Annotated in this window: 58 protein-coding genes and 1 pseudogene (2 of these 59 only partly in view); 33 read left to right on the top strand and 26 right to left on the bottom strand. The window is 52.6% G+C overall.

The window, feature by feature from the left end:
• Positions 1-473, bottom strand: the 5' portion of a protein-coding gene (locus tag SCD_RS00805; protein WP_148290806.1) for an ankyrin repeat domain-containing protein. The gene continues 61 nt to the left of window position 1, outside the view; only the first 473 of its 534 coding nucleotides appear in the window; it begins with the start codon at positions 471-473; its stop codon lies off the left edge, out of view.
• 372 nt (positions 474-845) lie between these two features.
• Here SCD_RS00805 and SCD_RS00800 point away from each other — a divergent pair, with 372 nt between their 5' ends.
• From SCD_RS00800 to SCD_RS00745, 12 genes are all read left to right on the top strand, one after another.
• Complete coding sequence (locus SCD_RS00800) at positions 846-1,436, top strand: TetR/AcrR family transcriptional regulator (RefSeq protein ID WP_041673568.1); 591 nt, start codon at positions 846-848, stop codon at positions 1,434-1,436.
• A gap of 58 nt (positions 1,437-1,494) precedes the next feature.
• Positions 1,495-1,911 (top strand): DsrE family protein, encoded by a 417-nt coding sequence (locus tag SCD_RS00795; RefSeq protein ID WP_009207044.1) that lies wholly within the window; start codon positions 1,495-1,497, stop codon positions 1,909-1,911.
• Positions 1,912-1,921: 10 nt separating this feature from the next.
• Positions 1,922-2,161 (top strand): sulfurtransferase TusA family protein, encoded by a 240-nt coding sequence (locus SCD_RS00790; protein WP_009207045.1) that lies wholly within the window; start codon positions 1,922-1,924, stop codon positions 2,159-2,161.
• Between the two features lie 229 nt (positions 2,162-2,390).
• Complete coding sequence (locus SCD_RS00785; protein WP_009207046.1) at positions 2,391-2,891, top strand: DsrE family protein; 501 nt, start codon at positions 2,391-2,393, stop codon at positions 2,889-2,891.
• Between the two features lie 167 nt (positions 2,892-3,058).
• Positions 3,059-3,667 (top strand): alpha/beta hydrolase, encoded by a 609-nt coding sequence (locus SCD_RS00780; protein ID WP_009207047.1) that lies wholly within the window; start codon positions 3,059-3,061, stop codon positions 3,665-3,667.
• A 91-nt stretch (positions 3,668-3,758) separates the two neighbouring features.
• Positions 3,759-4,670, top strand: coding sequence for an ATP-binding cassette domain-containing protein (locus tag SCD_RS00775; RefSeq protein WP_009207048.1), 912 nt, complete (start codon positions 3,759-3,761; stop codon positions 4,668-4,670).
• Between the two features lie 27 nt (positions 4,671-4,697).
• Positions 4,698-5,507, top strand: a complete 810-nt coding sequence (locus SCD_RS00770) for an ABC transporter permease (RefSeq protein ID WP_009207049.1) — start codon at positions 4,698-4,700, stop codon at positions 5,505-5,507.
• 3 nt (positions 5,508-5,510) lie between these two features.
• The gene (locus SCD_RS00765) at positions 5,511-6,701 is read left to right on the top strand and encodes a THUMP domain-containing class I SAM-dependent RNA methyltransferase (RefSeq protein WP_009207050.1); all 1,191 of its coding nucleotides are present in this window, start codon (positions 5,511-5,513) and stop codon (positions 6,699-6,701) included.
• A gap of 29 nt (positions 6,702-6,730) precedes the next feature.
• Positions 6,731-6,982 carry a TIGR02647 family protein gene (locus tag SCD_RS00760; RefSeq protein ID WP_009207051.1) on the top strand — a complete coding sequence of 84 codons (252 nt, stop codon included), beginning with the start codon at positions 6,731-6,733 and terminating at the stop codon, positions 6,980-6,982.
• Positions 6,983-7,094: 112 nt separating this feature from the next.
• A complete protein-coding gene (locus tag SCD_RS00755) occupies positions 7,095-7,391 on the top strand; it encodes a Dabb family protein (protein WP_009207052.1) in 297 nt (98 codons plus the stop codon).
• A 31-nt stretch (positions 7,392-7,422) separates the two neighbouring features.
• Positions 7,423-7,668 carry a hypothetical protein gene (locus SCD_RS00750; protein WP_009207053.1) on the top strand — a complete coding sequence of 82 codons (246 nt, stop codon included), beginning with the start codon at positions 7,423-7,425 and terminating at the stop codon, positions 7,666-7,668.
• A gap of 13 nt (positions 7,669-7,681) precedes the next feature.
• Positions 7,682-8,281: a DUF2238 domain-containing protein gene (locus SCD_RS00745; protein ID WP_009207054.1), complete on the top strand. Its 600-nt coding sequence runs from the start codon at positions 7,682-7,684 to the stop codon at positions 8,279-8,281.
• Here the strand turns inward: SCD_RS00745 and SCD_RS00740 are convergent.
• The 11 genes from SCD_RS00740 to SCD_RS00690 form a co-directional block, all read right to left on the bottom strand.
• Positions 8,278-8,874, bottom strand: a complete 597-nt coding sequence (locus SCD_RS00740; RefSeq protein WP_009207055.1) for a class I SAM-dependent methyltransferase — start codon at positions 8,872-8,874, stop codon at positions 8,278-8,280. The two genes, SCD_RS00745 and SCD_RS00740, sit on opposite strands and share 4 nt — an antisense overlap.
• A gap of 273 nt (positions 8,875-9,147) precedes the next feature.
• Positions 9,148-10,287: a cysteine desulfurase family protein gene (locus tag SCD_RS00735; RefSeq protein ID WP_009207056.1), complete on the bottom strand. Its 1,140-nt coding sequence runs from the start codon at positions 10,285-10,287 to the stop codon at positions 9,148-9,150.
• Positions 10,284-11,075: a class II glutamine amidotransferase gene (locus tag SCD_RS00730; protein ID WP_009207057.1), complete on the bottom strand. Its 792-nt coding sequence runs from the start codon at positions 11,073-11,075 to the stop codon at positions 10,284-10,286. The genes SCD_RS00735 and SCD_RS00730 overlap by 4 nt, the downstream gene beginning before the upstream one ends.
• 41 nt (positions 11,076-11,116) lie before the next feature.
• Positions 11,117-12,604, bottom strand: a complete 1,488-nt coding sequence (locus tag SCD_RS00725; protein WP_009207058.1) for a trans-sulfuration enzyme family protein — start codon at positions 12,602-12,604, stop codon at positions 11,117-11,119.
• Positions 12,605-12,708: 104 nt separating this feature from the next.
• Complete coding sequence (locus SCD_RS00720; protein WP_009207059.1) at positions 12,709-13,110, bottom strand: hypothetical protein; 402 nt, start codon at positions 13,108-13,110, stop codon at positions 12,709-12,711.
• Between the two features lie 26 nt (positions 13,111-13,136).
• Positions 13,137-13,916: a sulfite exporter TauE/SafE family protein gene (locus SCD_RS00715; protein WP_009207060.1), complete on the bottom strand. Its 780-nt coding sequence runs from the start codon at positions 13,914-13,916 to the stop codon at positions 13,137-13,139.
• Between the two features lie 70 nt (positions 13,917-13,986).
• Positions 13,987-14,337: a DsrE/DsrF/TusD sulfur relay family protein gene (locus tag SCD_RS00710; protein ID WP_009207061.1), complete on the bottom strand. Its 351-nt coding sequence runs from the start codon at positions 14,335-14,337 to the stop codon at positions 13,987-13,989.
• Between the two features lie 29 nt (positions 14,338-14,366).
• Positions 14,367-14,834: a rhodanese-like domain-containing protein gene (locus tag SCD_RS00705; RefSeq protein WP_009207062.1), complete on the bottom strand. Its 468-nt coding sequence runs from the start codon at positions 14,832-14,834 to the stop codon at positions 14,367-14,369.
• Positions 14,835-14,845: 11 nt separating this feature from the next.
• Positions 14,846-16,165, bottom strand: coding sequence for an MFS transporter (locus SCD_RS00700; protein ID WP_009207063.1), 1,320 nt, complete (start codon positions 16,163-16,165; stop codon positions 14,846-14,848).
• On the bottom strand, positions 16,162-16,899 hold the full coding sequence (locus tag SCD_RS00695) for an MBL fold metallo-hydrolase (RefSeq protein ID WP_009207064.1): 738 nt from the start codon (positions 16,897-16,899) through the stop codon (positions 16,162-16,164). Before SCD_RS00695 ends, SCD_RS00700 begins: the two co-directional genes overlap by 4 nt.
• 156 nt (positions 16,900-17,055) lie before the next feature.
• The gene (locus SCD_RS00690) at positions 17,056-17,715 is read right to left on the bottom strand and encodes an ArsR/SmtB family transcription factor (protein ID WP_009207065.1); all 660 of its coding nucleotides are present in this window, start codon (positions 17,713-17,715) and stop codon (positions 17,056-17,058) included.
• A 410-nt stretch (positions 17,716-18,125) separates the two neighbouring features.
• On the opposite strand from SCD_RS00690, the gene SCD_RS00685 reads away from it, so the two are divergent.
• From SCD_RS00685 to SCD_RS15495, 4 genes are read left to right on the top strand one after another with little or no spacing between them, the layout of a single operon-like run.
• Positions 18,126-18,782 carry a heteromeric transposase endonuclease subunit TnsA gene (locus SCD_RS00685; RefSeq protein ID WP_009207066.1) on the top strand — a complete coding sequence of 219 codons (657 nt, stop codon included), beginning with the start codon at positions 18,126-18,128 and terminating at the stop codon, positions 18,780-18,782.
• Between the two features lie 20 nt (positions 18,783-18,802).
• On the top strand, positions 18,803-20,692 hold the full coding sequence (locus SCD_RS00680; protein WP_051338825.1) for a Mu transposase C-terminal domain-containing protein: 1,890 nt from the start codon (positions 18,803-18,805) through the stop codon (positions 20,690-20,692).
• 1 nt (position 20,693) lies between these two features.
• Entirely contained in the window at positions 20,694-21,590 is an 897-nt protein-coding gene (locus tag SCD_RS00675; RefSeq protein WP_009207068.1) for a TniB family NTP-binding protein, read from the top strand.
• Positions 21,545-22,633: a TniQ family protein gene (locus SCD_RS15495; protein ID WP_009207069.1), complete on the top strand. Its 1,089-nt coding sequence runs from the start codon at positions 21,545-21,547 to the stop codon at positions 22,631-22,633. Before SCD_RS00675 ends, SCD_RS15495 begins: the two co-directional genes overlap by 46 nt.
• Before the next feature lie 396 nt (positions 22,634-23,029).
• Here SCD_RS15495 and SCD_RS00665 read toward each other — a convergent pair whose 3' ends face one another.
• The 5 genes from SCD_RS00665 to SCD_RS00645 all read right to left on the bottom strand — a co-directional run bounded on the left by SCD_RS00665 (position 23,030) and on the right by SCD_RS00645 (position 28,933).
• A complete protein-coding gene (locus SCD_RS00665; RefSeq protein WP_148290716.1) occupies positions 23,030-23,872 on the bottom strand; it encodes a hypothetical protein in 843 nt (280 codons plus the stop codon).
• 158 nt (positions 23,873-24,030) lie between these two features.
• A complete protein-coding gene (locus SCD_RS00660) occupies positions 24,031-26,040 on the bottom strand; it encodes an ORC-CDC6 family AAA ATPase (RefSeq protein ID WP_009207071.1) in 2,010 nt (669 codons plus the stop codon).
• A gap of 9 nt (positions 26,041-26,049) precedes the next feature.
• Positions 26,050-26,937 carry a phosphoribosyltransferase-like protein gene (locus SCD_RS00655; RefSeq protein WP_148290715.1) on the bottom strand — a complete coding sequence of 296 codons (888 nt, stop codon included), beginning with the start codon at positions 26,935-26,937 and terminating at the stop codon, positions 26,050-26,052.
• A gap of 117 nt (positions 26,938-27,054) precedes the next feature.
• Complete coding sequence (locus SCD_RS15490; protein ID WP_021035730.1) at positions 27,055-28,230, bottom strand: DNA cytosine methyltransferase; 1,176 nt, start codon at positions 28,228-28,230, stop codon at positions 27,055-27,057.
• The gene (locus tag SCD_RS00645; RefSeq protein ID WP_198408604.1) at positions 28,223-28,933 is read right to left on the bottom strand and encodes a class I SAM-dependent methyltransferase; all 711 of its coding nucleotides are present in this window, start codon (positions 28,931-28,933) and stop codon (positions 28,223-28,225) included. The genes SCD_RS15490 and SCD_RS00645 overlap by 8 nt, the downstream gene beginning before the upstream one ends.
• A 330-nt stretch (positions 28,934-29,263) precedes the next feature.
• Here SCD_RS00645 and SCD_RS00640 point away from each other — a divergent pair, with 330 nt between their 5' ends.
• The gene (locus tag SCD_RS00640; RefSeq protein WP_041673562.1) at positions 29,264-30,652 is read left to right on the top strand and encodes an IS1182 family transposase; all 1,389 of its coding nucleotides are present in this window, start codon (positions 29,264-29,266) and stop codon (positions 30,650-30,652) included.
• Between the two features lie 289 nt (positions 30,653-30,941).
• Here SCD_RS00640 and SCD_RS00635 read toward each other — a convergent pair whose 3' ends face one another.
• A complete protein-coding gene (locus SCD_RS00635) occupies positions 30,942-31,913 on the bottom strand; it encodes a helix-turn-helix transcriptional regulator (protein WP_009207076.1) in 972 nt (323 codons plus the stop codon).
• Between the two features lie 92 nt (positions 31,914-32,005).
• On the opposite strand from SCD_RS00635, the gene SCD_RS16000 reads away from it, so the two are divergent.
• The 6 genes from SCD_RS16000 to SCD_RS00610 all read left to right on the top strand — a co-directional run bounded on the left by SCD_RS16000 (position 32,006) and on the right by SCD_RS00610 (position 36,650).
• Entirely contained in the window at positions 32,006-32,425 is a 420-nt protein-coding gene (locus SCD_RS16000) for an HNH endonuclease (RefSeq protein WP_009207077.1), read from the top strand.
• 114 nt (positions 32,426-32,539) lie between these two features.
• Positions 32,540-32,779 (top strand): multiubiquitin domain-containing protein, encoded by a 240-nt coding sequence (locus tag SCD_RS00625; RefSeq protein WP_009207078.1) that lies wholly within the window; start codon positions 32,540-32,542, stop codon positions 32,777-32,779.
• Between the two features lie 5 nt (positions 32,780-32,784).
• A complete protein-coding gene (locus SCD_RS00620) occupies positions 32,785-33,189 on the top strand; it encodes an E2/UBC family protein (RefSeq protein WP_009207079.1) in 405 nt (134 codons plus the stop codon).
• Positions 33,186-34,634, top strand: a complete 1,449-nt coding sequence (locus SCD_RS00615) for a ThiF family adenylyltransferase (protein ID WP_009207080.1) — start codon at positions 33,186-33,188, stop codon at positions 34,632-34,634. Before SCD_RS00620 ends, SCD_RS00615 begins: the two co-directional genes overlap by 4 nt.
• Positions 34,621-35,034, top strand: coding sequence for a DUF6527 family protein (locus SCD_RS17070; protein WP_408645520.1), 414 nt, complete (start codon positions 34,621-34,623; stop codon positions 35,032-35,034). The genes SCD_RS00615 and SCD_RS17070 overlap by 14 nt, the downstream gene beginning before the upstream one ends.
• Before the next feature lie 41 nt (positions 35,035-35,075).
• The gene (locus SCD_RS00610) at positions 35,076-36,650 is read left to right on the top strand and encodes an anti-phage dCTP deaminase (protein ID WP_009207081.1); all 1,575 of its coding nucleotides are present in this window, start codon (positions 35,076-35,078) and stop codon (positions 36,648-36,650) included.
• Positions 36,651-36,833: 183 nt separating this feature from the next.
• Here the strand turns inward: SCD_RS00610 and SCD_RS00605 are convergent, their stop codons facing one another.
• Positions 36,834-37,811 (bottom strand): hypothetical protein, encoded by a 978-nt coding sequence (locus SCD_RS00605; protein WP_009207083.1) that lies wholly within the window; start codon positions 37,809-37,811, stop codon positions 36,834-36,836.
• Positions 37,812-38,254: 443 nt separating this feature from the next.
• Between SCD_RS00605 and SCD_RS00600 the strand changes: the two genes are divergently transcribed.
• Together SCD_RS00600 and SCD_RS00595 are read left to right on the top strand one after the other, a co-directional pair.
• Positions 38,255-38,629 (top strand): hypothetical protein, encoded by a 375-nt coding sequence (locus SCD_RS00600; protein ID WP_009207084.1) that lies wholly within the window; start codon positions 38,255-38,257, stop codon positions 38,627-38,629.
• A 128-nt stretch (positions 38,630-38,757) separates the two neighbouring features.
• Positions 38,758-39,027, top strand: a complete 270-nt coding sequence (locus tag SCD_RS00595; protein ID WP_009207085.1) for a hypothetical protein — start codon at positions 38,758-38,760, stop codon at positions 39,025-39,027.
• A 135-nt stretch (positions 39,028-39,162) separates the two neighbouring features.
• Here the strand turns inward: SCD_RS00595 and SCD_RS00590 are convergent, their stop codons facing one another.
• The gene (locus SCD_RS00590) at positions 39,163-39,444 is read right to left on the bottom strand and encodes an integration host factor subunit beta (RefSeq protein ID WP_009207086.1); all 282 of its coding nucleotides are present in this window, start codon (positions 39,442-39,444) and stop codon (positions 39,163-39,165) included.
• 479 nt (positions 39,445-39,923) lie between these two features.
• Between SCD_RS00590 and SCD_RS00585 the strand changes: the two genes are divergently transcribed.
• The 3 genes from SCD_RS00585 to SCD_RS00575 are packed head-to-tail and all read left to right on the top strand — an operon-like array spanning position 39,924 to position 43,823.
• The gene (locus SCD_RS00585) at positions 39,924-40,724 is read left to right on the top strand and encodes a class I SAM-dependent methyltransferase (RefSeq protein ID WP_009207087.1); all 801 of its coding nucleotides are present in this window, start codon (positions 39,924-39,926) and stop codon (positions 40,722-40,724) included.
• A gap of 40 nt (positions 40,725-40,764) precedes the next feature.
• On the top strand, positions 40,765-41,877 hold the full coding sequence (locus SCD_RS00580; RefSeq protein WP_009207088.1) for a DUF4236 domain-containing protein: 1,113 nt from the start codon (positions 40,765-40,767) through the stop codon (positions 41,875-41,877).
• A 38-nt stretch (positions 41,878-41,915) separates the two neighbouring features.
• A complete protein-coding gene (locus tag SCD_RS00575; protein ID WP_041673266.1) occupies positions 41,916-43,823 on the top strand; it encodes a hypothetical protein in 1,908 nt (635 codons plus the stop codon).
• Between the two features lie 375 nt (positions 43,824-44,198).
• On the opposite strand, the gene SCD_RS00570 is transcribed toward SCD_RS00575, so the two are convergent.
• Together SCD_RS00570 and SCD_RS00565 are read right to left on the bottom strand one after the other, a co-directional pair.
• Positions 44,199-44,462 (bottom strand): hypothetical protein, encoded by a 264-nt coding sequence (locus tag SCD_RS00570; protein WP_041673265.1) that lies wholly within the window; start codon positions 44,460-44,462, stop codon positions 44,199-44,201.
• A gap of 24 nt (positions 44,463-44,486) precedes the next feature.
• Complete coding sequence (locus tag SCD_RS00565; protein WP_009207091.1) at positions 44,487-46,124, bottom strand: hypothetical protein; 1,638 nt, start codon at positions 46,122-46,124, stop codon at positions 44,487-44,489.
• 1,141 nt (positions 46,125-47,265) lie between these two features.
• On the opposite strand from SCD_RS00565, the pseudogene SCD_RS17065 reads away from it, so the two are divergent.
• From SCD_RS17065 to SCD_RS00545, 5 genes and pseudogenes are all read left to right on the top strand, one after another.
• Positions 47,266-47,847: pseudogene (locus tag SCD_RS17065) on the top strand (DUF6531 domain-containing protein); the annotation flags it as partial.
• Between the two features lie 471 nt (positions 47,848-48,318).
• Positions 48,319-50,763, top strand: coding sequence for a hypothetical protein (locus tag SCD_RS00560; RefSeq protein WP_051338757.1), 2,445 nt, complete (start codon positions 48,319-48,321; stop codon positions 50,761-50,763).
• 51 nt (positions 50,764-50,814) lie between these two features.
• The gene (locus tag SCD_RS00555; protein ID WP_009207093.1) at positions 50,815-51,738 is read left to right on the top strand and encodes a hypothetical protein; all 924 of its coding nucleotides are present in this window, start codon (positions 50,815-50,817) and stop codon (positions 51,736-51,738) included.
• Positions 51,739-51,774: 36 nt separating this feature from the next.
• Positions 51,775-53,088, top strand: coding sequence for an RHS repeat-associated core domain-containing protein (locus tag SCD_RS00550; RefSeq protein ID WP_009207094.1), 1,314 nt, complete (start codon positions 51,775-51,777; stop codon positions 53,086-53,088).
• A 46-nt stretch (positions 53,089-53,134) separates the two neighbouring features.
• Positions 53,135-53,722 (top strand): tetratricopeptide repeat protein, encoded by a 588-nt coding sequence (locus SCD_RS00545; RefSeq protein ID WP_009207095.1) that lies wholly within the window; start codon positions 53,135-53,137, stop codon positions 53,720-53,722.
• Positions 53,723-53,775: 53 nt separating this feature from the next.
• On the opposite strand, the gene SCD_RS00540 is transcribed toward SCD_RS00545, so the two are convergent.
• The 4 genes from SCD_RS00540 to lipA form a co-directional block, all read right to left on the bottom strand.
• The gene (locus SCD_RS00540) at positions 53,776-53,979 is read right to left on the bottom strand and encodes a hypothetical protein (protein ID WP_009207096.1); all 204 of its coding nucleotides are present in this window, start codon (positions 53,977-53,979) and stop codon (positions 53,776-53,778) included.
• Positions 53,980-54,348: 369 nt separating this feature from the next.
• A complete protein-coding gene (locus SCD_RS15485) occupies positions 54,349-55,701 on the bottom strand; it encodes a TniQ family protein (RefSeq protein WP_021035727.1) in 1,353 nt (450 codons plus the stop codon).
• A gap of 49 nt (positions 55,702-55,750) precedes the next feature.
• Positions 55,751-55,978 carry a hypothetical protein gene (locus SCD_RS15995; RefSeq protein WP_009207098.1) on the bottom strand — a complete coding sequence of 76 codons (228 nt, stop codon included), beginning with the start codon at positions 55,976-55,978 and terminating at the stop codon, positions 55,751-55,753.
• Between the two features lie 180 nt (positions 55,979-56,158).
• A protein-coding gene (gene lipA / locus SCD_RS00530; RefSeq protein WP_009207099.1) for a lipoyl synthase crosses the window boundary here: on the bottom strand, positions 56,159-57,013 show its 3' portion. 93 nt of this gene lie beyond the right edge of the window; 855 of the gene's 948 nt are visible here — the last part of the coding sequence; its start codon lies off the right edge, out of view; its stop codon occupies positions 56,159-56,161.

Raw genomic sequence — 57,013 nt, 5'->3', positions numbered from 1 at the left:
CAACCTTTCAATATCCACAGGGAAATCAACCCCGCAATTTCATCGGCCCGACTTTTTCGGGCCATCGCCATCGGCGTACGCCCTCCTTTCGACACGACGTTAACGTCAGCGCCCGCCTCAAGCAGAATTTTCGCTGACTCGACCCGGTTGGTATAAGCGGCCATGTGCAGCGGGGTATTGCCATCCATGTCCTTGGCGTTAACGTCGGCTCCAGCTGCCAGCAACACTTTTAGCGTCGTCACATCGGAATTGGTCGCCGCTAGGTGTAACGGCGTGCTGCCAAGTCCGGTGCGCGCATCCCGCATGGCCGGATTGGCCTTGAGAATTTTGGCAACCTCCGCACCGCTGCCTATCCTCGCGGCATCGTGAATCAGCTGATCATTCTGGCCGATCGCCTGCTGTGCATGGGCGGTGGAAGCCAATGCAGCAACAGATACCATGGCTATTAACAAACTTGTCCACAATTTATTCATGGATTTCATAGTGACTCACCCCTTCCGATAGAAAACGCATACTCACTGCGGCAACAAAGAATGCTATCACATCCAACCCCACTCGCTAAGCAACGCACCACCTAGTGTAATCGGCCCTATTCTGGCAACTTGCGCATCCTCCATCGGTGACCTCAGCGTACTTTTTCAACGACAGCTCATCTAGCCGATTTGAATCGGCCATCCGCAAAAATGCGCTTCGATTCCTGCTAAATACGACGGTAGAGAAAACGCACCGTGGCATTAAATAATGTCAGATAAAATGACCGGTTGCTGACGTCTTAAGGAAAATATTGCGCACGAACAATATCCTGACTATACTGAATGAACGTTCATTCTAATTTGGGTACTACCATGGCTCGTACTCCTGCCGCTGTTCCACCCGGGCAAATCAGAGAGAGGATTATTGCTGCTGCACTGCAACTCTTTACCCAGCACGGCTACTTTAGCACCTCCGTGCCCGATATGGCGCGCACTGCGCAAGTTAGCGTAGGATCGATCTATCATCATTTCAAGGATAAAGAAGATGTTGCCCGAGCACTCTACTTGGGCCTAACGGAAGGGCTGCAGGAAGAGTTGGCCCGAATCGGGCAGGATCACAAAACGGCGCATGACCGCTGCCGCGCGGTGATGGTAATGCTGTTCAAATTGACGGAGTCGAACCGCGAGGCCATGGATTTCATGCTGTATGCGAAGCATCGGGATTTCCTCCCATCGGAGCGACCAGTATGCTCGTCCAAGCCGTTCGAAACCATGAGAGAGTTTGTACAGGACGGCATGACGCACGGAGAGATTCGCCAGATGGATGTCATGGTAGCAACCTCTTGTCTATTCGGCGGCGCAATTCGACTGATTACTGCTCGCCTCGACGGAGTTCTTGCCGAGCCCCTTCCCGAAAGGCTGGACGCTGTATGGGAATGTGCCTGGCGTGGTGTCACGGCTTGATTCCAGGCCGTTTTTTTGCGTTCATTTCGAACGAATGTTCATTCTAAGGAGATTCAAAATGAAATCCATGGTCATTGTGATGCGGGACGACTCTTACGACAAAATCCTTACGCCGCTCGTCTTTGCCTACCTGGCGTCGGCGGAAGGGACCCAGGTCGATATCTTGTTTGTCAATTGGGCCGTCAAGGCGCTCACCGTCGAGGGTGCTGCGAGTTTGTGCATGGACGGGCAGCATGCCGCCGATGAATCCATGGTGCGTGAAAACGTGGCCAAGGCGGGGTTGCCGAACGACATTTACGAGATTCTCAAAGCTTTGAAGGCGTCAGGTTGCGTGAATCTTTATGCGTGCAGCCTGGCCGGCGCCATCTTCGGCGTGAACGAGAGCAATTTGATTCCCGAAGCGGAGGGTATCGTCGGCGCTTCCTGGTTCCTGAACGACAAAGCGGCCAAGGCGGATCACTGCCAATACTTCTAAGGAGGCTGAAATGAGCGAAGCTACCGTGACCTCGACCCTCGACACCTCCGGCAAATGCTGCCCGATGCCTATCGTGGAAACCAACAAGGCCATGAAAAGTCTGACGATCGGCGATGTTCTCGAGATCATCGCCACCGATACCGGAACCAAGAAAGATATCCCTTCCTGGTGTGATCGCACCGGCCAGACGCTGCTGTCCATGACGGAAGAGAATGGAGCGATACACTACTGTGTCCGAAAAGACCGCTGATCCGCACGACCTTTGCTTCGGTTGCGTGTACTTCCCCCCCAATCTTCCCCGGCAAAGGTATGCCGATGAAGATTGGGCCATGCTTCAGAAGCAATCATGTTCGTTTGAGCATCTTCCCGGCGACGGAGGGTGTCAGGCATCGCGCAAAACAAGTTGCAGTCTGGTGGATCTGACTTCCTTAACCGTCTTCCGAAGTTAGGTTCCCCAACAAACCACACAGGAGACTGAAATGACCATCCGACGCATAGTGATTCTTTGTTTATTGCTGCTCACTCCACTGTTCGCAGCGCAGGCAGTCAACGCCCCCATCAACGATGCCGCCGCGTTGCGGGGGGTCAAAGAGGGGAAAGGCGTTTTCCTGATCGACTTCAACGATCCCAGGAAAACCGCTTTCTATCTCGAAATCATAAAGAGAACGCATGCTGGACTGGCCCGGCAAAATGTCAAACCCGACTTCGTGATTGTTTACATTGGCCCGACAGTCCGTTTCCTCAGCACCGCACCGGATGGCGAACTGGAACTGGAACATGGGGATACCCTCAAGGCGATTGCAGAACGGGTAAAAGAGCTGGAGCGGCTAGGCGTCCGGCAGGAAATCTGCGCCATCGCCACCAAGGCGTTTAAAGTACCCAACGAAACCATATTGCCAGGCCTCACGCTGGTAGGCGACGGCTTCATTTCCCTGATAGGCTGGCAAAGCAAGGGCTACAAACTGATACCGTTGTTCTGATCGTGTTCGAATTATAGGGCTGTCAATATTAACCCGGCAAGGGGCAAGGAAAGTTCATTCCAGATCGGGCGCGGAATGTCGCGATTCTCAACGGTTGTCCCTCTCGCTAAGCAACCCACCACCCCGTATAATTGGCCGCATTCCGGCAACTCAAGCATCTTCCATTCGTGACCTCGCAGCACTTTTTTATCGACGGACCCTCTGGCCAACTCGAAGCGGCTATCACCCTGCCCAGCGGTGAATGCCGCGGCATCGCCCTGGTTGCCCATCCCCATCCGCTGCATGGCGGCACCATGGACAACAAGGTGGTGACGACACTGGCCAGGACTTTCAGCCGCCTCGGACTGGCTGTATTTCGCCTCAACTTCCGGGGTGTCGGGCAAAGTGCGGGGGAGTTCGATCACGGCATAGGCGAAACCGATGACATGCTGGCGCTGGCCGATCATGCGCGGCGTGAACAGGGCAATCTGCCCATCACGCTGGCCGGCTTTTCCTTCGGCGGCTACGTCCAGACCCGGATGCTGGAACGAATTGAAGTGCATCGATTGATATTGGTCGCCCCGGCGGTGAAGCGCTTCGAAGTCGGCGCTGTGCCGACCGATACGCTGGTGATCCACGGTGAACAGGACGAAGTCGTGCCGTTGACCGACGTGCTCGACTGGGCGCGCCCGCAGAATCTGCCACTGACCGTGGTGCCGGGCGCGGGGCATTTTTTCCATGGCCAGCTCACTCTGCTCGCCAGGATCGTGAACAACGCATGTCTCCGCCTCCTTTAATGGCTATCATAAATTTTTACTTCCTCGTGTCGGCGTCCAGCGGCAATCGCGGACGGTCGCACCTTCCTTCGGATGGCACTGCTCCCTGCTCATGCCGCTACTGAACATCCAGAACCTGCGCAAGTCCTATGGCCCTCTCGAAGTAGTGGCCGGGATCGACCTCGCTGTGAAGAAGGGCGAATGTTTCGGCCTGCTCGGGCCGAACGGGGCAGGCAAAACCACTACCCTGCGCCTGGCGCTGGGGCTGACTGCGCCGGATGGCGGCACGATTTTCATGCTCGGCCTGCCGGTTCCAGACCGGGCGCGCGAGGCGAGAATGCGGGTGGGGGTGGTGCCGCAGATGGATAACCTCGACCCCGACTTCACGGTGCGCGAAAACCTGCTCGCCTATGGCCGCTATTTCGGCCTGAAGGATACCGAGACCGCCCTGCGCATTCCGGCCCTGCTCGAATTCGCCGGCCTCGAACACCGTGCCGACGCGCGCATCGACGCCCTCTCTGGCGGCATGAAGCGGCGGCTGACCCTGGCGCGGGCGCTGGTCAACGACCCCGACCTGATCTTTCTGGACGAACCGACCACCGGTCTCGATCCCCAGGCGCGGCACATGATGTGGCAGGGCTTGCGGCGGCTGCTCAACCAGGGCAAAACCATACTGCTCACCACCCATTTCATGGAAGAAGCGGAGCGCCTGTGCGACCGGATCGCGATCATGGATCATGGCAAAATCATCGCCACAGGCAGCCCGCACGAATTGATCGGAAGCCACATTGAACCGCAGGTGGTGGAAGTCTATGGTGAAGGGGTGGCCGACTGGATGGCGGCACACAGCGGCACTTATTGCGAACGGACCGAAAAAGTAGGCGAAACCGTGTTCTGCTACACCCGCAACAGCGAGGCACTGGTTCAGCAATTGTGCGGCAGGACCGATGTGCGCTATCTGAACCGCCCGGCCAGCCTGGAAGATGTGTTTCTCAAGTTGACCGGCAGGGATTTACGCGATTGATAATTCTTAAACCCTTTGCGGCAAGTAATGGCCGACATCCTCTCCATTATGTTCATGCGTAGTTATTTCCGCCTGCCCGCCCTGAGCCTGCGCTTCATCCCGGTATGGCAGCGCAACTTCCTGGTATGGCGCAAGCTCGCCATCCCCTCCATCCTCGGCAATCTGGCCGACCCGGCGTTTTACATGCTGGGCCTGGGCTACGGGTTGGGCGGCCTGCTGCCCGAAGTTGGCGGGGTGCCTTACCTGACCTTCCTCGCCGCCGGAACGGTGTGCTACAGCACCATGAACAGCGCCACTTTCGAGGTACTCTACTCGGGGTTTTCACGCATGCATGTGCAGAAAACCTGGGAGGCCATCCTCAACGCACCGCTGACCCTGGACGACGTGCTGCTCGCCGAACTGCTCTGGGCCACCAGCAAGAGCCTGCTCTCCGGTCTGGCGATCCTGGTCATCGTCTGGGTGCTGGGTCTGGCGGGTTTCGCTCAGACCCTGTGGCTGATCCCGCTGATCATCCTGATTGGCTTCTGTTTTGCCGGTATGGGGCTGGTGATGAACGCGCTGTCGCCCAACTACGATTTTTTCATGTATTACTTCACCTTGGTGATCACGCCGATGGTGCTGCTATGTGGCGTGTTCTACCCGGTCGACCAGTTGCCGACGTGGCTGCAAGCAATATCCGCCTGGCTCCCGCTGACCCACGCTATCGCACTGGCTCGCCCTCTGGTGCAGGGTGGAGAACCGCAGCAAGTGCTCGCTCATGCTCTGGCGCTGCTCGCTTATGGCGGCGTCGGATTTTATATCGCACTGGTACTGACCCGGCGCAGACTACTGAAATAATCTATGACCACTACCCAACACTTTTTCGCCCCCTGCCCGCGTGGCCTGGAAGCTCCATTGGCAACCGAACTGGAAAAGCTCGGCGCTGCCGCCATAGTATCCACCGACGGTGGCGTCGGCTTTGTCGGCGACCTGGCGCTGTGCTATCGCGTCAACCTGTGGAGCCGAGTCGCCAGCCGCGTGCTGTGGCGGCTGGCGGAACAATCCTACCGCAGCGAGGAGGATATTTACCGCGCCGCACTGGCCCTGCCCTGGCCGAGCTATTTCAATGTCGAGCAGACTTTTCGCGTCAAGGTGAGTGCAATCAAATGCCCCCTGCGCAGCCTGGATTTCGTCACCCTGAAAATCAAGGATGCCATCTGCGACAAGTTCCGCAAAGACGGCGGCGAACGGCCAAGCATCGACACCGCCGCACCTGACATGCGGGTCTATGCTTTTCTCACCGCAGACCGGGTATCGCTTTACCTCGACACCTCCGGCGAGGCGCTGTTCAAGCGCGGCTACCGCAAGGAGCAGGGCGAAGCGCCGCTGCGCGAAAACCTGGCCGCGGGAATCCTGCATCTCGCCGGCTGGCAGCCGGGGATGCCGCTGCTCGACCCGATGTGCGGCAGCGGCACATTCCTGATCGAGGCCGCCCAGATGGCGCTCAACATCGCGCCCGGATCGGAACGCTGGTTCGCCTTCGAGCATATGAAAAATTTCGATGCCGCCACGTGGGACAAAATCTACCAGGAGGCCACTGCAGCTGAGTTGCCAAAAACGCCATTGCCGATCTACGGCAGCGATGTTTCCAGCACCATACTGATGGCCGCGCGCGCCAACCTGGCGGCCGCCGGACTGGAGGAAGCAGTGACCTTGAAGCAGATCAACCTGCTTGACGTTTCACCACCCGCGCCGACTGGCGTGCTGGTCGCCAACCCGCCCTACGCCATACGTATCGGCGAACAGGAAGAAATGGCACAGCTTTACCCCAGGATCGGCGACCTGCTCAAACAGAAATTCGGCGGCTGGCGCGCCTGCTTCCTCAGCGCAGACATGCGCCTGGCCAAACTGATCCGCCTTTCCGTGTCTCGACGCATACCGCTCTACAACGGCGCACTGGATTGCCGCCTGTTCGTATACGACATGGTGGCCGGTTCCAACCGGAAAGAAAAAAAATCGGATGGAGCGGTCCCCAATTCCGTGCCACAATAGTCAAAATCACTCCAGAAGAAAGGTACACCATGTTGACCCCACCTCCCAAACTGACCCCCGACCTCGTTGCTGAGCTAAACTTCCTCGCCCACTACGACCTCGACACCATGCAGGAAGGCATCAAGGTACACAAAGACGCCGAGCCCGCAGTAATCGCCGCAGTGCAGCGGCTGCACGACAAGAAACTGGTCACGCTGGCCGACGGCGGATACCTCACCGCGCTTGGTCGCGAAGTGGCGGAAGCGCTTCAGTCGACGCTGACCATCCTCGCCGCAAAATAGCCCAAATCAAAACCAGCGCCCTTCACCAGCGCCCCCTCTCCCCTTGTGGGAGAGGGTCGGGGAGAGGGGTAGCCCGCTCGCGGGAGAGGATGGAGGAGAAGGAAGAAAAAGGATGATCAAGCACATCGTCATGTGGCGGTTGCGGGAAGAAGCTGGAGACAAGACGGCCAATGCGCAGGAACTTAAACGCCAGCTTGAAGGTCTCAATGGCCGGATTCCCGGCCTGATCAAGCTGGAAGTCGGCATCGATTTCAGCCAGGAAGGCGAGTCCTCCGACGTGGTGCTGTACTCCGAATTCGAGAGCAATGCTGCGCTGCAAGCCTATCAGATCCACCCCGCTCACAATGAGGTTGTGCCCTTCGTGAAATCGGTGCGCGGCGAGCGTCGGGTAGTTGATTATGAAGCCTGAATCCACCGATCTACCCAACCAAGGAACCCCAATGACTCCCCGCACCATCGGCAGAAAAATTGCTTTCGGCTTCTCCGTGTTTTCCATCGTCAGCATGGTCGTGAGCCTGGTGACCCTCATCTACTTCATGGCCACGCGAGGTAGCGGCGACGTTATCACCGCCAGCCTGTTCGCCACCACCCTGTTCTTTCTGAGCTGTGGCATCGTGCTCTACCTGATGAGCAAGCCACCGCGGTACAAGCTGGAACCGTGGGACAGCATTGAAAAAACCGAATAAATCTATTTCAGCCATGGCCGCACTCTGGGTCCTGGTCTATTTCTCCATCCTGATCTGGTCGGGCATCCACCCCAAGGACGGCCTCACCTGGTTGCTCGAAGTCCTGCCGGCGATGATCGCCTTCGTGCTGCTGGCAGCCACGCGCCGCCGCTTCCCCTTCACGTCCCTGGCCTATTTTTTGATCCTGATTCACTGCCTGATCCTGATGGTCGGCGGGCATTACACCTATGCCGAAGTACCCTTGTTCGACTCGCTCGGGGATTATTTCGGCTGGCAGCGCAACAACTATGACAAGTTAGGCCATCTCGCCCAAGGCTTCGTCCCGGCCATCGTGGCGCGGGAAATCCTGCTCCGCAATGCCGTAATCGCATCGGGGAAATGGGTGTTCTTCATCGTCATCTGCATCTGCCTGGCGATCAGCGCGTTGTACGAACTGATCGAGTGGGGGATAGCGCTTGCGTCGGGAAAAGCCGCCGAGGCCTTTCTCGGGACACAGGGCTACGTCTGGGATACTCAGTCGGATATGGCTTATGCACTGATCGGCGCCATCATCGCGCTGGTTTTGCTAGACAGGATGCATGACCGGCAAATCAAGAATATTTCTGAAAACTAGATTTTTTCGGCGATGATCGTGGCAAACACCTTTTCGGTGCTTTCCGGTGCGGGGTAGGCCTGAAAGGCATGTTCCAGCACCCGCCAACCGGCGAATCGCTGCGCCAGTTCGTCGCGGCCGAACAGATAATAATGGCCGGGCTGGAACATGCCCATGAAGGTGGTGCCCTCGATCAGTACGTTAATCACGGCACGGCCACCGGGTCTGAGGTGCTGCTGGATTTCATCGAGCAAGGCCAGTGCCCGCTCCTGTTCGAAGAACATCAGCAACCCGATCGCCACGATGGTGTCGTACTGGCCATCGATCCGGTAGTTCGACAGGTCGACCTGAATCCCCTGTAGCACCAGCTTCTCCTGTTCCGCCACGTACTGGATATGCGCCACTGCCGTCGGGCTGGCATCCACCGCCACCACCGAAGCGCCGCGCCGTGCCGCTTCGATCGCCAGATTCCCCAGTCCGCAGCCAAGATCCAGTACGCTGCCCGTCAAGTGCGGCAGCGCCGCTTCCTCGAAGTGGTTGAGGGCAAAGCTCTGCTCGCTGACCTGCTTCTGGAAATGATTATCGAAAAACGAGATGGAATGGTTAGCGCCCATGCCGGATCTTTCCTAGCCACTTTCTTTCATGGCCCCTGCCACTGAAAAAACTCACAAAGCATAACTCAATTTTTTTCATTTCTCACACCTTATCCGCGAACAGTCTATACAAGAAACTAACATGAAATCACCAATGTATTCAGTCGAGGCTTTTGAAAAAAAGGACGGAATAATTTTATAGGTTGCGGTTAAGATTGTAGCCTGAGTTCGTCGGCTGGGGGAGTGGAGAACTAGCCGCCCAAGGCTGATTCCGATGCCAACCGCACATGCCCATCAGGCACGCAGCACCTTCCAGGCGGCAATCAACGCCATTCCCGCCCGGTCGATATCGGCCGGTGTGGTATAGATTCCGACCGACAGGCGCACCGCGCCAATAGCCCGTGCGGTGCTGACTTTCATCGCCCCCAGCACGCCGCTCACGGCATGGTCTCCGGAATGACAGGCGGAGCCGGTAGAGGCAGCCAAGTCTAGCGCAACCGCTTCCAGCAGCTTGTGGCCGCTCACACCTGGAAATGAAACATTCAGGGTATTGGGCAGACGCTCCTCAGCGTGGCCATTCAGGGCGAGACGCGGAATTTCTGCTTGCAGATGCGCATGCAGTTGGTCGCGCCGTGTTTTTAAATGGGCTTGGGCCTTGAGTAACCGCTTGCGAGAAAGTTTTGCCGCAGCGCCTAAGCCGACGATGAAGGGCACATTTTCAGTTCCCGGCCGCAAGCCATGTTCATGGTTGGCCCCCACCTGCAACGGGGTCAGCGGCGTACCCATGCGGACATAAAGCGCTCCCACGCCTTTGGGGGCATAGAATTTGTGCCCGGCCAGCGTCAGCAGGTCAACACCGAGTTTTTGTGCAATGACCTGTATCTTGCCAGCAGACTGGGCGGCATCGGTATGCAGCAAAATGCCTTTGGGCCGCGTTATCTGCGCGATCTCCTCGATGGGCTGAATGGTGCCCACTTCATTGTTGGCGTGCATGATGGAAACCAGGGCTGTGTCAGGCCTTATGGCCCGCTCCACCGCAATTGGAGAGACCCGACCATTTCTGTCCACCGGCAGGATCGTCACTTCCCAGCCTTCTTCGCGCAGCTTGAGGAAGGGCTGCATCACCGAGGGATGCTCGATGGCGCTGGTGATGAGGTGTCTTTTCGTTCCGGATAGCGCCCGCGCAGCACCCTGGATAGCCAGATTGTTAGCCTCGGTGGCGCAGCCGGTGAAGACGATTTCCTCCGGCCTGGCTCCGATCAGCGCCGCCACTTCCCCTCTTGCCTGCGCCACCGCTGCTTTCGCCCTCAGTCCGTAAATGTGACTTGAAGACGGGTTGCCGAAGTGTTCGCGCAGATAAGGCTCGATGGCGTCCGCCACCTCCGGCGCCACCGGGGTGGTGGCATTGTAGTCGAGATAAACTGGAGCATTCATGCGGGCAACTCCTCCAGATCGACAATCAGGCTGGATGGCCGAGTCAGGATTTGCCCCACTATTTTGCCGAGTCGGTAAATTCGCAGCTCCCCCGGCTCGAAAGCGATCCAGATGCCATCACCAGATAAAGGCTCAGTGGCGATCATGACTTTATCGGCAGTGGCGCCGCCCAAGGAATCCGAGCCTCCCTGTTCCAGATAGTGGAGCCTGTCATGGCCGTATGCGATCAGATGCTCCCCGTCCGACATAAGGAAATTGAACTGGCCGTGCGAGGCGATCAATTCACTGATCATCGCCACGATGGGGAACGAGAAGTTTGCATTCGCGGCAGGGGATGCCAGAATGTTCTGGGAGATATGGCTCAGGAGGTGGCAAAAGGCATACTCCGAATCGGTCTCTCCTGTCGGGTGACAGACCGAACTGTTATTTGCGCGCTCTATCTCCACGATATCGGGCACCAGCCCATTGTGGGCAAACACCCATTCTTTCCCGCAACACACCCGCTGGAATGGATGCGTATTGTCCATGGTGTTGACAGGCGGAAACCGGGCTTTGCGCACATGAGCGACAATCAGGTTCGAGCGCGTGGTTTCGCACAAAAGTGCGAACGGCACGCTCTGGTGTGCCGGCAGCGGCTCCTTGGCAAGACGAAAAACACCACTCTCCCACCAGGCGAGTCCCCATCCGTCAGGGTTGTCCGCCGCCAGTCCGCCACGCAGACGGAAATCACAGAGTGCGCCTCTTGCTGTCATGGCTTGGCTGGCAGACATCCCAAAAAGCTCGCACATCGTCAGTAAGCTCCGTTAAGCGTAGGTGTTTTTTCAGAAACTCATCCGAACGCCTGCTCCAGGTCGGCGATCAGGTCGGCGGCGTCTTCCAGGCCGATGGAGAGCCTGATCATGGTATCAGAAATGCCGCGCCGCACTCGTTCTTCAGTCGCCAGGCCATGGTGGGTCGTCGTCACCGGCATGGTGACGAGACTCTCCACACCACCCAGACTGGGCGCGATGGCGAACAACTTGAGCTTGTCCACCGCCCGCACCGCATCTTCATAAGCGCCTTTGACCTCGATCGTCAGCATGCCCCCAAAACCCTGCATCTGGGACCTGGCCACGCCATGGCCGGGGAAATCTGGCAAACCGGGATAAAGCACCCGCGCCACCTTGGGATGGCGCGACATGACTTTGGCCACGACTTGCGCCGTGGCGTTTTGCCGCTCCACCCGCACGACCAGGGTGCGCAGGCTGCGCGCCAAAAGCGATGCGGTTTCAGGCGCGGGCATCTGACCCAGGTTTTTGCGCCAGCCCCACACCGAGGCCAAAAGGTGTTTTGATCCCATCAAGGCGCCAGCGGTAATGTCGCTATGGCCGCCGAGATACTTGGTGGCGCTGTGAACCACGAAATCCGCACCCAGAGCAAGCGGGCTCTGATTCACCGGCGAGGCAAAAGTATTGTCCACCGCGACCAGGGCGCCATGCTCGTGGGCGATAGCACAGATTTTCCGGATGTCCAGCACTTCCAGGGTGGGATTAGTGGGCGTTTCGAAAAACACCAGGCTTGCGCCCGCTTCCAGATAGGTCTTTAACCCGTCCAGCTCGCTGCCGAGAAGAAAATAAGTGGGGATGCCGAGTTCCGGCAACTGGCTGGAAAGAAGCTCCATGGTGCCGCCGTAGGCATCCCCGATGCAGACCACGCCCTTACGACCATGGGCAAAAAATAACGAAGCTTCCGCCGCCATGCCGGAAGAAAAGACCCAAGCCGCTTCTGCTCCTTCCAGAGCAGCCAGCTTTTCTTCCAGGCTGAAGAGGGTGGGGTTCAGACCGTAGCGAGTATACAGGCTGCCCGCCTTGCGACCCTCCACCACGTCGAGCAGGTCGGCGGTGGAATCGAACTTGAACGTGGTGGTTGTGTAGATCGGCGTATGCGGCGAGCCGTGGGCATCCTTGATTTCCCCGGCATGGATGCAGCGGGTGGAAAGCCCCTCGGATTTGTCGTTACATTCAACCCCCTCGAGAAAGCGTTCCTGAATGGCTTCCAATCTCGCGGCCAAGTCCGGTACGGCACTCAAATCCAGCCCGGCGCTCGCCAGCGCGGCGCAGATATCTTCCGGTGACAGGATTACGCCATCCGATGGCTGTAGCGCCACCCCCTTTACCAGCAGCGCGGGAAAGCCCTCGCCATGCGCGTCGCGGCGGTCAGTATGAACAACGCGCCGGTCCAGGCCAAGACAGAACGACAGCTCTTCGGCATAAAGAGCGTATAGCGTGCAGCGCCCCCCGGGCGGATGTTGGGAATGAACCTTGATCGGTTGCGGCATGGCTAAGCTTTCGTAAAAGTAATTTCAGGGGAAAACCGGAGTGCCTTGCATTCATCTTGGCACAGCACTGCCGGGCTAAATGTTTACCACAATTCGTGCCCCAGTTATTTTTTGGCGATGACTATGTAAACATAAGGACCAATAAAGGCATTGCGCTTGACCTCGCCTCCATGCAGCGAGTAACCCCTCTGGTGGAAATTCTGATGCTCTTGTTCGTCTGGCATCAGGATTGTCAATCTTCCATTTGTCTGCTTGGCAAAACGACCTGATTTCTCCAATGCGCGCCTGCCGCCTTCCGTCAGCTCGCTCGAACTGATAAACATTTCTTTTGCCGAAATCAACAACCCAACACTCTGTGTTTCTGAGCCATTGCCATTCCTGACAACCACCTGTTCTGTCTTGACCAGGTTTTGTACCTCTCGGATGTAATCACCAGCATCGTCCGGCAAGGACGCGGCTATCGCACTCAGTGGCATAAACAGTAAAAACACGATCAGTTTCTTCATTTCGCTCTCCCGGAATAATTACTTCGTTAAAGTACACTCTTGAGCATGATGTAGGTCGCAACAAATATCAGGAACACGCCGAAGCTGCGCTTCAAGGTCTCTTGCGAGAAGCGGTGTGCAATGCGTGTGCCAACGAAACTGCCGGCTACCGTCACCAAGGTAAACGAACCCATGATCGACCAATCCACCGGCACCGCCGCGACATAACCAGCAAAACCGGAATAGGACTTGGCGGCAACGATGACGAGCGAGGTGCCGATGGCGAGCTTCATCGGGATGCCGGACAGCAGCACCAGCGCCGGTACGATCAGGAATCCACCTCCTACGCCTACCAACCCGGTCAGCACACCGACGCCGACGCCGTGTGCGGCAATATGTCCCATGTGCGCAGATATAACCTCATCTTCAGATAATTGTGGCCCACCTGCTGTTGCCAGCTGACTTACCGGCTGCTTTTTTCTTTGCAGCATCTTCCAGGCAGCGGCATACATCACTAAAGCGAACAAGGTAAGCTGCACCTGAACTGGTGTGTAAACCCCGAGACGGGCGCCGCCATAGGTGCCGATCACGCCAAAGAAGCCAAACATCGCCGCCACCTTGAGATCGACATTGCCGCGCCGCCAGTTGTCCCATCCCGAAATGGTGGCGGTGACAGCCACGATCCCCATGCTCATGGCAATCGCCGATTTGGCTTCCACGTTGAGCAGATACATGAGCGCCGGCATGGCGATGATGGAACCGCCGCTGCCGAACAGACCCAAGACGATGCCGGTGATGGCTCCGGCGAATATGACGATAATAATCATGGTGCTGTTCCTTCTAATATTGACTGACAAATATCAATTGAACATTTGAATAATGCGTAAAAAAAGGGGGCTAGAACACCAGTACCTTGTCTGCCCACTCCGTCCACTCTGCGAGATGCTCCAACGTGGAGTGCTCGGCGCCCTGGATCATTTCCTCATCCTTTAACCCGCGGGCATCCATGCAAACGCCGCAAATGCCGATTTGCCCGCCACGTTTCAGAATGCTCTGGGCAAAGAACTCAATATTGTAATAGCCCTCCGGCACCTTCTGCCCCGCCTTGGCACAAAGCGCAGCGTCGCCCAGCAGGAATACGCGGATTTCACTGCCCTCATGCTTCGCCAGCGCTCGTGCCAGGCGAAAACCGTTGTAGCTACGCTCGGTGCCGTAGGGCGGGTCGTTGAGAATAAAAAGGGTTTTCATGTTGTGTCCTCCTGCATCAAACGAAACACTTACTTCCTGGTTTTACGAGTGGCGCGCTTGTAGGCGTCGAACCCGCCCTTGGCCTTCCACTCGTTGAAGCCGCCCTGCAAAATACGCACGTTTTCCATGCCCGCCACTCGTAGCGCCAAACCAGCCTGGGCAGAGAGCGTACCGGCATTGCAGTACAGCAGCACCATCCTGTCGCTGGGAAGTTCGGCCCGGCGTCCGAGCACCTGCCGCCAGTCGATGTTTATGGCGCCGGGGATGTGGGCTTTCTGGTATTGATCGGCATCACGAGTGTCGATGATGGTGACGTTTTTCCAGTCTTCGGCCGGGATCTGCTCGGGAAGGATAGTGGCACCGCCGTATTCGGAGAACTCGAAATATTCCTCCATGCCCTTTACCGCTGCATTATCTGCGGCGAATGAGACTGCTGGCAGCAGCGGGAATGAGAGTACCAAGAGGAGTAATGAGGAAATGAGCTGAGCAGGTTTCATGTGGTGTCCTGTTAGGGGATTGCTGGCGCGGGGTTAAGACGCGGATGGGTTTCTTCTCCCCAAATCTGCACGACCAGACCGGAGAGAAACATGGAGACAGCGACAAACCAGAAGGCCTCCTCGATAGCACCGCTAAAGCTTGCCACGATCCCGAGCGCCAAGGCGCCAATGCCGTAACCAAGGTCGCGCCAGAAGCGGTAGATGCCGATGGCCGAGCCACGCCAGTTGGGGTGGGCAATATCTGACACAGCCGCCGAGAGGTTAGGGTACAACAGCGCCATACCGAAGCCCGACACGGCCGCCGAAAGGGACCACCAGACGACACCTTGACCCATCAGCATCATCGCCACCCCCGCACCGCAAATCCACATACCCCACACGATCGGCCTTTGTCTGCCAATGTGGTCAGACAGTTTGCCGGTGAAGAACTGGGAGCCGCCCCAGACGAAGCCGTAAACGCCGATCACCCAGCCAATGCTGGCCAATGACAATCCATGGCGGTACAGGAAAACCGGATAAAACACCCAGACCAGGGCATCCACGAACTTCTCCACCAGTCCTGCCTGGCTGATCGTTGCCATGCGCTTGTCGCGCCACGACATGAGAGAGAACACTTCCCAGGTAGTGGGTTTATCGGAGATGTTGGCAGGATAACGCGGCTTCGGTCCGGTGGACTGCCCGGCGGCATGCTTGGCGCCTTCCGCCTTGGCCCAGGACAGGGTGTCCTTTACCCACAGTATGGTGAGCAGCGCGGCCAGAACAATCACCGCGATGCCAAATATCAGCAACCCGTGGCGCGGCCCGTAAGCGGTAGCCATGTAACCGGTAATGATGCCCGCAACCGCAAGACCCACGTAACCGGAAAATTCATTCAGGCCAATCACAAACCCTCTTTGATCGGGCCGGGTGATGTCTAGTTTGGCGGTCTGGGTCATGGACCAGGTCAGGCCCTGGTTAACACCCAGCAGCACGGTTGCGGCGACAATCCAGTTCCAGTTGGGTGCATAAAGAATCATGAAGGGGATGGGTAATGCCGCTGCCCAGCCCAGTAACAACACCTTCTGCCGGCCGATGAGTTCAGATAAACGGCCAGCAACGAAATTAAGTGTTCCTTTGACGAATCCGAAAGCCACCACGAACGTGGTCAGCAGCATGAATGAACCCTTGGGTACACCGAACTCGGTCTCGCCCAGGGCAGGTACCACAGTACGCATCATACCGATGGTCATCCCGACCAGAAATACCTGCAACAACTGGTGGGAAAATTGCGCAAAGTTCTCGCGAATACCATGGCGGAACTCTTGGTATTCATTGCGCAAAGCGTGGCTCATGCCGCCCCCAGATTAACAGCCACGATGCGTTCCATTTCTGCAGGGCGGGGAGGGATGTCGGACAGAATGAAGTTCACGAACTCGTTCTTGTTGGTCATCTTCAGGCCAGGATTGAAGCGCTTTTCAAAACCGACCGTGGAGGAGGGTTTGCCGGAAATTCCCGCGCCGCAAGCGCTGCCTGAGGTATGACCGGGAAAAATCTCCACTTCGTCCGGGAGGGACATCAGCTTCGCATGGAGGCTATCGAACAGCTGTTCCGCCCATTCCTTACCCTTGCCCGCCAGATCGGGGCGTCCAATGCTGCCTACAAACAGGGTGTCGCCGGTGAGCACGAACCAGGGTTCGGCGCTACGGCGCTTGTCGGTGACCGTCAGACATAGGCTGTCAGGCGTATGGCCAGGGGTGTGCAGCACTTTCACCGCGACGTTGCCCACTTCGATGGTTTCGCCATCGGAAAGCGCATGGAATGGGAATTGCACCCGCCCCTGGTTGGCTTCATGCAGGCAGTACTGGGCGCCCAGCTTCTCTGCCAGCACTCGCCCGCCTGAGTAGTGGTCGGCATGAACGTGGGTGTCAAAGACATGGGTGATCTTGACGTTCTGCCTGACGGCCTCTTCGACAAACCAATCCTCGTCACCCGCAACCGGGTCCACCGCCACCGAGACACCGCATGATCCGCAACCGAGCAGATAGGACAGGGTAGCTTCCTTGGCTAAACGTTGCCTGAAAAACATTTCGTCTCCTCCTTAAAGGATTATAGCTAATAATATTAATCAAATGATTTTTTGAATATATTATTAAGCCTTAACCGCAGAGTCGTCAAGCTAATTTTCAGGATAGATCGATGACCTGGAAATCGATGCTTATTTGGAGGGACTATTAAGAGGGGATTAGCGGTCGACAGGAAGGTGATCGACCTTCCATTCTGGGAAGCCGTCTTCCAGACGGCGGGCTCGATATCCGAGCTGGCGCAACTGCTTAACCGCATCGAAAGCCAGCATGCAATAAGGGCCACGGCAGTAGGCCACAATCTCCTGATCATGGGGTAATTTGCTTAATCGCTCAGGCAGGGACTCAAGAGGGATATTGACTGCCCCTTCGATATGGCCGGCATCATATTCGGCGGGAGGGCGAACATCGATGACCATCGCTTCCCCGGATCTCACCAACCCCAGAAGCTCGTCCCGGCGGACGGGTGTCAGGTTGTCCCGGCTGTCAAAGTTTTCGCGAACAATGCGATCCACTTCAGCCAAGTGTTGTTCAGCCACATTACGGATACCCGTTAACAGTGTAAGCACCTTTTCGTCGGTCAAACTGTAGATAACCTGGGTGCCCTCCTTGCGCGACTGAACCAAGCCGCCTCCACGCAGGATTTGAAGATGGTGGGAAGTGTTGGCTACTGACATTCCGCTTGCTTGTGCCAACCCGTCCACACCACGCTCACCTTGTGCAAGCGCCTCCAATAATTCAAGTCGATTGGCGCTGGCCAGTGCTTTCGCGACGAGGGCGAAGTTCTCGAAGAGTTTCTTTTTGGGAGTGACAGCGGCCATTGAGATGATTTATAAATTCAAATATAGCTTTGATTATATCTCAGGATTGAGAGATAAATTATTATCTGCTCATTTTGCCTTGATCAAAGCTTAGCTAAAGAGGATAAGGCTTTCTGAACCTGGACGTGAAGATTACTCTGAATGGCTCGTCTTCCCTGGGTTTCGGACGAATTGGCCAGCGTGACATGGTCAGATCATTGAGTCACATGCTAATGAATAACCATTGGCAATTCATATAAATTCTCATTTACGTACCTTCATTGTCACCGTACATAAATGAATGATAAAAACTTGATCATTTTTATTCAAAATTAATACTTTTTATTGATAATATTTCGTTCATTCACTAATATCAAATCAGGATCATTCATAAATGGATGGTAATGGTTATTTATATTGGTGGATAGGCGATGCCTGTCAGGAAAATCCCCAAGAACTACCTCTCGGTAACTGGCTCGTTTTCTAGTGCCAAGAACGGTAAATCGCTCGGACACGAGTTCTTACTCGAACGAGACCTGATGATTTTGCTTGAGTTTGACGATACAGTCGAGCGCTTCGAAGAACAACCCGTCAAAATCCCATTTAAAAAAGGCATCAAACCCTACGTTCCAGACATTTTGATTCACTACTTGCCGAATTCTTTCGGCGAAACTCGGCAACCCGTCCTGGGTGAAGTGAAACATACCGATGATCTGAAAAAGCATAAGGTAAAGTACGCACCGAAATTCGAAGCGGCTTCACGCTTTGCAAGTGAGCGCGGCTGGGAGTGGCGCATCTTCACCGAAAAGGACATCCGCACTCCTTATCTGGATAACCTCAAATTCCTGCGCGAATACCACAGCGCAGAACCCGAAGCGTCGTTGCAGCAAGAAGTCATCGTCTATTTACAGGATGTGCGCGGTTCGGTGACGCTCGAATCGCTATTGCAGAAGCTGTGTCCCACTGAGGATAGGGTGTTGCATATGGCTCCCGCCATATGGCATCTGGTTGCCACCAAACGCATTACCGTAAACCTGAAAAAACCGCTAACTATGAAATCCAAGTTGTCATTACCCGGAAAGGGATGACCATGACTAAATCTTCATCCATGCTGTTACGCCTCGAAAAGGGCGAACTGGTCAATTACAACGGTCAGGAATACGTCATTTTAAAAGCCATCGACCTGACTAAGGTCCTGGCGAAGAGCATGATCAGCAAAGATACCGAGGTACTGGAAATTCGGCATCTGTCTCCATGGGTGGTGAAGCAAGACGACAAACCAAAAAAGCCTCTTACTGAACTGACCGACATCCCGGAAGAGGATTGGCAATTTGCACGGGAACGCTTGAAGGTCATCGAGCCGCTTCTGTCGAGAAATGAATGGGGATCGGCAGCAGTGGAAAAAGTCGCCCAAACTTCAGGCTTCGGTGTGGCGACCATCTACCGGTGGATTAGGGCGTACAGCAACTCAGGCCTGCTTTCCGATCTGCTGCCAGAAAAAGGTGGCTGGAAAACTGGCAAGTGGCGTTTGAATGAGGAGGTTGAGGCAATCATCAAGGAGAGGATTGAGAACTACTACCTGACCGACCAAAAAAACAGTGTCGCCAGCACAACCGAAGAAATACGAAGGTTGTGTGCAAATGCAGGTTTGACCAAGCCGCATTGGATGACGGTAAAAAGGCGCATCAATGCCATAGGTGAGCGTGAACGTTATGAGAAACGCTACAGCAAGCGCGCGGCGAGACAAATTTTCGATCCAAACGAGGGAACTGTGCCGAATGCGGGCTGGCCGCTTGCTTTGGTGCAGATTGATCACACGCCGCTGCCGGTAATGGTCGTGCATGATGTGACCAGGCGCTCGATAGGCCGCCCATATGTGACGTTCAGTATTGACGTCTACAGCCGCATGGTCACCGGCATGGAACTGACGCTGGAGGCGCCATCTGCGATGTCTGCGGGACTGTGCGTCGCGCATTCCATCCTGCCGAAAGAAAAATGGCTTGCCGAGGAGGTTGGTCTCCCCAACGTGGAATGGCCGTGTTGGGGCGTGATGGGCATTCTGCACATGGATAACGCACGGGAGTTCCGTGGCAACATGCTCAGGGATGCCTGCCTGGAATACAACATCGATCCTCAGTTCAGACCCGTAAAGACCCCTCATTACGGAGGGCATATCGAGCGGCTTATGGGGACCGCATCAGAAAAACTGAAGACGCTGGAAGGTGCGACGTTTGCTAATCCGAAGGAAAGGGGCGAGTACGACTCGGAAGGGCGAGCCACGATGACAATGCACGATCTGGAGCAGTGGCTGGTGCTTTTCATCGCCAAATACCATCGTTCACCCCATGAGGGCATCAACGGAGAAGCGCCGATAGATCGGTACCGCAGGGGGCTGTTGGGTGGGGATGGCAAGCTGCCGCGGGGTTTGCCTGCACGAGGGTATGACGAAGAAAAAGTCAGAATCGACTTCATGCCTTATATCGAGCGCACGGTTCAGAGCTACGGTGTGGTCATTGATGACCTGCACTACTTCGCCGACGTATTGCGTCCCTGGGTGAATGCTCCGGATCCGGATCATCCCAAATCGAAAAGGGAATTCAAATTCAAGCGCGATCCGCACGACATCAGTCGGCTGTATTTCTTCGAACCCAACGCCAAGCACTATTTTGTCATCCCATATCGCGATTCGGGCTTGCCGCCGATCAGCCTGTGGGAATTCCGCGAGGCGCGCAAAGCGGCTAAAAAGGCGGGCGTGAAGGAGATAAACGAACGCATCATCTTCGAGTACGCGGACAAGCAGCAGGAGATACAGGATCAGGCCGCCCTAAAAACCAAGGTGGCTCGACGCGATGATCAGCGCAAGATCCAGCATGCCAAGGCACGCAAGAAGCGCGAAAAGGATTTGCCAAAAACGATCAAAACCGAGGCTCCTGCCATGCCGCCAGTGATCCCTGGCTACGACCCGAACAGAACCTCGTATTTTGAGGACGAGGAGTGATATGGAGAACCTCTATCCACACTTGGGCAAAGATGCGACAAAGCTGGTTGATCTGTCGGATCGGGAACGCATTTTTGCGATTCAGCAGGGGTCATGGATACCTTACCCGAGAGCCAAGAAGATATTGGAACGTATGGAGGAACTGTTTGAGTATCCGCGTATCGACCGCATGCCGAACCTGCTGATTGTTGGCGCGAGTAATAACGGCAAGTCAAAAATTCTGCGACACTTCGATGAAATGCATAAACCCGACCCGAATCCGGAAGGCGAATACTCCATTATCCCGGTGATTTATATCGAAGCGCCGAAGAAGCCGGATATTAATGATTTCTACAATCGGATCCTGGAAGCCATCTGGCAACCCTACTCAATCCGCGCGATTAACTCTGAAAAAGAGCGCGGGGTAATGAATATTCTGCGCAATATCCAGTTGAAGATTTTAATGGTCGACGAGATCCAGCACATCATTGCAGGCGGCCCGGTCAAGCGGCAGGAATTCCGCAATGGTTTGAAGAGCCTCGGTAACGAGTTGAGGATCTCAATCATTTGCGCCGGCGTTGAGGAGGCATTCAACGCATTCAATACTGATCCGCAGTTATCCAACCGCTTCGAGCCGGATTTTCTGCCGAAATGGAAAATGGACAATGAGTATGGCGATCTGCTGGCCAGCTTTGAGCGGCGCATTCCATTGAAAAAGCCATCGAATCTGCGCGGTCCGGCCATCGCTCAAAAGGTGCTCTGGATGGGCGAGGGCATCCTGGGCGAGATTCACGAGGTGCTTAAACGAGCCGCTGTTCTCGCGATCAAGGACAAGTCCGAGCAGATCACCCTGGAAATTCTTGAGAAAATTCGTTGGACGATGCCATCCAAGCGCAAGGTGGCTCCGCCGCCAACCTGAACATGCCAAACGCTGCACAACTTTGGTTGTATCACCCCAAACCGCTGCCAGACGAACTGCTATCCTGCTGGCTGGTGCGCATCGCTCATGGTCATGGCATGAAGATACAAACATTCTGCCGGGTATCCTTGGGGAAGGGGCAGGATATCTGGCTCAGAGACATCGACCGCCAGGCGCCGGACTGGTTGGTGCGCGCGCTATCAAAGCATACGGGCGTTGGTGTGAGAGAAATTAAGCGTACCAGCCTGCTGGACTATAAGGGTGTGCTGTATCGCCGCTACAAGTGGAGCGGTGACCAGTACTGGCTTCTACCCCTCAACATGGTGGACACCAGCTATCATCACCATGGGCTGCAATATTGTCCGCTGTGTTTGGCGGAGGATAATGTGCCGTATTTCAGAAAACGTTGGCGGGTGGCGTTCTATACGATGTGTCCCAAGCATAAGTGCATGGTGCATGATCGATGCCCGTCATGTGATAAGCCGGTGGCCTTCCATCGTCGAGAGATGGGCAAGTTCAGCCAAGTCGAGTCAGGGCCGATCACCTTGTGTCATGCGTGCGATTTCGATCTGCGCAAATCGCCCGTAAAAGAACCGGTAATCTATGATGAATCTGCCTATCAGATGTGGTTGCCAGCGCTTCGCATGCTTGATGGCAATGACGGGGTTGATGCTTGCTACGATGTGGAATTCTTTTCCGTGCTGCACCAGATGTGCAAGATCATGCTGGTGCATTCCCCGCATGTCCATCTGCGGCAATTCGTGTCGGGCAAGATCGGTGCGCCGGAAATCCAGCTGCGGCCCCGGCATGAGTCGTTTGAGCACTATTCGCTGGAAGAGCGGCATGTAGTGATTCAGCTTGCGATGTGGATGCTTGCCGACCCTGAGAAAAGGATCGTGGATGCATGGCGGAATAAGGCGGTGCGGTATAGCGTGTTAAAGAAGGATTTCAGCCCGACGCCGCAATGGTATCGGGACATTGTGGCGCAATGTACTGATTGGAGGAATGGACAGCGCTTTTGGCAAGGTCAACGGCAACAGTAAGTATTTACCCTGTGTTGCTTTCGATGCCACGAACGAGGCGGTCTTAAGGCTGAACTCGCCCTCGCGCATAAACACATAAACCCCTGCCAATAACCACGCCACCATTTGAATTTGCCGCGTGAAAATGCTGCCTTAAGTAGCAGAGAAGGTTTTTCTCCTTCGGTATTGCGCCTGACTTCCTCGCGCCACGCCATCTCAACGGCAATGTCCGCCATATATTTTGGCTCTATGGGAGCACAAAGTTAACGTTGAGAAATCTGACAGTTCTGATTGGCGAGATTAATGAAGGCAAAAGTTCATTGTTAAAAATGCTTAGATGTTTCTTGTTAATTCAATTTTCATTTTGAGGGGCAGGTCAACCTAGCCTGCGCGAAAAGTCGCGCCCCACTCAGGATACTAGAAGTAATCTTTGCCTTCTCGCCTAAGGCAATAGGCGAGAATATGCGACCGACCATCTCGCGTCTTTGCGATACCGTGTGAGTAGTCCGGGCTATATGTGTGGGGTTGCGAATACAAAATCTCAGCTGTATCGCCAATTTTCCTGTGTGCTAGCGCCATTGCAAGAGCGTGTGGCTTGGGGCCCAGAGGTATTAAATCAACGGTTCCTGTCGCTTGCTTGCCAACGGTAGTTATCCAATCCAATGCTGCGAACATATCCATCGCATGCACTCGCTGTATCTCTGTCTTGATTGGGATGTTCGGAACCAATTCATGAAGTAGTCGCCAATTCCTCCTGAATGCAGGTGAACCAGGTGGAAACGGGAATAAGAACTTCAAATCATTCCCTCGCGCTTGTTGAAGTAACTCTCCGAGATTAAATGCTGTATATCCGACCCCAACAATTAATGTCGCTCCGCCATCAGTTTCTGTGACGCGTGCAAAACCGGGTAGGGCAGCAGGTGGTTCCGCATCTTCGGTTAAGGGGCCTTCTTTGTACCCTTCTGGGCGCGCGTAGCAAACAAGGAGATCTTGCACATTAGGAGAAGACAATAGCTGCTTAACGAGAAAGAGAAACACGCGCTTAGGCATTGCGCTGATGTCCAGTAGCAAAGACACACCGGGGGTAGATGATGCATCACGTGCAAGTTGGTACCAGGTGCTAGGCTCACCGAGCAACTTCTCAACTCTGTAGTCTACTTTCGAAGTTTTAAACAGTGCCAAAATTTCTCGCTCGTTTTGGTCTGTGTTTGATTCCAGTTCCTTCGTAAACCGATTTTCGGGGTCGGTGATTCGCAACACGAAGTGCTCTTTGACTTTTGCGGACTTAACAATCCACTGAGGTACGGCTATGGATCGCCGCTCAAAAGACGCACAGGAGATGGTAGTCCACTGTTTGTTGCCTATACGTGGCATTAGCCAGTCAATGTCCCCCCACGGATGAACCACTGCATGTTCTCCTAAAAGAGCCGGGCCTGAGGATTATCCAAATCATCTGACTCTTCGTCATTTACACCTATAGTACCGCCATCGAATACCTTAAGTAGTTCATCCGTCGTCGTATATATCGGCTCCTTTGTCCTGATGTGTGGAATGCGAAAACATGGACAGAGGAGCGGATTGAGGTACCATTTTATGCGCGGATTTGCATCCGGAATTTTTGTCGTATGAGCGGATTCGATCAGATCCCCATTGTCACGGCAGTTCCTGATGAGGTCAGTAATAAAGTTGTGTACTTCGAATTCCTCTTGCAGCAGCGATATCCCGTTATGCCCAGGATTGGAGAGCGCCTTGTCTCGCCTGATACGCTGAGAAAACCAAGAACCAAGAGCCGTAATAAATTTTGTCCTATTGTCACCGTCAGCACCTTCTTTGAGTTTGTCACACCAAGCCCTGCTAGCTTCATATATGCCAACAATCTGTGCCCTGCTATCAATTTTTGGCAGATGTGTAGTGCGAAGTTCATCGTCAGAGGTGTCTCTAAGCCACGCAGCCCATATCGCCCGGCACAACGACATGAATGCTAAAATATTCCAGCCAGAGAGGTCTACGATATGTCGCTCACCACTCCACACGAGCGCTTCATTTGCATCTCCTGCTATCTGAATTAGAGCGGCCTCGTTTCGCTCTTTTTTCCAGTATGGTCGGTCGCGCCAAGGCCGACTTGTTGCCAGCTCAGGGTTCTTATGTACCAATTTGCGTTGCTGCTCCCTTTGGCGCAACCACGCTTCACCTAGCTTTGCATCTAGTGGGTCTTCGAACCATAATTGCTCAAGAGCTGCTTTCCATTCGGGAGCCCAATCATCCGGAATATCTAATAAGGGCGCTCGATCACCTGCGTAAAGCTGGGCGCGCTCCGACGGCAATAGTGTTTTGCCAAAGACTTCGGCCAACAAACCTTTGGGATAACTGTCCTCTAGTTCGAAACCATAAACATTCAGTCTTCGCCGAAATACATCCTCAGCAAAATCTCCAAAAGAGAAGCCTAACGAAGCGTTCTCATGTCTCTTTAGCATCTGATCAATATCAACAATGGTGTAGTCGCGCATATCCTCTAAATGCGCCCCGCTCCCCCATACAGCGATCTGTTCATTCCAAGCGTAGTGGCGTGTTCCAACTCGGTATGAAACTCGGCTGTCACGCAACGCAAGAGCTCGATTGATTACCTGGCGAAAAACTCCGTGGTAGCCTGAGGATTTTTCTAGCTCATAAAGTTCCTCGTGCTGATCAATTCTCAGAAATACAAGGGCACCTTTAGGAATAATTCCAGCCTGCCGAAGACAATCAGCAACAACAGCTGCAGGTTCACCAATATCGGTCTTGGATTTCTCGATATCGTGATCCAGCTCATCGGTGCTGAAATTGAAAAAGCGCCGGTATCGCGAGAGTCGGTCTGCTACCTGCTTCACGATGTCATCGAAAGTCGTGCACTTTTCCAAAAATCCATACCACGCGTCAGCCGCTACTATTGAATCAACGAAGTGTTGTACGTTCGATTCTGACCAGTGAACTGACAACTCTTGCTGAAGTGCGCCGTCCTTTTTCTGTTCTGCCGCCAAATAGGCCACGTTGTCCAGCAGATCTTTAACTAGTAAATAGTTGACGTAGTCCGCGAAAGTGGATGCCGCCCAGTCTCTACGTTGCTCTTCTGGTCGCTCAGATAGCCTTGACGTGACGATTCTTGCGTTGTCCCTGGTGAGGTTGATGCCGGCGGCAAGGAATCCTCTATAATTATCTGGTGCGGGATATCCTTCGCGTGACCTGGCGTATGCCACTCTCGTGCGGGTATCCAATAAGCCAAGTAGCATGCTTTTCCCGCTTCCCTGACGACCACGCACGACCACATTGCCTGTCCCGAAAAGAGCCTCGGCATGGGAAGCGACACAAGGACTGAACATTTTCACGAATCCGTTGGGATCGAGTATCTCGGTAATCCAAAGATCATGGAATGGATTGTCGAAGCGATTCATGATGTCCCCTTAGTTCCTCGCCGCCCGTGGAAACACGGGTTTCCAATTGAGGGACTTATAATAAAACATAGGCGGCGTATTGTTCGGGCAATTACTATACATGACGGCAAGGCTACCAACGTATTTCCAACCGAATTCCTCTCCGTCAAGGGTGGCGCCTATATGCTTATAGCTGGTTTTTAAAGCTTTCCGAAGCTGCTCAAACAGCTTGGGTTCACCTGAAATAGCTGTCTTACTGACCAAACAGGTATCGTCTAGGATAAGCATGGGTTCGTAGGAAATGTTTTTGCGGCCAATGGCGATGATGTCCTTCTTTATTTTACGGTCTCCTGGGGCGCAGATGATAAGGGGCACCACGAGAATTGGCCCATCGAATGTACTTGCGGCGAATTTAAGCGCTCTGCTGATTTGCCCTCCAGAGCCGACAAAGTCCTCAAGCAGGACAAGATACTTTATCCCTTCTTTCTTTATGTACGCCCTTATCTTCTCAGGAGACCCCAATTTACTTAAACTCATCCAGTCAGGGCGAAGATCTTGACCTTTAAGGCCAGTTAAATGCAGGAATCCATTTATGCGCAAGCTGTCAGTGACAGGGCAAGGCCAACATACTTTTAGAGCGCGCTGAAGCCTACTCTCAATGTCAGGCGAAAAGATGTCCAGACTTTCAAGTTCCACCAGCCACTTAACTAATAAGTGATCATGAGCGCACCGGTAGAGTTCCTCTATCTCGCCCTGCCCAACAAAAAATAGGTATTCAATGGAGCGGAATGCCGCCCATCGATCATCGTCGTTCTTGAGCCCCTCAAGCCATCTCTCCAGCCGGAATAGGAAATCTCGCGTAATGCGAGGTGAGGCGATCTTAGTAGGCTCATACTGAGAGAATAGATGGCTAGCCAAAAGTTCATAGAGGCTTCGGAGCCGAACAGCGGAATTCCGCCGTTTAGAGTCAGTCGGGTGCTCTTCACGCTGCCACGACTCAATGATGTTTAGACCGTCGCTCACCTTGCTAGTTGATCACAATATATGCTTCACCATCTCACCTATCGTAAGTCCCATAGTCGGTGGAACTGCGTTGCCTACCATTTTAAACTGCTCCTTTAGTGGGCCGTGGAATTTGTAACTATCTGGAAAACCCTGGATTCGCGCAGCTTCTCGTACTGTGAATCCTCGGTTCTCATAAGGATGCAAAAAGTAGCGATGATCCCCAAATCTAGTGTCGACAGTATATGAAACTCCGCATGGATGAGCGCGACGATACTTGCCATTAAAAGTATGCGTTAGATCTATAGCGAAGTCTATTTCGCGCAAGTACCCTTTGTCTACCAGTTGCCGAATTTCCTTTTTGAGCGTACGGCCTAATTCCTTCTCAAGTGCTTGCCTTGAGACAGGGTCGGCATCACCGAAATCTCGGAGGCGCAGACGTCGCCTCAACCTCATTACCGCCTCGAGCAACTCTTGCTCCCGCTGAGATACCCGACCGAAAACCTCGGGTATCTGCCAAGTGTGGACGGAAGCATCACTGCCACGAACATTACATAGCTTTTGCCCTGCCGCTATACGTGCAGCAATTTTTACATCAGATGATCCGTCTTGCATCAGAATTGGCTCATGATTAGCCAAGCCATCAACCCCAGCGATTGTATGCTCAAGTGACACAGATTCTCTTCGTTTTATAGATGGGGCGAAATGAGCTTTGCTATTCCAAGCCAATAGAATGACGCGGCGCCTGGATTGAGGGATTCCTGTGTCTCTCGCATCGAGGACAATTGTCTTTGTGTCATATCCCGCCGCTTGTAGCTCGGCGCATGCTTTGTCAAAGTGCTTCTTGTGGGCGCCTTGCAGTAGACCTGGCACATTTTCGAATACCATCACCTTTGGCGCCAATCTTATAGCGATGGTTACGGCTGAGTACAATAGATGGTTACGTGGATCATCTAGCCGGCGTTTTCCTGCGGTAGAAAACCCTTGGCAAGGCGATCCTGCCAGCACGATTTCACATTTGTCATATGCGGGAAGGATGCCGGTGGATAGATCCCATACGTGTGCATGTTGGCCAATGTTCTGTTGGTAGTTTTCGACCGCAAGGGGCCAAATATCATAGGCGGCGACTGGAGTAAAGCCGGCCTTAATGAAGCCTAGATCCAGGCCGCCACACCCCGAAAATAAGCTGACAAAGCGCGGGTTACGCATAGAGGCTCCGCCCCTCATCTTGTCCTTCAGTCAGGGAGTATTGTTCCATCAGCCACGACACAAGGGAAGCGCGCTCTATAGGGCGCAGCCGCTCTATTTTTCGTCTGAGGGTTTCCTGCCGGCGGCGAATTGCTTCCCGCTCCCTGTAGTTGCCGCCAATGAACGTAAAGTCGTGAAGCTCTTGTGGAAGATTGTAGTTCAGCCACAAAGTTTCTTCTCTCAAGCCCTTCTGAGTCGGGGCGAGAAAAGTTATGGATTGCCACCCAGTTAAAATGCTTTCATATGCCTCGTTCTGATATCCAGACAACACAACGGCACAGGGGAGTTGATTCAACTCATTCAAGAGTTCTAGGTGCTGGTGTTCAGTATACTCATGCCGGTAAATACGCGGCCTTCTTCTGGTTGACGGCCAGTAAGGAGGGTCCGAGTACACCACTTCGTCCCCAGAAAATGGAAATGTCCGGATAAATTGTGCCGCATCAGCGCAAACAAGTTCGCACCGCTCAGGGTGCTTGTTTTGCCACTCAGATATGACAATTGGGTCTATATCAACGCCGATGCTTCTTGCCGCAGCCTTCTTTTGTCTCATGACTGCGCCCCCGCCAAGATGCGTTTCGATATATGTGCGGTGTTTTGGAAGCACGTTAATAATGTGCTGAAACACGTTGCCTTTTCCGCCTGGGTAACTCATTTTTCGAAGCATCGCAGAATTCTGCGATGGATGCAAGCTAGATTTTAACGTTTCAATAAAATCAGTAGGTTAAAATAGATTGTGAGGCGGAATTTGATTAAGAGGCTCTGGTTGGAGGGATTAATATTAAGAATATGTCTTAATTAATTAAGGTTATCGCTATTTAAGAATTGCTCGACGAATTCTGACGTTGGCCCGTTACGGTCAGCAACGTGCCATGAGCGGAAGTTTAGGTAAGGTGCCCGACCGTCTCTTGTTCGGCGATTCTGTTGAAAAACTCCCCAACTTAAACGGCGCCATGGTAAAATATGCCTATATCATTTATGGGTTATGGGTGCCAAGATGATGGGTCAGCAACCAAGCGGTCAGGATAGATTGTTCTACTCCTTCAATCTCGAAGACCACATTCCACAAAACCATCTTTTACGAGGCATTGATCGCTGCCTCGATCTGAGCGAGCTGCGCCAGCAATTGGCGGACTACTACAGTCATACCGGGCGCCCCTCGATTGACCCAGAATTGATGATTCGCATGCTGATTATTGGTTACAGCTACGGCATCCGTTCCGAACGCCGCCTGTGCGAAGAAGTGCATCTAAACCTAGCCTACCGCTGGTTCTGCCGCCTCGGCCTGGAAGATGTGGTGCCAGAGCACTCCACTTTCTCCAAGAATCGTCATGGACGATTCCGTGAGAGCGGCGTCTTCCGTTGGGTATTTGATGAAGTTGTTCGCCGCTGCATCGCAGCAGGCCTAGTCAAGGGCGAGGGGTTCGCGGTGGATGCGAGTCTGGTGGCTGCCAATGCGAGCCACCAGCACAGTGTCCAGGTGGGCGAGCATTGCGACTGGACCGATCCGGAGATCAACACGCGTGCCATGCGCGAGTATCTGGCAGCTCTGGATGACGAGGCGGCCGCTGCCCCAGTGACCCGCAAGATTTCATTGAGCGACCCACAGTCACGTTGGACGGCAGCGACCGGGGGCATTGCATACTTTGCCTATTCGACCAACTACCTCATCGATACCGCTCACGGTGTAATACTCGACGTGGAGGCGACGCCGGCTCACCGCACGGCGGAGGTCGAATCTACCAAGGTCATGGTGGATCGCGTCGAGGAACGTTTTGATCTGAAGCCTGAGCGCCTCATCGCGGATACGGCTTATGGATCGGCGCCCATGCTGGGCTGGATGGTCGAGGAGAAATCCATCGAGCCACATATTCCGGTTTGGGACAAGACTGAACGCAAGGATGGCACCTTCCAGCGTGATGCTTTCCAGTGGGATGATGAGGCCAATGAATACCGTTGTCCGGTCGGCAAGGCACTCCGCAGCGAATGGCGCCCATTCAAAACTCCTCGCACGCACGTTACCAAAGCCGACACTATCATCTATCGGTCAAGCGAGCGCGACTGCGCAGCGTGTCCGATGAAAGCCGATTGTTGTCCGAACATGACGTTTCGCAAGATAACCCGCAGTATCCATGAAGCTGCCCGCGACGTGGCACGCTACATTACCACGACCCCGGAATATCAACGATCACGCTGCGAACGCAAAAAGGTTGAGATGCTCTTCGCGCATCTCAAGTCTATCCTCAAGTTGGATCGCCTACGGTTGCACGGACTCAGCGGTGCCGGTGACGAATTTACACTTGCCGCTGCCGTGCAAAATATGCGGCGTATGGCCAAGCTCATCGCGCAAGGACCACCAATTAACGGGATAGGTGCGCCTGCTTGAGGCAAAAACCTACTAATTAACCTGCAAACCGGGCATCAGGACCTGGTTGCGGCCACCGAAAGGTAGAAAATCTTGGTTCTACACCTACAATCCGAACATCACGTCGGCGGAAACAACGAGTTTTTCAACAGAATCCGGCCTAAGCCGACCTTCACAGGTAAAGTCGGTAGTTCTGTTATGCGCGGATTAGCTGTCGTTAGTCGTTATGAGTGAACCACTTACATCTACAGCGCTCTCTTGGTTGCTTGGTATCACATGAAAACTGAAAATTTAAAGCCCTCAGATTGGCCTATTCATATATGGCAAGCATTGAATTAAGTTCTTTAGAGACACGATCAACTAGGGAGGGTGGTGCAATTACTTTGACCCCAGCTCCATATTTCATGATGTCCATCAGTAGCTCGGTGGCCTTGCTGTAGGGAATTTTAAGCTCATAGCAGCCACCAACCAAAAATCGTCCTTTTTGTTCGGGATGCCAACTTTCAGTAGATACCCATCGGGAAATTTCCGGAGTGAAATGTAGCGTGGCCCATTGTGTGGCTTTCCCAGAGAATATCCCGTAGCCAGATCCCAATATTTCATTCAGCTTCTTCTCGCTTATATCCTTTGCCTTAGCAGCTAATAATTCAACGCAACGAATAGAGTCAATCGAGAAACTACGAAGGTCATTTCGCAGATGACACCAGCCATCTAGATACCAATTGCCTCGGTAGTTAATTAGACGTTGTGGTGAAAGCTCTCTTTGTGTGGTCTGATTTGTTCCGCGAGCGTAATATTCGATGCGCAATCTTCTTCGTTTCAGCAGGGCGGAACCAACTGCTTCGAAATGTTCGAGTTGAACACGGCGAACATTCATCATTTCGATCCGTACACGCTTTTGAATTTCTTCAATAGAATTGTCGGCAACACCCAGCAAGGCAGTAAGGCGTGAGAGAAGAGGTTTGATATGCCCCCCGAGTAGGCCGCCAGTATCAAGATTTGACAGCAGATGGTACGTAGTCAACAGAGCATGGATTTCCTCTGCCGAAAACCACAGGCCGGGAAGTTCAAATTTGGAGGTCTGATCTTGTTTTTCATATCGATACCCCCCTAATTCTTTGTCGAAAATAATTGGGGCCTGCATTCTGTCCCGCAGAATAGACAGATCACGCTTAAGCGTGGCGAGAGAAACCTCCAACCTTTCCAACAACTGTGGGATTGTCACAAAACGACGCTCAGCCAGCATCTGATCAATTAGGTATATTCGATCATTCATTCCCATGATTTTCCCCTGATCCAAGCTCATCCGGTGAGCTTGGAGTGTGGCAGACTTCGATATATGGCTCAAGTAGCCTTTTTGGCAAGGAGAATCGAATGGCATTCAATAAGACAGAACTCAATAAAATTTATGATCGGACGTCTGGCGGTTGCCACATTTGTCATAAGAAATTGGCATTTAAAAACTATGGGACTGTTGGCGCACGTGCTGCTTGGGAGGTAGAGCACTCCATTCCACAAGCTAAAGGCGGTACCGATCATTTAAATAACTTATATCCAGCTTGCATCAGTTGCAATCGCTCCAAGGGGGCTTCAAGCACTGCCTCAGCCCGATCAAAGCACGGTAAGTCACGTGCACCTCTTTCAGGAGATAAGAGAAAAAAGGCAAGAGCCGGAAATACACTTGCCGGAGGCGCACTCGGTGCGATGGTTGGCTCTATAGGAGGACCTGTTGGCACATTTATCGGGGCGTGTCTTGGCGCGAGCTTTGGGCATAGCCATGATCCAGATAAATGAAATGGTGATTTCATCAAACCATGTAGATTTGTTCATTGGCGATACGATACGGCCACTTTTGGTCACGTATAATGCAATTGTCAGTTTTTTGTTTAATTATTAGGAGATTTTCACATGAACCATCCTAAGAAATATGAGTTGTTTGTAGACGGCGATAAATATGAATGGGAAAAGAGCGCAATTTCAGGCGCTGAGCTGCGTGTATTAGCCGGTATTCCTGATAGCGCTGAAATATTTTTGAAGGTTCCCGGCAAGCCGGACGATGTAGTAACAAATGACACCGTTGTAGACCTTGATAAGCATCATGGACCAGCTAAGTTCTCTACTCAATCGCCAGGCTCACAGGCCGGTTAGTAGCTATGTCTCTGCTGTTTGACGATGACTACGTAAACCTCAGGGAGCGCGGGATCACCTACGAAGAGAGCGAACCGCAGCGTTTTTTTATTTTTACGCATTTCACACTGCCCGAGAGCCTATACACAGTAGCCTCATGTGACGTCTTGGTTGTCATTCCTCCAAACTACAATCAGGATGGAAATGACATGTTTTGGACGTTTCCGAGGCTGTATCGAGCGGATGGCAAGCCGATACCAGCAGTTCTGGATCCTGCTGGAGGCGACAACCGAATTTTAAATGGTAAAGAGTACTGCAGGTGGTCTCGTCACTGGCAGTCAGGTCCAGGGATGTGGCGTCCCGGCAGGGACGACATCATTTCAATTTATCGCCGGATTGTTTGGGCGTTGCAGAAACCGGATTGTCAATGAATAAACCCCGAATCACATTGCTGGCTTCACATGAGAGGGAGTTGCTTGGGCACCTCCAATCGCATCCACAAGGCCATGAAATGGCGGCGGTCGTTCTATTTCGTCGGTTATCTCACCTGACACCTGGATTGGCAGAATCCGATCGTTACATCGCCGTTAGAGTGATACCCTTTGAAAATGATTGGGTAACTAGTAGTTCAGATACGCATATCAGCTTCGAGTTGAAATATCTTCGCGATTTGTTTCGACAGTCCGAAGAGGAATCGCTTGTATTTGGTTTTGTACACAATCATCCAGGCGGTTACCCAGATTTTTCGCACGTCGACGATGACAACGAGCGCACGCTATTACGTGCGCTCACGAATCGCAACGGCAAAGATATACACTTTGTGGCAATGTTGTGGACCAACAATGCATGGAAAGCAAGAATCCGATATGGTCAACAACCTGAGTCGGTGCAGAAGGTCAGACATATCCTTGTGCATGGTCGTCCGCTCAAGTTATATGAGTATGAGAAAACAGAATTTGCGGATGAGGACATTAGTGCCCGCCATGCCGCTGCATTTGGCCAGCCTTTTGTAGACAAGCTTAAATCTTTGAGAGTAGGTATCGTTGGGGCGGGTGGGACAGGAAGTCCCACTGCACTGCTGCTTGCGCGCGCCGGCGTCGGTGAATTGGTGGTAATCGACAACGATAAACTGGAGAGAAGCAATTTAAACCGTGTAAGAGGTGCGGGGCTTGATGATGTCGGAAAGAACAAGGCGCAAATCCTCAAAGATTTTATTGCACTTTTAAAATTACCCACAAACGTGGCAGCCCTCGAATCTCTGATTGATCAAGATCCAGCCGCTCTTGATGCGCTTGCAAGTTGTGACGTCATTTTTGGTTGCACCGACGACCAAATAGGCCGCGAGATACTGAATACAGCCTTGTATGCTTATGCCCAACCATATATCGATATGGGACTTGGTGGTCAGATTGCGGAAGACGCGGAAGGGCACCCATATTTAAGGTATCACCATGGGAGGATAAGTACGATTCTTCCAGAAAGCGGTGAGTGCCTGTTTTGCCAAGGGGTCATCAAGGATGTATGGATTCGGCATCAATACGCGTTGCGGCAGAACCCTAACCTCGCCGCAGAGGAAGCGCGAGAGCGGTATTTGGTTGGAGGTGGAGAACAAGCTCCCGGCGTTGGTCCTTTCACCAGCGCGATTGCGGATTACGGTGTGGCAACTCTGTTTGACCTGATTAAACCATTCCGAAAGCTTCCGGGTGAATTGCGTAGTGATTTCTTTACCGTGGATTTTGTAAAAATGGAATTTCAGAGCCGCTCCGAAAGGAACGATACAGCCTGTGTTTATTGCCAGCAAAAAGCGTATTTGGTTGTTCAAGAGAAATATCGCCTAAACCGTCCAATTCTGGGGAAACCAAATGTCGCACTTTGACAAGCTACTGGTATGGCTGAAGCTTTTTGATCACGATAAGAAGTCGCGTGATTGGTTTGAACGTCAGCCGTTACCGCCGGTAACCTTTCCTGGAATCCGAACTATAGAAAAGCCGCCACGTAATGAAGAAGTAGAAAAAAGTACTCTATATTTTGTGGCAGCAGCAAATAAGCCGAAGTGGGTTCTCTTTCGTTGCCCTTGCGGTTGTAATAGCGTCATTACACTGTCTCTGCAGCAGGTACATAGGCCGCACTGGACGTTAAGAGCAAGCCAGGATAATCGGCCTGTTCTGTATCCATCCGTGTGGAGAGATGTCGGTTGTAAGAGTCATTTCTGGATAATGGATGGGCGTGTTTACTGGTGCGGTGATACCGGAACACCGCCATTCTTAAATCGGTAAGTCAATTGAAATAAAGGCCTAAGTAATTTCAGGGGAGGGATATGATCACTGGTGAAAATGAAAAGCCGGAATTGATAATTGGGCTAGTTGGTCCAGCGGGAGTCCGGCTTGGTGATGTCTCAGAGGTATTGATTGAGTATCTCAAATTATTTAGCTATTCAGCCGAAAGCATCCGCGTATCAAAGTTATTGGAACATTATCACGGTTATGATAAGAGCAAGATTGGGGACGATGAAGGGGGGCGAATAATTTATTGTCAAGACGTAGCGCTAGATTTTAGGCGAGAACTAAAAGAAGGTGCAGCACCAGCGTTAGCGGCTATCGCCGAAATTCGAAGAATTAGGGCGGCAGCATCAGGTAGCCCAGATCGCCCAAGAATTGCACATGCGTATATCCTGGACCAACTGAAACATCCGAGAGAGGTGGAGTTGCTCCGACAAGTTTACGGTTCAGCATTCGTGCTTATTGCAGGCCATGAACCAAAAACGAAGCGGGGAGAAAGTCTCGCTAAACGGTGCGCACCTGATCCCACTAAAAGTAAAAACTCCCATTATGTCGGGCTGGCAGTGAAGATCATCGAGGACGATGAGAATCAGTCGGTCGATCCGAAATTCGGGCAGAACACAAGAGACACCTATCCGCTGGCAGATTTTTTTATTGACCTCACCAATGAGGGTGGCGAAAAGGCAGTAGAAAGATTCGTTAGACTGCTATTTGGCCATCCTTTTGAAACGCCCTATCAACGCGAATATGCGATGCACCAAGCATGGTCAGCATCGCTTCGGTCATCGGATTACAACAGGCAGGTCGGTGCAGTAATAGTGAAACATGAGTATGAGCCAAGAAGTCCGGCGTTAAGGGATTTGAGTATTGTTGCAACTGGAATGAATGAAATCCCTCGCGCTGGAGGCGGACTATATTGGCGAGATGTGTCCGGCGACCCGAGAGATCAAGCCCTAGAAGAAAAAGGTGACGACCGAGCAAAAGATATAAAAACGTCTGTACTTACAGAACTCTTGGGTCGCATCGAGAGCGCAGGTTTGCTTAAGGAAGGTGGAAAACAAACAGACGACATCGCGAAGGAATTGCTGAAAAAATTAGACGGAACGCAATTCATGAATATTGGCGAGTTTTCACGACCAGTTCATGCGGAGATGGCTGCGCTGATAGATAGCGCACGACGGGGCGTTGCCGTACAGGATTTTTCCATGTATGTAACCACATTTCCTTGCCACAATTGTGCAAAACACATTATTGCGGCCGGCTTGAAGCAGGTTGTCTATTTGGAGCCGTATCCCAAAAGTAGAGCGCAATTCCTTCACAACGAGGAAATTGTATCGGAAGCTCCAGAAGGCGCGACTTACCAAGATAAAGTTGCGTTCATTGCTTACACCGGTGTTGCACCTCGCCAGTTCCAGCGTTTATTCAGCATGGACGCCAGAGGCAAGAAGCGCGGTATCTCGAAGAAAGAATGGGAGGAAAAAAAGAGCTTACTTCTGCCTCTTTATGTTATGGAGAATGTATCCGCTTCATATTTTCGAAACGAGCGCCATGTGCTGAAGAGTTTGCCAGAGAGCGTTTATAAATGGGACAAAAAGTCACTCTGTCCTGACTAGTATAGTTGACCTTAGGTACTGCAACTTCTAGCGCTGAGTCTGCTTATTAACGTGAAGCAGACATGATCTTTGAGTATTGGAAAAGTCCACTTAGGCCGAGAACCGGAAGGTCGCCGCGATCATCCGGATGATCTGGAGTTCGGCCAAAGCACTGACGTTGGACTCAGCCGGGAATCCGACTGCTTACGTCCAGTCATTTTTCTCACTCAATGGAAGACCTCGCGGTGCCAGCTTGGCATGGATTTCAGTGGCGAATACTTCAATCATATCGCACAGTGAACCTATTTCTTCCTTCGTTACAGAGATTGGATTCCCAGTCTTGTCGTGGCCGCTTCGATGAACAATATGATGGCGTTTGACGAGTGCTTCCTCAAATGGCTTGAAACTGGGGGGCTCTATGCCGAGTCCGGTTTTGAATAGCGGTGCAACTCTATCCCAGCGATGCCAGACGAGATTCTGTAAGTAACCCTTAACGTACTCCTTTAGGCCGGCATGTTGCTTGAAGATGTCACCGAGCTTCATCGGTTGATCTTTCAGCGCTGGGATTCGCGTCACGATATCGTGTAGAGCCCTTTCGTCATGCTCAACCCAGTAATCTACCGTCTCCCATAGGAAAGCCTCCAGAGCCGCGACAGTTCCACCGAAGACCAGCTTTTCAGCAAGTGACTTTGCAACCTCATCCCCTTCAAGGGTGAGAACTAGTCGGGCATGCTGCAAGCGTGCCTTGAGCTTGTCCAACGGTTCATTGCTGGTCAGAAGTTGAAGATCAAACCGCTCGTCGAAATCGAAATCACTGGGAAAATCATCGCGAATTGGGGCCCATTGGTTACCAACCTCAGTACATAAATCGTGGACGACCTCCTGAATAACATCGTCGTCAACAATACCGGCAAAACGGTGAGATATCTCATGAGCAGGATCGTAAGGACCTCCGTTAATGAAAAGATATCCGCCCTCACGACCGTTGTAGGGAGTCTCGATAGCTGGGTCACAGAAGCGTGCCAAAAACCATTCTCGCATCGCAATTCGTTGCTCTTCTTCATCTGCTGTCTCGAGCCAATGATCTTGAGGGTCAAATGGCCCATCAACATTAAATGGACTGAATGCCTCTGGCGGAAGATTGCCAAGTTCACTGTCGTCTATATGGTCGTTCCAACCCATTCATGATCTCCTACACGCAATAGAGAAAGGCCCAAAGTAAAAATTATTGCAGAGAAATATATGCACCAGGAATTACGTGGTGAGCATACTCTATGAACTGGCCCGGATGCGAGAGGCTTTAAGGCCCGTAATTTTGCAGTTGGTCCAAAAAGGAAGCATGTCGCTGCACTTTGTCACATCGATACTGTGTATTCCGATTAAACCTGCCGCTTAATATTATGTTCGGTGCCCAAGTGATGGAGTAGCAAAGACCGCAAAAAAGCTGACATACGTCAGGAATAGTAGATTGAATATTTTCGCACAAACAGTCACTTGATAAGTTTCTGTATTATTATGGCATATGCTAACAAGGTACTTCGGGGCGCCCATAATGAATCGTGCAGTTGTTGAATCCCATGTTCTAAGGATCTTAGTATCCAAGGCTGGGCGGCTGGGTGATTAATATGAGCTTACATGAGCTGCCTTTTGCCAAAATTATTATCCTTCGAGAAGATATTGCTGAAGTCATGATTAATGATGGCGTTGAAATGGACGTAAATATGGTGGGTCAATACCATGACTTTTTGCTGTCGCATTTACGAGCCCCATTTTCGTTACTCGTTAATAAGGTTAACTCCTACACATATAATTTCGATGCCCAACAAAAGTTGGCTACTCTGAAAGAAATAAATGTAATGGCCGTGGTTGCTTACAATCGGGCGACAATACTTTCCACGGAAACATTGGCCTCATATCCACGGGATGAGAGATGGAATCTGAAAGTCTTTTTGAATCGAAGCGATGCCATGGCTTGGTTGTTATCGAAGCAAGGCGTTTGATCCATTGCTAGCACCTATGCCCGGCTTACCGGGCAACAGGACACCCGGTAAGTGGGCGCTTTGCAACGTGATCCTTTGCGCGGGCGCCTGTTACATTTACATTAGATTCCATCAACAAGGAGCCTCAAATGGCAACATATCTCATTACCTATGATCTCAATCGGCCAGGGCAAAATTACAACGACCTGTTTGAGGCAATAAAAAAAATCGGCATTTGGTGGCACTGCCTAGATTCAACATGGATCGTGAAATCAAATCTCACGGCGGCTCAGGTGCGAGACTCGCTTACCCCGGCTATTGATAATAACGATTCATTACTTGTTGTCGTTTTGTCCGGTGTTGGAGCATGGACTGGGCTTGATGACGACTGTTCCAGTTGGCTTAAGAACAACTTGTAATTGTTTTCGCTGGTAACGACCATTACCCAACCCATCATTCCACTAGGCTAGCCTGGTATTAGGGCACGCCTCTTACCTTTTATCTTTATCGGCTGATCTTCTCGATTTTAGGAAGTCGCCCCAGCCCTTCTACCCTCAGGCAATATCCACCCGCGCCTTCAACTCTTTTCCTGGCTTGAAATGAGGCACGTACTTGGCTGGGACCGTTACTTTCTCTCCAGTCATGGGATTTCTACCTATTCTTGGATTGCGGTGGTTTAGCGCAAAAGAGCCAAAACCACGGATTTCTACACGCCTACCGTTGGCCATGGCATTTTTAATTTCATCCAAGATAAGTGTCACGGAAACTTCGGCATCTTGGGCTGTGAGAGTAGAGAATTGGTGAGAGAGGATGGCGATTAATTGTGAGCGGTTCATGCGAGTAATTGTAATGGTCTAAGGCTTGGCTTTCAAACGCCAGTGCGTTTTATGCGGGAAATGTGCCAGTGATGCCAGTGCCAAACCACGCTGCTACCGAATGTTAATGAAAGCTGCTGATGAAATAGGGGATTCCCCTATATGGATGTCAAGTATAAAAGAGTAGCGTACCCAAACATTGCTCTTGTCATGAGAGGAATACACAAAACCAAGAAAAACATAACCTAAACTGGAAGATCCCAATGCCAACCGCTCAAACCCTGTTTGTTGCAGCACCGCTGTTATCTGTCAGTGACGTAGCTTATCCACCTGATTGACAGTGGCGGTCGGCTCGACCCTCGACAACGAGCTGCTTTCATCAAGAACGACACCCCGCTGTACGATCCGCATGTTGTCGCGAATGGCGAACCCTTTGTCTGCTCTTGGTCTGGTCGTATGGGCGCTGGGGGACCAGATAAAAATGGAACCACAAAAATAAAATGAATGACATGAACACGATATTTGGTCGGGCAATGACTCCTCAGGAATATGCGCATGAATGGAAGGCCTCGGCTGAGAATTTTTCTGTGAATCGGCACTATGCCTGGATGGTTCAACAATTGGGTGACCAACCCTTGGTGCTGGAGGTGGGTTGCGGCTCAGGCGCCAGCACCTTGAGTTTGGTCCAAGCGGGCATGCGGGTGGTGTCTCTTGAGGATAACGAACACTTGGCGGCTATGGCCGTTGAGCACCTGAAAGCCAACGGGATTTCAGTCGAAGTGGTATCGCTTGAGGCATTTAATCACCTTGACCTAGTGGCAGACACGCAAGTGTTTATCGTTCAGGTGAATGTGTTTGACTTCAACTTGGCAACGAGTCTTCCACATCAAGCATTCGATGCACTCGTCTGCTGGATGATTGGATCAAGCCCAGGGGTCATTTCGGCCCAGTTGGGTAAGCAACTAAAAAGCTTCAATGGCAGCGAAATGCCATTCTATCGCGAGCAGGTGCATAAGCAATGCTATGAGATAGGGCGCTCTTGCCTTAAGCATGGCGGTACTGTCCAGATTGTGGATCGCATAGCTATGCGCTCATGGAGCGACAAAGACACTCTGCGCAGTCAGCTCGTTGAAAGTCATCGTGAATTGGCAGGAAATGGCTACGTAGTTACGAAAGAGGCAACTTTCCTCAAAAAAATGGAAGATAGTCTTCATACCTCCCATATTCATTATTTGACGTCAGCCGATATGGCTGCGGCCAAGGTTATAGCGCTTGGGTCTGCTAAGGCGGTTATCGATTGATCCAAGTCGTTGGTGGGGTCGGAATTATAAGGAATAGCCCGTGGGTTTCTATCTTCGTAAGAGCATTAGTGTTGGTCCTCTCCGCTTCAACCTTTCGAAGTCGGGTATCGGGGTTTCCGCAGGTGTAAAAGGGCTACGCTTCGGAGTCGGGCCGCGAGGCAACTATGTCCACATGGGTCGAGGTGGGTTATATTACAGAGCAACCATTCCGTCATCCTCTGCGCCTTCCGAGCAGCGACGCCAGCCTGCGCAGCGACTTGACCCTCAAATCCCACCGGGAACACATGCGCCGCTCGAAGAAATCGAGTCGGCAGACGTTGCCCAAATCGTTGACTCTTCCTCGCGTGAGCTTTTGAATGAACTGAACCAAAAGCAAAAGACCACACGGCTTTGGCCTATCGTGGCTGTGGCCTCAGTGGCGGTTCTTATCGTTGGGTTGTCGTCGGGGTGGCCGAATTGGTTATTGGTGCTACTTTTCCTGGGGGGTATTGTGGGCACATACGTTGCTCATGGTCGAGATGCCCTTGCCAAAACGGTCGTACTTTTCTATGACTTCGATCCCGAGATGGAAAATGCCTATGGACAGCTTCACAGTTGCGCCGGACGGTTGGCTGATTGCGCAGCGGCATGGCATATCGAGGCTGAGGGGAAGGTTCATGATCGAAAGTATCACGCTGGTGCGAGCAACCTCGTTAGCCGAAAGCAAACGTTTGTTCGCAAGGTAGAACCACCCTACGTCAAGACCAACATCGAAACCATAGCCATTGGGGTTGGTCGCCAAACGCTGCACTTCTTTCCAGACCGCGTCCTCATCTACGATCAAAACGGCGTTGGCGCCGTCGGCTATCAGGAGCTCCGCGTCAATGTTGGAACAAGGAGGTTCATCGAGAGTGATTCCGTTCCAAGGGACGCAAAGGTTGTGGATAGGACGTGGAAGTATGTCAACAAGTCTGGAGGGCCGGATCGCCGGTTCAAGGACAACAAAGAGCTACCTATCTGCTTATATGAGGAGATTTCTTTATCCAGTCAAACCGGGCTAAACGAGGTGTTGCAAGTTTCGCAGTGTGGCGGCGGTGAGAGCTTCGCAGCAGCGATTGCCTTGTTGGGTCAGAAAATCTCCCAGGAGGGTGGCGGCTCTATCTCTGTGGCATAATTCTGCGGGTTCCTCCGTATTGGGGCCGGTAATCGGTGATGTGGTTAGAATTAATTAAGATTACCGCTTTTCCGCCGCCAGTTTTTTTCTTTATACTGGGGCATCTGTGGGCAGATATGGTAACAGCCCTAGATTTCATAAAATACGACAATTGTCGAAATCCAAGGATGGAACAAGGAATGGGGAAAAGTGATGCATTAGCGCTCAATGCCGCGCGACTTGAGATGGGCGGCAGGGATGGTGAAAAAAATGTCCTCCAGGCGATTATGCACTCAGGTCTCGGCAGCTTATGCTATGCAATCAAGTCGCGCGTGAAGTCAGAAGAAAGGCTAATTGAAAAAGTTACCCGTAAGCGAAAAGAAAAGGAAAAATATGATGTCGACTCTGTTACCGATGTAATAGGAATCCGCCTAATAACGCTTTTTCGGAAGGAGATTCCTGATATAGTTCGAGAGGTTCTCGCATTAATTGCGCACGGAAAAGAGCTTTCGCCTAATCCCTTCCAAAAGAGTTGCTTTGAAGAAATAATCATATATACAAATGCACCTCATCACGATCCGTTCTTGGCGCAACTAAAGGAAGTCTTATCACAAGCTGGCGCGGCATTTGAACTCAAGGAGTCGCTCGAGGGGTATTCCAGTGTTCATATCGTCAGCCGCATCTGCTCGGTTGCGAAGCTAAGAACGGATTATGGAGAGAAAAAGCATCCCTTGCCGATCGAAATTCAAATACGCACAGTCTTTGAAGATGCCTGGGGTGAAATTGATCATAGATTTGGCTATGTACAGCGAGCAGGGAAGAACAGCGGTACTCCGATTCACAATAGTGCACTGGTTCAACCACATTTAAAGGTCTTGAAACATTTTACGGACGCTTGTGCACACTACGCCGATACGATTCTTGTATCTGCAACAACGCCTCTTATATCAAAAGGTGAGCAGGGCAAGATTATTTCAGTCGAGTCGGATGACGATATATTGAAACGCTTCTCAGAACTGAACGTGGCGGCAAATTTCATCACCGTATATGTTGAGGGAAGAAAACTACGAGAAGAAGCCTCCAAGATTTCCTTAAATCAAGGAGCTCAGCATCCACAAACAGTCTCTGCATATATTCAGGCCGCCGAACATTTCCTGCAGGTACGCCAGGCAGGGGAGCGTGAGCTATCAGACGGTCAAGGCAAAGCTCAGTATATATATTACGCTCGAATGAATGAGGCACTTTGTCTCATGTCCACCGAGGCGCCAGAATATGTGCAACAAGCGGTAGAACTCTACACTGAGCTTGCCGATCTTTACCCATCCTTTCCCCTGGCTAAATTCCGCCTCGCGCAAGCCGTGGCCAAGCTCGGTCAGACGGATCCAGCCATTGAGTTATATCAGTCAGCGGAAGAAGCTGTTGAGGGCATTGCGAGTGTAAGCCATAAGACAGGCCATTGGCCTGACGAGTTGCCTCTAGCCGACTACACGCACGTTTCTGGAGCCTTGCCTAAACTTCTGGGCTATCAGCTCTGGAAGAAGGCGGAATATATTGGCAGCTTGCCAGATCATGACATCGAAGAGCGAACTTCTCTCTTATATAGAGCTGTTATGGTTACGAGCAAAGGCTTGACGGCGCGTCCAGATGACATCAAGATCCACAACAACTTCGCCTACTACGCAACACAATACTTGGAGTTACTAGGGTCTCTGGGGGGTCAACCGGATTCAGCTCTGCATGCACAGTTATCTAGCAGTCTCAGCGTGCTTGAACATCACACCCTTAGCGCTACCAACCCAGACATATTTTTTCTCGATACTATTGCTAAGGCGTATCAGCATCTTGGACGCTCAGATGATGCAAAATCGGTTGCCGAGCGCATCGTACAACTTGTTCAGGAGGGGGGGAATCAGGGCGAGCCAGAGATAACCCTTAAGATATTGAAAAATGCGCTAACAATTAAATAAATGCACCTTCCATCGTCGACCTGGGGCGTGAGATGAGTAACGCATTTGACTAAAGCTTTTTTTTTGCTAGAATCTAGTCTAAGAACACGGGAAAGAGGGGAATACCATGAAACTTTGGCCTGACAATGATGGTTGATTGTTTGTAACTCATTAAACATAAATGATAATTTTCATTATCGCCACTGCTCCTTGACCATCCAAACCCGATATCATTGTCGGGTTTTTTATTGGTTGGCAACCTTCATAACTCTTAATTCGTGTCCATCGGCGTCTGAGTATTTCTTAGGACTCCTCTTTCTTTGGCGTGGTTGGCATTAATAAGACCATCGCTATTTATGGGTTTCTCGGCAGATTCTGGCGTCGACCAGAACCTGACTAATCCTTTCTTTTCCTAATCCGAAAATATTTGAGCATCTGGTCCAGATCATCATCGAATGTCTTTTTGACAACACGCCAGTTCTCAGCACGGCCATCCCGATCCGAGAGAAGCTGAATCGCGACTATCAACAAACTGATGATTCCAAACGCGGCAAATGCCACAGCCAGCATCGCCTGCCACGCCTCCCAGTTCCGTATAAATACCAGCCAAGCAGAAACCAGGGCGAGAGTCAGAGTCGTTAGGATGACGGGCCAAGGCATAAGATTCACGAGGGGTTGTTTTTCTTATCCTACGCCACTTTCTAGGGGTGTGACACTTAACGCACGTTGGCGCATCTTTTCGTTGTAATGCTTGTTGTCTATCCCCCATACCCGCATCAGAAAGGGCAGCATGGCGCTGACGTCGTAAGGCAATCCGATTTGTCCTAGTTTCTTCGCCGAACCTTCGTTCGGTTCCGGCTCTCTGTCCATACCTGCGAAGTCAATGAGAAGTTTTTCAAGCACGTGACCCTGTGGATCCTCTTCGGGGCGGTAGGGTAAGAAAATCCCTTGGTCATCGCTGTTCTCGCTCGCCCAGGGAGGCCTTTCTTTGACCAACAGCAGCAAGGAGGGCTCTATGCCTGGGGCGCTAATACTAAGTCGAGTAGCCCAAATGGTCTCAAGCCGAGAGTCGGCCGTCGGCACCAGGTAGTCCGCACGCGTGAAAGGCGTCTCTTGGCCAGCAGCCTCATATCGAATGGGAACCATCTCGATGGAATCATTACCCTCAAACCTGACATCTTCGATCACTTGATGCAAGAATGCGGCCCCTTCGGGATACGTTTCTATAATGGCCTGTTCTGCGGTCTCAGTGGTCACTTCGGCTTCCCGATTATTGCTGGAAGACAACGGATCACCAGTAGCAAGAGTAACGTCTGGTGCCGCGTGATGGTGGGCGCCCGTCGGTTGGGCCGGCTTGACTCGCCGAACGTGCTTTGTCATGAGGTCCGGAAAAGAACAGTCGATTTCTTCGGGACTAGGTACTGCCATCGCTTGCAGGTCACGAGCCACCATTCCATCGGTAAGCTGGACCTTGGGGCGGGTATCCTCGTCATGTCTCGCCATTATTTCTGATTTTTGACGTGAGGCATTGGACATAGCATTCAGATTTACCTGTGACGTGTAGAAAAGTTTCTGGAAAGGAAACGGGTGTGTGCACCGGGTCAGCCGTTCGGCTAGGAACACCCGGTGCCTACCTTGCTCGATCCACCTGCCCTGAGCGGTCAGGGTCGTCTCGCCAAGGAATGGAAATGTGGTACGAGGGTAATGGCGCTCCTTGTTGGCCGCTGCGCTCACACCTGAGTTGATAAGCCATCGCATAGCCTTTCGTGCTTGTGGATCGAACGCGATGCGTCCAACTGTACTGGCCGCGACGCCAGGAAGGCCTGGGAACAGATCCAGGTGTGCGATCCCAGTGGCGGGATTGATTCGTGCCGAGGTGTACAGTTGGCGGCTAGCCAATGCGCCAGAAAATAGGCGCTTCAGGAGACCTCCGCTTGCGCCGAAGTAGAAGCGGATGAGTTCCATGCAGGGCACCATTAGGGTGACGTCGTTGGCTACGGGCACCCGGGCGCAGAATGCCCCAGTGTGGTCTCGGTGTGCTTCCAAGGCCGAAAACGGTAGGGGATAGAGCGAGGTGCCTCCTTGGTTCAGAGGGAGGCCGGCCGGCGCGACTTCCACTGTCGTGTCATTGATTGTCAGGTCCTCGAAGGTTTCCTGGACGAAGTCCTCGCCGGTCCCGATCCGTTCCTCGTCATTCCATAGATCGCCGATGCGGAACAGTCGAAGGTAGGCTATGGGGACCGCTATGGTGGTGAACTGGTCGCGGTGGATACGAGCAGCGTGCTTGTTGTCCTTCCAGCGGGATAGAACGAGCTGGGCCATGGGTGAAGACCCTCCGGTTCGGCTGGCGTAGGTTATGTCGCCGAACCAGGCTATCCGGTGGATGCCACGGCCTAGCTTATGGAATACCGGTCGGAAGGTGGTATCGTTTGCGGGCATCATATCGCCAGAGTTGATGACCTGAAGACGGTAGCTAGTATGCTCGGAAACTACATTTTGTGAAATCCGCATTGAATGGTGGCGGTTGAGGCTGGTCCGCGAAAATAAAGTGGAAGACAAAGAAGTTTTCTGCAAGGCAAGGAGTTATCCATGTCTACTAGACGAATCTCCTTGTCTTTTATTTCTCCGCTCCGCCCAGATCAGACGCTATATAGTTCGGTTATGGTGTTCCACGAGAAGTCCGGCAACGCCTCGAAAGAAGAAACACCGCTACAGATTTTTGGTTCTGAGAAAGCTGGACGACAATTCCTCATTCCCTCACGCCTTGACGCCTGCTGTGGTTCAACCCTGCGCACTTTGGGGGACCCTAGTCAACTCATCAATACTGCAACCATACTGCCTTCTTACCTGATATTTCGTTCCAATAATGTCGCCGTAGACGTACTGCAGCGAGTTCGTGGCAACCATACGGCCGGCGTTGCGCAGATTCTGCGGCTTGCACGTTCACGGTTATGGGCAAAAGGAACACCCGTCCCATCCCTCCAGAGCAGGAAGAATGCCTTATGAAGGTGGGTTGCAGTTGAGTAAGGGAATTGACTTGCCTTGATCACCTCCGAAAAAGGCTGATCCAGCTACGGATAACGGGTGAATAGTAAAACCGGTGCATGAATTTGGCTATTTATCGGGTATCGCCAAAATAGTTTAGACAATAGGGGAAACCCCTATATATAAAATGGATATGCAGGTGTTAATATTTTTTGAGTCAACCCTAAATCAAAACCACAAATACCGGGGGCGCCACCAACACGGGGATTGCTTTAGGCTATCGGGGAGCCTATTCACTTTGATTTCTGGAGCAGAAATTGAATATGGGGCATGTTGCAATGCAAGATTGGCATTGCAACATTTTGGCGGAATAAAATTTCATCATAAGGCGTAAGTCCCGGCTTAAATAGCCAGTACACACGGCACCCTAACAAAAATTGAGCCTGGGTATTACGGGGAATTGGGGAGAAATAAGAGAATGGTTGATTTACATGTGGCGTTTGGTCGCGGGTTACTTCTTGATGTGAAAGCAATTAGTTGTATTGCTAGGGTTGCGTGTGCTATTGCAAGACCTCAAGTTTTGTTTGCTTCGTTACCACTATTGCTAACTCTTCCTGCACTTGCTCAAACCTTATGCACAGCAGATCAAATCAAAACTTTTAGCGCCAGTTGCGATGCTACTGGCGCGTACTATGCCAAGTTGGAATCCGATTGTGTAGCCGGCTCTGGCAGCCATTGGGGTTGTGGTTTTTATCCATTGCCATCTGAAGTACGCCCTATTCCAAGTGGGCTAGGTTGTATAGTAACCTGGATTGAGTCTCCCTCCCGCAATGAGGGCACTCCATATTCAAGCAGTACCGGACCTCTCTCCACGTTGTCTTGCACCCCCTCTCCCGATATCCCATCCATACCAAAGAACTCTGGTGGTTCATGCAACGACAACGGCACTAATCCTATAAACACTGGCGTAGGTAATAAACACCAACATGAGCTGGATTATAATGGAGTTGATTTGTACCCGCTGCGAATGGAGCGCACCTACAACAGTAGCTCCAAGGCCATAAATGGTTTGGGAGTGGGGTGGAAGGGAGGGTATGGACAAACTTTAAATTTCATGACTTCTGGCAGTGGGGCTGGTAGTTACAGCATTGTTGGTCTTGGCCGTGGTGATGGTAAACGGTATCAGTTTACTCAAGTAGGAGCTGACGCCCCTTGGATAGGTGACGCCGACGCAGCTGGAACCTTGGGCCAATTAGGTGTAGATATTACAACAGGAAAGCCGAACGGCTGGAGGTATCTCAATGAGCAGGGGGAAGTGGAAATTTATGATGCATCAGGCAAGCTAACATCCATCACCAATCTCACAGGCCAGACCCAAACACTAGTTTATAGCTGTAATGTGGTTAGTGCTGCCTGTTCAGTTGTAACGCCTTCTTCCGTTGCCCCAATTGGAGATTTGTTGCTCACTGTTACCAGCCCCACAGGGCGGCAGCTAAACTTTGTCTACGATGGGTCCGCACGCGTGTCAAAGATGACCGTCCCTGCCGGTGGCGTCTACCTCTACAAATACGACGAATCTAGTTCAATTGTTTTAAGTGGCCAACCACTGGGGAATAATCTCACTTCTGTAACCTACCCCGACGGTAGCATCCGCCAATATTGGTATAACGAACAGGACAAGACCGGCAACACCAACCAGCCTCATGCCCTGACCGGCATCACTGATAAGAAAGCCAGCAGCGACCCCGGCACCCGCTATGCCAGTTACTGGTACGACGCTCAAGGCAGGGCGGTGAAGGAAGAGCACGCCCCCAGCCTGAATCAGGGTATCGACAGATACCAGCTCACCTACAACACCAATGCCACCGGCAACCCCACCAACACCATCGTCACCGATGCCCTTGGCACCGCCCGCACCTACAACTTCACCACCGTATTAGGCGTCGTCAAAAGCCTCGGTACCAACCAACCCGGCGGCTCCGGCTGTGCAGCCGCCGCCAGCGGCATCACCTACGACCCCAACGGCAACGTCGCCAGTCGAACCGACTTCAATCAGCATAAAACCTGCTCCGCCTACGATGCCTTGGGCCGCAACCTCGAAATCGCCCGAGCCGAAGGCCTGGAAAGCACGACAGCCTGCCCTGCCGACGTCGCAGCTTGGGCAGCGTGGATCCCCGCCGCCAACACCGCTCAACGTAAAATCACCACCACCTGGCATCCCACCTACCGCCTACCGTTAGTTATCACCGAACCCGGCAGAACCACCACCGACGCCTACGACATCCCCGGCAGCGACTTCTTGCTGCACACCCGAAGCATCAAAGACACCGCCACCAATAAAACCCGCACCTGGACCTACACCTACACCAGCGCCACCGACAACACACTGCTCAACCTCCTCAAGAGCATTGACGGCCCAAGAACCGACATCGCCGACACCACCACCTACACCTACTACAGCGCCGATGACAGCACGTTACCCATACCCAAATACCGCAAAGGCGACCTGTGGAAAATCACCAACGCACTGGGTCACATCACCACTATTACCGCTTACGATGGCAACGGTCGCCCCATCACTATCATCGACCCTAATACTGTCACCACGACGCTCGCTTTCACGCGAGGCTGGCTCAAGACCCGGACCGTCGGCACTAAAACCACCACCTACGACTACGACGCCGTCGGCCAACTCATCAAAGTCACCCTGGCCGACACCAGCCACATCGACTACACCTACGATGCCGCCCATCGCCTCACGGACATCAGCGACACCCAGCTCAACCGCATCCACTACACCCTGGACGCCATCGGCAACCGCACCAAAGAAGAAATCTTCGACGCCAACAACGTCCTCAGCACCACCAAGAGCCATAGCTTCGACGCCCTCAGCCGCCTCATGACCGATGTCATCACCTACAACCAGGGCGCCACATCAACCACCCTCTACACCTACGACGCCGCCGGTAACATGACCACCGTCGTTGAAGGGCAGGGCACAAGCACCCCCCATACCACCACCTTCAACTACGACGCCCTCAACCGGCTGATTTACGTCGGAGACGCCCTCAACCAAATCAGCAACCCCACCTCGTATACCTACGACGGACTGGATCAACTCAAGAGCGTCACCATCCCGCGACGCAGCGTCAACCCTGCCGACATCACCACCGCCTACACCGTCAACGCATTAGGCGAAGCCACCCAACAAACCAGCCCCGACAGTGGCATCACCAACCGCACCTACGATGCAGCCGGCAACCTCAAGACCGCCACCGACGCCCGAGGCATCACAAGCAACTACACCTGGGACGCCCTCAACCGCCTCACCAGCATCACCTATCCCGCCACCGGCGAGAACATTGCCTACATCTGGGACAGCAGCACCGGTTGCAACTACGGCATCGGCCGCCTGTGCAGAATCACCGACGCCGAAGGCAGCACCACCTACAGCTACGACGACCAAGGCAGCCTCACCCAGCAGACCCGCCAGATCGCCGGCGTCAACTACACCACCGGCTACGGCTACGACGGCGCCAACCGACTATTAACCACCACCACCCCCACCGGCGAAACCCAGACCCTCACCCGCAACCCTGCCGGCCGCATCAACACCATCGACACCAGCAACGGCATCATCACCACCCACCTGGCCAAAGACATCGCCTATGACGGCGTAGGCCAAGTCACCGCCCAGACCTTGGGCAACGGCATCAAGCAAAGCAACAGCTACGACCTGGCTGGCCTGCCATCCACCCGGCGTTACAACGCCCCGGATGGCGACCTGAACGGAGACGGGATAGTAGACGTCGCCGACGTCGCCCTGGCCGAGCGCATGGCGCTGGGACTGGTCACGCCTACGGCAGACCAGCTAGTGCATGGGGATGTGGCCCCGAGCGGCACACCGGATGGCGTCATCGATGCAGCGGATGTGGCCAGGATCAGAAGGAAGGCGTTGGGGTTGGAAACGTTTTAAAACCGACTGAACAAAAACAGAACAAAGTAATAATGAAACGGGAGAGAGAAAATGAACGCACGGACTTATTTACTGTTGTTGATGGTGCCGCTAATGGGGACGTTGGCAGGGTGTGCGGGGACGCAGACCTTTGGCACTGCTGCGCGGGCAGGTGATACTGTGGTGCTGCCGGTGGGTTGGCTGAATCTAAAGAGTCAGAATCTGAATGTGAGTATCACGCCATCTTCAGGCCCTGCCATTACCAATGTGCCGGTCAGAGGGGTAGTCAACCTGTATCCAGATCCTTCTTCCAAGCTGATGATCGGTTTCCGCACCAAGCAAGATCTTGGTAGTAACGACTGGGGCATTGGAAAAAATATCAATGCGGCTGTAACAGCAGATGACAGAGAGTGGTGGCAAACTGCCATTCTCCTGGACTTGCCTGCCTCGCTGCCTACAGGAACGGCGACGGTTCATGTTACAGATAGTGCAGGAAATACCATTTACCCTGTTAATGTAACTGTTTTGCCAGGAACGGGGTTGTCTAACCTGTTTAATATTTATACGCCATTCACCAATGGGCAGGCGTCGTTTGATTTTTTAAACACGTACCCTTCTGCACTTAAGTCGATGGAGACAGCCGACCGCTATGCAGTCACGTTTAGCGGCCAGGATGCCAACGGTAACGATATTATCCCTCATTCGATTCAGCTGCAATTTACGCATACGTCTGGTGTAGGCGTGGCCTGTGTAGTCGATCCGGTCGCCTATTTGAAAAGCGCGGTTTGGTTAGACGATGGCAACGGAAACCTGAAAGTGATGCTAACGCCAGCCAAGGGTAATACGCTTGCACAAACCTTGAGTAAGAACGGCCTGGTGCAGTTTAAATTCTACATTGCCGGTGGCATCACCGGTCTCACGCAAACCAGCCTCAAAGCTTACGACATCAATGGCAGCCCGCTCACAGGCATCACCGCCACCGTCACCCCTCAATAACGGCGAACCCACAAGAATAAGTAAAGGGCACCCCTCATGTTAAAGCATACCCGGCTGATCGCCCCCCTGCTGGCAGGCCTGCTCCTGCTAGGGCAGACAACGGCCCAAGCCGAAACCGCCAGCCTGGTCCACGACGACTTCGGCAACATCACCCAGCGCACCGTGAATCCGGGTACAACAGGGCAGGCCACTACCACCTACGGCTACGACGCCCTCAACCGCCTCAATACAGAAGCCGGTCCGGCCCAGACCCAGACCATCAGCTACGACGCCGACGGCAACCGCCTCAGCGACGGGTCAGGCAATTACACCTACGACCCTAACTCCAACAAAATGCTGACCACCCGCCAGGGAGTCAGCGTCAGCACCGACCCCTCAGGCCGCATCACCTCAGACGGCACAGGAAGAACCTACACTTACAACCAGGCCGGACAGCTCTACACCATCAGCAAGAACAGCGTCCTGATGGCGACCTACTATTACAACGCCCAGAGCCAACGCACCCGCAAAGTCACCACCGCCAGTGCGCCCCAAGGCGCACAGACCGTGGTCTACCACTACGACCAGCAAGGCCACCTGTTGGCCGAGACCAGCGGCACCGGCACCCCAATCCGTACCTACGTCTGGCGAGACGACACCCCGATCGCCCAGATCGAACATCAACCGACCCGCAAGACCCTCTACTACGAAGTGGATCATCTCAACACGCCTAGAGCGGCGATGGATGAGACAGGCAAAGTCCTCTGGCGGTGGGAGTCGGATGCGTTTGGCTCAACGCTGGCGAATGAGGATGCGGATGGGGACAATACCAAGGTTACGGTGAATCTGAGGTTTCCGGGACAGTATTACGATGCGGAGTCGGGGCTGAATTATAACTACGCGAGGAATTATGATTCCAGTACCGGGAGGTACACCACCTCTGACCCGATTGGTCTGGACGGGGGAATTAATACTTATAGCTATGTTGAAAATAATCCGCTGAATTATTTTGATCCTGATGGCTTGCTTATCACCTCGACTATAGGTGGCCTTCAAAATGGTATGACTATATCTCAGGCTACAGCCATCGGCTCTATGGGAAATGCCGCCATGGCCGCTGGCGGTGTGGGTGGAGTGACTACAGTCGTATCTGGGGCGGCCGGCGGCGGATATATAGCTGTTCCGAAAGCTGCGCGCATCGCCGTCGGTGTGGCAAAAGCAACTATAAAAGGTGCCCTTTCAAAAACTCCAGGCTTGCCGCCTCCAAAACATCCGGTGTATCCACAATGTACACCACCAGCAATCAGTACTCCTGCTCTACCGAGCAGCGTGCCTCCACCGATACCTTTAACCCTTCAATTTCCGAAATAAAGTTATCTTGGGTGCCTTAGCAAGAGCGAATTGAGGGGGTCGTCGAATGGTACAGCCTACTGATAAGAAATTAGACCAAGAAGTATTTTCTGAAGCAACGCACCTATATAAAGCTGGCCAGTACGTTGAAGCTGCTTCTCGCTATAAGGAACTGGCGGAGAAGGATTATCTGGATGCACAAGTTTTTCTTGGTTGGATGTATAGCGAAGGCATTGGTTATGCCCAAAGCCGTGACAGTGCGCTCTTCTGGTTCAAAAAAGCTGCAGCACTTAATTCGGCGGAAGGAATGTTCTACTGTGGGCGACTTCTAGAAGAGGATGGCCAATCCGAAGATGCATTTGAGTACATTCGCCTCAGCGCAGGAAAAGGTTACCCGCCAGCACTTTGTCGTCTGGGCCTTATGTATCTAATTGGTAGAGGCGTGGCTGCGAACAACGACTACGCAATGCAGTATTTGAGACGTGCTGCTGACCAAGGAAATGTATTTGCAAAAAGAGAACTAGCGGTAGTTCAAATGAAACATGCACTGAATCTGCTTACTTGGACACAAGGCGGATTGAGGTTTATTGCAGCTATCATAGAGAGTTTTCTTATTGCATGGCGAGATCCTTATTCTGAGAAAATAAGGTGTTGAGTGTTGATAGATGAAGCAAAAATCACAAACCCACATGGCGATTAGCCAAGGCTTTATGATTCTTTCTCTTTCTCATCCAATAGGCTATAGACGACACCACAGACTAATCCAATAACCACCAGCCATCCCCCCACGCTTAAACGATCTACGGTTCCTGGCAGCAGATACCAAGCCGCAGCAGCAGCTAGAAGGCCAAGCACAACACCCATCAAGAGATGGTAGGGAGCGACTAGTATGTCAAGAATGAAATCAATCATCTGTCTACCTGAGAATTAAAGGAGCCGGGTTCGCATCGACCCGCGGCCTTTTTTGAAATACGATCAACCATAATATCTGCCTTGGCATATAGACAGACGATAACATCGGGGGCTAATTGTTTGAGGGCATGGTATGTATCACATCATTTGGATTCAGCGACTCACCTACGGCAAGTTACAGTTCACGGCGTTTTATCAGCCCTTCGCCGCCCAAACCCTTTAAATACGGCGGAGCACTACTCTCATAACTGTGCTCTTGAAATATAAACCTTCTAAGGTGCTATAGTCAAAAAATGGGCCGGCACAAAACTTAAGTAACTGAATTATTTATTTCATGTAGTTTTATTTTGATTTAAATAAAAGCGGTAGTCATTTTTTATCGAAGAGCTCAAGCTGAGTTGTGGGTTCGTCTGCGGCGATTTGTGCGGGCTTCCTGAGTACGGCAATCTTCGCGAGCAGTTCAGCGGACTCAACTGCGATCAGCTTTCTCCACTTGTCTGATTTCTTTCTTGGAAAATCTCCCCCCGGCCCGGAGTGCTTTAGCTCAAAATTCGCGGGGGAGAGTTCGGCTTCTTTCCTCTTTTTATGGCTTACCTTGTCCAGATTCCGGACCTTGCCCAGAGTCATGAAGACCTTGAGCTCGCCCTCAGATTCCGGCCGTCCGAGCTTCTTGCGCAAAATCTGCCCGGCGTTCTCGATCTCCCCATTGGAGAAACCCTCTGCTTTGGTAAACCAGAACTCGCTGGCCGATTGAGTGACCCAGTGTGGAATGGTTTTACTCGAAAAAAACTTGTGCGGAGATATCTTAAGTTTTCGGACGTAATGCATAAAGCGGTCAGGCCAGCCCCCCATCAAGACGTCAGCCAGGCAAAGCAGTGTCCCGAGTTCCTCCGGGGACCGCTGCTCGATCACAAAGGTATAGTCATTGCGGTCGAGTACAGCAACATTGATCCCCTTCGGTAGGGCCTCAGGATGGTTGCGTGCAACCCATCTTGCCTTATCCGGGACGGTGAGCGAATTCATGCAAGTATGAAAAAACCTGAGATAGGGCTGCGCATGAATGTAGTCATGCCCAAACACCGCGAATGAATCGCTGCCTATACCGGAATTAATTTTCTCCTGGATAGCTAAGACACTGTCGATCAGTGCGGAATTATCTTGATCCGCCGGCGCATGACGCATGGTCGCACCGCACCACCGGCATGTGACGATCAAGTTTGCCATGCTGGGTTGGGTGGATGCGGCGTAGAAATAGTTGTATGGCTTGCCGCAGCTTGGGCAGCCATGCCGAAGGAAGGCGCGATGCGTAGGGCAGACGGGGTTGAATGCGAATCTCCAGGACTTGCGGTAGTAAGGCTCAGCATCCGAGTCCAGGCACTGGGGACAATACGCCATACCATTGCCGTCAACTCCATCGACTGCCGCTGTCGGCAATACCCACTCTGTAGTGCCATAGGACCGATGGTTGAAGACGTAGCCTTCATCAGAAAGTAGCGACGTTTCCCATACACGTTCTATCGGAACGCCGGCACCATCCGCCAGCGCCTGCATCATCTCAGCGTTGTATGTGCGGTCAATCTCTTTAAGGGTGGTACTTTTATCGGGTAGGACAACTCTGCAGAAGTCAGCCGTTGCCATGTGATTTGCTCGCGCGAGCCGCGTGATCCAGGAGGAGAGTAATTCTCCTTCTTTTGGCTTGGGATGTATGGGCCAGAGCGGCATGATTATTGGCTTTAAGCGGAAATCACATATTCAGTAACTATTGGATAAGTCAACTCACCTTGATCCCTCTTGCCACATCGCTATGGCACTCCGAACACAGGCCGACTAGCAACAAATCGCCTGCTTTGACTGCGCCGGAAAAATTGGTAATTGTGACTTCATGACGGCATTTGCCGCACCAAACATTAGAGAGCAGTAGCTTTTTCGTATCGCTGGGAACGGTTGCCCACAGTTTTGCTGCGGAGGCAGTAAATTTAGGGATAGATTCGACGTCCATTCCGCGTCCGGAAGCAATTATGTATGACCAAATGGCAGTAATTTACCTTCTAATGGCTTTGGAATGGGCGCCCAGATTAGCTGGCATTTTTCATTTAAACCTAGTATATACACCAGTCTAAGCGGAAATTATCTGTCATTGATTAGTGTAATATTATTATTGATTAGTAGAAATTATCATTTATTTGTGTGAGTTAACACCCATTCCGGCCTCTTTCGCCTGCTGGTCGGCATGGTAACTTGACCTCACCATCGGCCCGCAGGCCGCGTTGGAAAAGCCCATTTCTTCAGCGGCTGCAGCGAACCGGTCGAACTGGGCCGGTTCGACGAAGCGCACCACCGGCAGGTGATGCCGGGTCGGCTGCAAATACTGGCCGATGGTCAGCATCTCCACGCCATGGGCGCGCAGATCCCTCATCACCTCCAGGATTTCCTCATCGGTTTCGCCTATCCCCACCATCAGGCCGGACTTGGTGGGAATGTTCGGGTAGCGCTGCCTGAATTCCTGCAGCAGCTTAAGCGAATGAACATAGTCGGCGCCCGGACGGGCCTGCTTGTACAGGCGCGGCACGGTTTCCAGGTTGTGGTTGAGGACGTCGGGCAAATCATTCGCCAGCGCATCCAGCGCGACCTCTAGCCGGCCGCGGAAATCCGGCACCAGGGTTTCGATGCGGGTATGCGGGGACTGCTCGCGAGTTGCGCGGATGCAGGCGGCGAAGTGGCCGGCGCCGCCGTCGCGCAGGTCATCGCGGTCGACGCTGGTGATGACCACGTAATTCAGGCCCATTACCGCAACCGAGTTGCCGATCTGCGCAGGTTCCTCAACATCGGGCGGCAGCGGCGTGCCATGGGCGACGTCGCAGAACGGGCAACGGCGCGTGCACAGGTCGCCCAGGATCATGAAGGTAGCGGTGCCGTGGCTGAAACATTCGCCGATATTGGGGCAGGACGCTTCCTCGCACACGGTGTGCAGGTTGCGGCTGCGCAGGATCTGCTTGATCTCCTGATATTTGGCCGAGGTCGGCGCTTGGGCACG

It is taken from the genome of Sulfuricella denitrificans skB26 (assembly GCF_000297055.2).
In the GTDB taxonomy this organism is placed as follows: Bacteria; Pseudomonadota; Gammaproteobacteria; order Burkholderiales; family Sulfuricellaceae; genus Sulfuricella; species Sulfuricella denitrificans.
This window is presented reverse-complemented; position numbering and strand designations above follow the sequence as displayed.

Excerpts from the sequence above, each read along its gene's own strand:
- SCD_RS00800 (WP_041673568.1), top strand. The coding sequence starts at position 846 with ATGGCTCGTACTCCTGCCGCTGTTCCACCCGGGCAAATCAGAGAGAGG.
- SCD_RS00795 (WP_009207044.1), top strand. The coding sequence starts at position 1,495 with ATGAAATCCATGGTCATTGTGATGCGGGACGACTCTTACGACAAAATC.
- SCD_RS00790 (WP_009207045.1), top strand. The coding sequence starts at position 1,922 with ATGAGCGAAGCTACCGTGACCTCGACCCTCGACACCTCCGGCAAATGC.
- SCD_RS00785 (WP_009207046.1), top strand. The coding sequence starts at position 2,391 with ATGACCATCCGACGCATAGTGATTCTTTGTTTATTGCTGCTCACTCCA.
- SCD_RS00775 (WP_009207048.1), top strand. The coding sequence starts at position 3,759 with ATGCCGCTACTGAACATCCAGAACCTGCGCAAGTCCTATGGCCCTCTC.
- SCD_RS00770 (WP_009207049.1), top strand. The coding sequence starts at position 4,698 with ATGGCCGACATCCTCTCCATTATGTTCATGCGTAGTTATTTCCGCCTG.
- SCD_RS00765 (WP_009207050.1), top strand. The coding sequence starts at position 5,511 with ATGACCACTACCCAACACTTTTTCGCCCCCTGCCCGCGTGGCCTGGAA.
- SCD_RS00760 (WP_009207051.1), top strand. The coding sequence starts at position 6,731 with ATGTTGACCCCACCTCCCAAACTGACCCCCGACCTCGTTGCTGAGCTA.
- SCD_RS00755 (WP_009207052.1), top strand. The coding sequence starts at position 7,095 with ATGATCAAGCACATCGTCATGTGGCGGTTGCGGGAAGAAGCTGGAGAC.
- SCD_RS00750 (WP_009207053.1), top strand. The coding sequence starts at position 7,423 with ATGACTCCCCGCACCATCGGCAGAAAAATTGCTTTCGGCTTCTCCGTG.
- SCD_RS00745 (WP_009207054.1), top strand. The coding sequence starts at position 7,682 with ATGGCCGCACTCTGGGTCCTGGTCTATTTCTCCATCCTGATCTGGTCG.
- SCD_RS00740 (WP_009207055.1), bottom strand. The coding sequence starts at position 8,874 with ATGGGCGCTAACCATTCCATCTCGTTTTTCGATAATCATTTCCAGAAG.
- SCD_RS00735 (WP_009207056.1), bottom strand. The coding sequence starts at position 10,287 with ATGAATGCTCCAGTTTATCTCGACTACAATGCCACCACCCCGGTGGCG.
- SCD_RS00730 (WP_009207057.1), bottom strand. The coding sequence starts at position 11,075 with ATGTGCGAGCTTTTTGGGATGTCTGCCAGCCAAGCCATGACAGCAAGA.
- SCD_RS00725 (WP_009207058.1), bottom strand. The coding sequence starts at position 12,604 with ATGCCGCAACCGATCAAGGTTCATTCCCAACATCCGCCCGGGGGGCGC.
- SCD_RS00720 (WP_009207059.1), bottom strand. The coding sequence starts at position 13,110 with ATGAAGAAACTGATCGTGTTTTTACTGTTTATGCCACTGAGTGCGATA.
- SCD_RS00715 (WP_009207060.1), bottom strand. The coding sequence starts at position 13,916 with ATGATTATTATCGTCATATTCGCCGGAGCCATCACCGGCATCGTCTTG.
- SCD_RS00710 (WP_009207061.1), bottom strand. The coding sequence starts at position 14,337 with ATGAAAACCCTTTTTATTCTCAACGACCCGCCCTACGGCACCGAGCGT.
- SCD_RS00705 (WP_009207062.1), bottom strand. The coding sequence starts at position 14,834 with ATGAAACCTGCTCAGCTCATTTCCTCATTACTCCTCTTGGTACTCTCA.
- SCD_RS00700 (WP_009207063.1), bottom strand. The coding sequence starts at position 16,165 with ATGAGCCACGCTTTGCGCAATGAATACCAAGAGTTCCGCCATGGTATT.
- SCD_RS00695 (WP_009207064.1), bottom strand. The coding sequence starts at position 16,899 with ATGTTTTTCAGGCAACGTTTAGCCAAGGAAGCTACCCTGTCCTATCTG.
- SCD_RS00690 (WP_009207065.1), bottom strand. The coding sequence starts at position 17,715 with ATGGCCGCTGTCACTCCCAAAAAGAAACTCTTCGAGAACTTCGCCCTC.
- SCD_RS00685 (WP_009207066.1), top strand. The coding sequence starts at position 18,126 with ATGCCTGTCAGGAAAATCCCCAAGAACTACCTCTCGGTAACTGGCTCG.
- SCD_RS00680 (WP_051338825.1), top strand. The coding sequence starts at position 18,803 with ATGCTGTTACGCCTCGAAAAGGGCGAACTGGTCAATTACAACGGTCAG.
- SCD_RS00675 (WP_009207068.1), top strand. The coding sequence starts at position 20,694 with ATGGAGAACCTCTATCCACACTTGGGCAAAGATGCGACAAAGCTGGTT.
- SCD_RS00660 (WP_009207071.1), bottom strand. The coding sequence starts at position 26,040 with ATGAATCGCTTCGACAATCCATTCCATGATCTTTGGATTACCGAGATA.
- SCD_RS15490 (WP_021035730.1), bottom strand. The coding sequence starts at position 28,230 with ATGCGTAACCCGCGCTTTGTCAGCTTATTTTCGGGGTGTGGCGGCCTG.
- SCD_RS00645 (WP_198408604.1), bottom strand. The coding sequence starts at position 28,933 with ATGCTTCGAAAAATGAGTTACCCAGGCGGAAAAGGCAACGTGTTTCAG.
- SCD_RS00640 (WP_041673562.1), top strand. The coding sequence starts at position 29,264 with ATGATGGGTCAGCAACCAAGCGGTCAGGATAGATTGTTCTACTCCTTC.
- SCD_RS00635 (WP_009207076.1), bottom strand. The coding sequence starts at position 31,913 with ATGGGAATGAATGATCGAATATACCTAATTGATCAGATGCTGGCTGAG.
- SCD_RS16000 (WP_009207077.1), top strand. The coding sequence starts at position 32,006 with ATGGCATTCAATAAGACAGAACTCAATAAAATTTATGATCGGACGTCT.
- SCD_RS00625 (WP_009207078.1), top strand. The coding sequence starts at position 32,540 with ATGAACCATCCTAAGAAATATGAGTTGTTTGTAGACGGCGATAAATAT.
- SCD_RS00620 (WP_009207079.1), top strand. The coding sequence starts at position 32,785 with ATGTCTCTGCTGTTTGACGATGACTACGTAAACCTCAGGGAGCGCGGG.
- SCD_RS00615 (WP_009207080.1), top strand. The coding sequence starts at position 33,186 with ATGAATAAACCCCGAATCACATTGCTGGCTTCACATGAGAGGGAGTTG.
- SCD_RS17070 (WP_408645520.1), top strand. The coding sequence starts at position 34,621 with ATGTCGCACTTTGACAAGCTACTGGTATGGCTGAAGCTTTTTGATCAC.
- SCD_RS00610 (WP_009207081.1), top strand. The coding sequence starts at position 35,076 with ATGATCACTGGTGAAAATGAAAAGCCGGAATTGATAATTGGGCTAGTT.
- SCD_RS00605 (WP_009207083.1), bottom strand. The coding sequence starts at position 37,811 with ATGGGTTGGAACGACCATATAGACGACAGTGAACTTGGCAATCTTCCG.
- SCD_RS00600 (WP_009207084.1), top strand. The coding sequence starts at position 38,255 with ATGAGCTTACATGAGCTGCCTTTTGCCAAAATTATTATCCTTCGAGAA.
- SCD_RS00595 (WP_009207085.1), top strand. The coding sequence starts at position 38,758 with ATGGCAACATATCTCATTACCTATGATCTCAATCGGCCAGGGCAAAAT.
- SCD_RS00590 (WP_009207086.1), bottom strand. The coding sequence starts at position 39,444 with ATGAACCGCTCACAATTAATCGCCATCCTCTCTCACCAATTCTCTACT.
- SCD_RS00585 (WP_009207087.1), top strand. The coding sequence starts at position 39,924 with ATGAATGACATGAACACGATATTTGGTCGGGCAATGACTCCTCAGGAA.
- SCD_RS00575 (WP_041673266.1), top strand. The coding sequence starts at position 41,916 with ATGTGGTTAGAATTAATTAAGATTACCGCTTTTCCGCCGCCAGTTTTT.
- SCD_RS00570 (WP_041673265.1), bottom strand. The coding sequence starts at position 44,462 with ATGCCTTGGCCCGTCATCCTAACGACTCTGACTCTCGCCCTGGTTTCT.
- SCD_RS00565 (WP_009207091.1), bottom strand. The coding sequence starts at position 46,124 with ATGGCCCAGCTCGTTCTATCCCGCTGGAAGGACAACAAGCACGCTGCT.
- SCD_RS00560 (WP_051338757.1), top strand. The coding sequence starts at position 48,319 with ATGACCGTCCCTGCCGGTGGCGTCTACCTCTACAAATACGACGAATCT.
- SCD_RS00555 (WP_009207093.1), top strand. The coding sequence starts at position 50,815 with ATGAACGCACGGACTTATTTACTGTTGTTGATGGTGCCGCTAATGGGG.
- SCD_RS00550 (WP_009207094.1), top strand. The coding sequence starts at position 51,775 with ATGTTAAAGCATACCCGGCTGATCGCCCCCCTGCTGGCAGGCCTGCTC.
- SCD_RS00545 (WP_009207095.1), top strand. The coding sequence starts at position 53,135 with ATGGTACAGCCTACTGATAAGAAATTAGACCAAGAAGTATTTTCTGAA.
- SCD_RS00540 (WP_009207096.1), bottom strand. The coding sequence starts at position 53,979 with ATGATTGATTTCATTCTTGACATACTAGTCGCTCCCTACCATCTCTTG.
- SCD_RS15485 (WP_021035727.1), bottom strand. The coding sequence starts at position 55,701 with ATGCCGCTCTGGCCCATACATCCCAAGCCAAAAGAAGGAGAATTACTC.
- SCD_RS15995 (WP_009207098.1), bottom strand. The coding sequence starts at position 55,978 with ATGGACGTCGAATCTATCCCTAAATTTACTGCCTCCGCAGCAAAACTG.